Below are 48,884 nucleotides of genomic sequence, written 5' to 3'. Positions count from 1 at the left end.
TTTGTTTATCTATTTCACTACCTTAATTTTATCTTTTTCTTGGCGTTTGCTTCTTCTTCTATTTTCATTGTCCTTTTTGTCGGCTCTTTTTCCGTCGACAAGATATATACTATCAAATACTTCCTTTTTTGTCAATGGTTTTTTTTTATTTTTTTTGTTTTTTTTCTTATAAATACGCTTTTTCAAGCACAACTATCTTCTAAACCCCTTTATTTTAAGTGCTTTCAGAGAATTCATTTTTTTTGATTTTTTGATGAAATTTCGGCGTTTTTTTTCTGTTTTTCGCTGTGTGGCTTTATTTTTTTAATCGTATAATTAATTTAAATTATCTGTTATTTATAAAAAAAAGCTTATTTTGCAAAATAAAACAGACCATGTGTAAAAGAAATTTTATTAACAGGTCTGTTTTACTTATACTATATATTCTTTTTCCATTTTTTCAGGATCATCCCTTGTTTTGCCCTTATTCCCAGTACTATTTTACCGTCTTTTTTGCTATATATGCTTTTCCCCGTAAGAAGATCTATGTATCTTTCTTCCGGTTCCTCTGTGGCTATTTCTATATCTTCGTAATCATTAAATGAATTATTTAATACTGTTATTATTACGCTGTTTGCATTAAACCGCATATATACTACTATATCTTTGGCATCATCCCAGTATAATTCCTTGAACTTCCCATATACCAGAACAGGATTTTCTTTTCTTATTTTTATTACCTTCTTATACCAGAACAGCAGATCCTGATCCGGCTCCTGTGAGTACACCTCATTTTCATTGCTTAACGAAGGGTTCATTTCATTGTCATAAGTGAACTCATCCCAAAGCATAGGCTTTCTGCAGTATGGATCTGTTGCTCCCCACATTCCTACTTCATCTCCGTAAAAGAGCATCGGAGCTCCCACATATGTCATTTGAAATACTGATATCAGCTTTAACATATCTTTTGGCTTTATAAAGGAACTTCTCCAGTCAATTGTAGTATTAGGATGATAGTTAGACGCCAGATCCGGTCTTATTCCGTTATATCCCTGTTCCTGCTGTTTTCCCTCTTCCAGATCCCTGCCTACCCTGTCATTTACTATTCTTGACAAAAGTCTGTCGGTATCATGAGAACCGTTTAAATTCTGAGATGCCTGTATTGCCTGTTTTGGATACCATGTTCTTTTTTCCCTGAGTTCATTTAGAAATTCGCCGGCTTTTAGTTTATAGCTTTTATTCTTTTCATATCCCTGATTTATAAAGTACCCTATTACTGTTTTCAGCCACTCATAATTCATAACCGCATCGAATTTATTTCCCTGATTTATGTCATAGCTTGCATTTCCCCATAATTCTGCTGTTATATATGTATCCTTTTTGGTACTCTTTACTACTTCACGCCATTCTATCCAGAAAACCTGATTTTCAAGACAGTTTGGCACATCCAGCCTGAATCCGTCTATCCCGTCATCTTCATACCAGTTTTTGGAAACTTTTGCATCAGGTCCCAAAAGCCATTTTTTAGTAATATTGAAGATATAATTTTTAAATTCCAGATTGTAACTGTTGAATTCCGGAAGTGAATCAAAGCCTGCCCAGCCTGAATATTTTATATTATCCCTGTTTTGGTTTAATATTTTATAAGCTTCTTCTTCGCTCATTCCGTCTTCTATCTTTATATATTTTGAAAAATCACTGAATTTATACCAGCTTTTATATTTTGACTCTTCACCTTCCATAAGAACCTGATTAAAGCTCCAGTGTCTGTTGCTGCTATGGTTAAAAACCCCGTCAAAGATAACTCTTATTCCATTTCTGTGCAGTTCTTTTATTAAGTCTACCATTATCAGATCTGATTCTGTCCAAATCCATGTAGAAGGGTCTTCTGTCTCTCCATAACCATTTTTCCCTTTATTTTCCCCGCTTAATTTTAATTCCAGAAGTTTCAGTTCACTGTTATTTTTAGAACTCTTTTTTAGAATATCCACATAACTTTTATCCCCGTAAGGGTTATTATCATCTATTTCTATATTATATCTGTTTCCGCTTGTTCTTATCGTACCCAGATCAGGTGATATATGCCTGAAGTCATTTGTGCCGTATTTATGGTTCTGATATGAATAAAATACAGGATTAAGCCATACGGCATTTATTCCCAATTCTTTCATATAAGGAATCTTTTCTTTTATTCCCTGTAAATCTCCGCCGTACATTCTTGCATATTTTAGTGAATTCTGTTTTACACTTTCACCTTTTATCTCCCAGTCGGTTTTCTCCGAAAAATCGCTTGTCCATTTATTCGTATCAAATTTTCCAAAAGTTTCTTCTTCTGTATTCCATTTATATATCTCTTCAAAATTACTTTCATGAAGCTTGTTTATCTCGAAGTTTTCCGGACCGAATTCATTGAATACGGGATTATTATAGTAATTATGATTATAAAATCTGTCAGGGAATATATTATACCAAATTGCTTCTTTAGCCCAGTTCGGCACATAAAAGACTTCTATTTTGTCTTTCTCAAAATTTATCTTTATTTTTCGTCCCTTTTTATTTGACAGCTTTCCGTCAAAGTAATATTTTGTATTTCCGTCTTCAAGTATAAATACATATGAAAACTCTTTTACTTCCTCATCAAATAAAATACTTCTTTTAAAATAATCAAAATTATGTGTGAAATCACTGTGTCTTTCCAGTTCGTATATTTTTTCATAAATATCTTTTTCATCAAGGTCAATACTTATATAAGCTCTCTCTACATCCAAAAGCTGAGTCCTTATAGTAAACTCCACTTCATTTTCAGATATTTTATTAAGATAGTTCAGTTTCCTGAAATCATGTTTTATTGCCTTTTCAGTCTGGTTTTTGTCTATTGCATCATAAGAAAGCCGGCCTGTTCCCAGCTCTCCTTTTGGAAATAAAGCCCCGCTTTCTCCTACTATCAATGTAAGATTTTCTTTTTCGGGAACCCATTTTTCATCAAAAATCAGCTTATATTCATAATTTCCTTCTTTTACTGCAAGAACTATCTCATATTTACTGCTGCCTATTTTTTTCAGTGGTATCTCTTCTATTTCCCAGTTATTAAATGTCCCTGTTATCTCAAGTTTACTTATCTTTTCATATCCATAGTCTTTTATATCAATAATAAGTCTTTTAAACCGGGTTTTTACAAGGGAAAAAGTATTTTCCCTTGAATTATATTTTATCAGTATGTCTATATTATTCTGAAAACCTGTTATAGGCTTTGGTTTTGCATCTTTATCCAGATACGTATCAAATGTATGGGCAAAAGGAGTAGTGTGATTATATGTTACTGCATATGTAACATTACTTTCATCTGCTACTTCGAATGAATAACTCCCGCTCTCTGCTTTTTCCCACTTATATGTATATGTAGCATCCCTCAGCTGTGTAAGAGTCACTTCCCTGTATAAACTTTCATTTTTATATATTCTTAATTTATAAGTCATGCCATCACTTCTTTATTTTATAGAATAAAAGGCTTTATAAGCTTTATAAGCCTCATAAATATCTGCTTTGGATGAAACTTCAAATAATGAATGCATTGATAATAATGCCGGTCCTATATCAACAGTTCTTATTCCAAAATAAGCCAGGAATTTTGCTACTGTTCCGCCTCCACCTTCATCTACTTTTCCGAATCCTCCTACCTGATAAGCTACTTTATTTTTATCAAATATCTCTCTTATTTCAAACATATACTCTGCATCAGCATCATTTGAGCTGTACTTTCCGCCATGTCCTGTATACTTGGCTACAGGAACGCCGTGTGAAAGTTTTGCAGAATTCTTCATATCATGCACAGATTTAAAAACAGGATCTACTCCGGCTGTAACATCTGCTGATATAGCTTTGGAATTCCATAATGTTTCTCTCAGCATCTGATCGTCATAATCTTTTCCTGCTAATTTCAGCAGTTTTCCTGTGAAATATTCTATTAAACTGGAATTCAATCCTGTACTTCCGTCGCTTCCTACTTCTTCCTTATCTGCAAAGTAGCATAATACTGTCTTTTCAGGTTTCTTTATATCCAAAAGAGCTTTTAGCGATGTATAGGCACAAATTCTGTCATCCTGACCATAAGCCCCTATCATTCCTCTGTCCAATCCTATATCTCTTGCTTTTAATGCTGGAACTATTTCTATTTCTGCCGAGAAAAAGTCATCTTCCTCTATCCCGTATTCTTTTTTCAAATGTTCCAGTATATTGGCTTTTATTTTTTCTTTTGCATCTTCGTCTTTTACAGGTACAGAACCGAATAATACTTTTAGTTCTTCTCCTTTTATTACTTCTCTTGTCTTTCTGTCATCCTGAACATTTCTTGATAAATGGGGAAGTATATCAGGTATGCAGAATACAGGATCTTCCTCTTTTTCTCCTATAGCAAAACTCACTTTTTTACCGCTTTTCAAAAATACTACCCCGTGAACTGCAAGAGGTGTAGCTACCCACTGGTATTTTTTTATTCCACCGTAGTAATGAGTATTCAGCATTAAAAATTCCTCATCTTCCAAAAGAGGATTCATTTTAAGATCCAGTCTTGGGGAATCTACATGAGAAACCACCATATTTATTCCTTTTTTTATATCTTCTTTTCCTATTATACTCATAAGAATATTCTTATTTCTGTTGTTATAAAATACTTTATCCCCGGCTTTCAGAGACTTTGCCTTCTCTATATTTTTAAATCCGTTTTTCAAAAGAATATCCATAGTTATTTCTACTACTTCTCTTTCTGTTTTTCCGTTATTCAAAAATTCTTTATATTCCGCTCCAAGCTGCTCTATTTCTTTTTTCTCTTTTTCTGTATAGCTTGGCCATAAATTCTTTTTATTCATTATTCTACCTCCGATTGTACTTCTTTCTGCTATTTTAAAAAGCGGCTTAATACTCTTCTGACTCTTTTATTCTCATAAAAAATAACAGATTTTGATATTATGCCACCTTTTCTATAAAATTATTTTTTTAATCTTTCCTCTAGTTTCTTTCCTTCTTCCTCATATCCGGTTTTTCCTAAAAGAGCAAACATGTTTCTCTTATAGTCTTCTACTCCCGGCTGATTAAACGGATTTATTCCAAGTATATATCCGCTTACTCCGCATGCTTTTTCAAAAAAGTAAAATAAATACCCTAAATGATATGGTGTTGCTTCTGGAAGTTTTAACAGAAGATTAGGTACTCCTCCGTCTATATGTGCAAGAACTGTTCCGTCACATGCTTTTTTATTAACATAGTCCATTGTTTTTCCTGCTACAAAGTTCAGCCCGTCAAGATTATCTTTATCTTCTTCTATTAAAAATTCTACTTCCGGCTTTTCTATACTGATTACTGTTTCAAACATTGTTCTCTTTCCATCCTGAATATACTGCCCAAGAGAGTGCAGATCAGTAGAAAAGTCAACCGATGCCGGGAATATCCCTTTTTGGTCTTTTCCTTCAGATTCACCAAAAAGCTGTTTCCACCATTCAGATATAAAGTGGAGTCTTGGTTCATAATTCACCAGAATTTCTATATCTTTTCCTTTTCTGTGAAGGATGTTTCTTATTGCAGCATACTGATAACAGATATTATCCTCAAACGGCGCTCTAAAGTCTACCATTGCTGCTGCTGCACCTTTCATTAATTCATCTATATCTATTCCTGCTGCTGCTATCGGCAGTAATCCAACCGCAGTAAGCACTGTAAATCTTCCGCCTACATCATCAGGTACTACAAATGTTTCGTATTTTTCCTCGTCAGAAAGCTTTTTAAGTGCTCCTCTTGCTTTATCAGTAGTAGAATATATTCTTTCTCTTGCACCTTCTTTTCCGTATTTTTTTTCAAGAAGATTTTTAAATACTCTGAAAGCAAGGGCAGGCTCTGTAGTAGTTCCTGATTTTGAAATAACATTAATAGAGAAATCTCTGTCTCCTATTACTTCTATTAAGTGCTGTAAATAAACACCGCTTATATTCGTTCCTGCGAAATATATTTCAGGGGATTTTCTTTTTTCTTTGGATAATTTATTTGCAAAAGTATGAGATAAAAATTCAATTGCTGCTTTAGCTCCCAGATATGATCCGCCTATACCTATTACCACGAAAACTTCAGAATCATTCTTTATTTTTTCAGCTGATTTCTTTATTCTTGCAAATTCTTCTTTGTCATAATTCTCAGGCAGGTCTATCCACCCTAAATAGTCATTTCCCGCACCTTTTTTTTCTTCAAGGTACTTTACTGCTGTTTCCACCTGTGGTAAAAATTCACTTAGTTCATGATCATTTATAAATTTTTTTGCAAAGTCGTAACTAAATTCCAGTTTCATTTTCTCCCTCCGATATACTTTTTTGATTTTAGTATAACAGAATATATGAGGTTTTTCAAACATTTTATATTATAACTTTTTCTTATTGTGGTATAATATAAACAGTATTCAGACAGCCTTGGATTTTGCAGAGGTTCCATCCCAATAATAGATTTTCCCTGCCTTTATTACAGGATTTTCTATCTTTTTCAAATTTCTTTTTTCTTTTTATTTTCATATAAAATAATCATTTTTTAGAGAGGTGATAATAATGCCGAAAATTTCAAACATTGAATTGGTAAAAATAGGAAAACAACCGATTTTATCAGTAAGAACTACCACTAATGCAGCTAGTCTGCCGTCTGCTATCGGGGAAAGTTTCAGAAAAATAGCAGAATATCTGAAAGAAATAGATGAACTTATGTCTGATGTTCCTTTTGTTGCTTATCACAATCTTGATCCTGAAGATATGGAGATAGAAATAGGTTTTCCCGTTTCCGCTTCTTTTCCGGGAAAAGGTGATGTGAAAGCATCATTTCTTGAGGAAACTCTTGCTGTTTTTTGTATGTTTCTGGGGTCTTACAGTGATATGGAGCCTTTATATAATGAAATGACCAGCTGGATAGAAGAAAACGGTTATAGATTTTCCGGGGCTTATTATGAATTTTATTATAACGGAATAGAATTTCCCGAAAGTGAACTGCTGACTAAAGTTTTTATTCCGGTTATAAAATAAATTAACTGTGCTTTTGCAATAAAAAACATCCCTGCGGATGTTTTTTTTAATACTTTTACTGTAATTTCTGTATTTTAAGCTTAATTCCATGCAGAAGCATTTGTCAATTCTGCATCTCCTTTATCAAAAACAATATATAAATCATTATAATTTATTATAGTCTTGTTTCCCTTATCATACACTTTTATATCTTTGTATGCATCTGAGTTAAATAAAACCATTAGTGTATCATCATTATTTTTGCTGACTGCAGCGACTAACTGTGCTGATTTCAGATCAGCTTTCAGAGAGTTTACTTTAGCCTTCCCCGGTTTTAAATCAGATATATTATATTTCAATTCTACAATAATTAAATCTGAACCGTCTCCCTGTGTTACTGAAGAATCCAAATAATCCATGAATATTCCGCTTGGACTTTCAGAATCACCGGATTTCGATAATTTTTCATTATCTCCTGAAAATATTACCTGTACTTTTGGATTTGATATTTCGCTTACTATTTCCCAGACTCCGTTTCTTGCAAACCCTGTTATGCTTAAAAGAAAAATTACTGCTGTTATAACTTTTTTCATCTTTTGCCTCCTCATAATTTACATTAAACTCATAATACCAATAAATATAGTTTATGTAAAGGAAAGATTTTATTTTCCTTATAAAAGAAAAAAGCTGTTTCACATGAAACAGCTTTCTATATATAGTCTAATTTTTTTTCATTGGCTGGGCTGAATGGATTCGAACCATTGCATGCTGGAGTCAAAGTCCAGTGCCTTACCGCTTGGCGACAGCCCAATAATGATACAAAAAAGATTATATCGAATTTTTGCTTATCTGTCAAGGGATTTTTTCGTTTTTTTTTGGCTGCTTATAAAAAGAGGCTTATTTTTCGGGACTTTACAATATATTGACCTTCATTTTTTTTAGTGCTATACTTGAAATATAAAGAGAAATTATAAATAAATTTTTTAATGAGGTGATAGTCTATGAACAAAAAATTTTTACCAATTAAATCTACTTTTTTTGATGATTTAGTTAAAAGAGATAATTTTTTCAAAGATAATCTCTTCGATGATTTTTTTAGTTTTAAGTCTTCTCTTCCGGCACTTAATGTTTCTGAAGATGATTATAATTATCAGATTGATGTCGCTTATCCCGGGGCAAAAAAAGAAAATTTTACAGTTCAGATAAAAGACAATAATCTGGTTATCAAGTATGAGAATAAAGCAGAGAGCAATGTAGAAGAAAAAAATTATCACAAAAAAGAATTTTCTTCAGAATCATTTATAAGAACTCTTGAGATCCCCGGAAACTGTGATCTTGAAAATATTAAGAGCAAATATGAAAACGGTGTACTGAATATAAATATTCCTAAATTGGAAAAACCGGAAGAAAATATAAAAACTGTTGATATTGAATAGTATATTTTCTTGGCAATAATAAAAAGGCTGTTTTACACCGCAGCCTTTTTTTATTAAATTTTATATTTATAAAAAAGAAACTATCTGGTTGAACACAAATAGTTTCTTCTTTAAAGGGGTATATGAAAAAATTAATTACTTCGTTAACTATAATAAGAGTATAAATCTTTTTTCTTTATTTTTCCTTTTTATATTCTTTTTTTATTATTTATTCCTTTTTATAAATTTAATAAATAAAAACCGTTGTACTAATACAACGGTTTTTTTTAAGGGGTATATGAAAAGTTATTAGTTTTTACTTCTATTAACTACATCTAACTATGTATAGATTATAACTGCAATAACTTTATTTTTTCTTACCCGTTTCTTTTTTTATTATTTTGTTTTTCTTTTATACTTCTAATTTTTTATTTACCTACACAGAAATTACTAAAAACATGATCCAGTATATCTTCTGAACTTATTTCCCCTGTAATTTCCGATAAAGAATCCAGTGCCTCTTTGAGATCTACTGATATTAAATCCATAGGCATTTCAGAATCAATTGTCTCGAATATATTCTCTACTGCTTCTTTTGTTTTCTCCAGTGCAGACTTATGTCTTATATTGGTAATTATAAGCTTTTCGGAAGAATCCTCCACATCTTCTTCAAGAATATAGTTATAGATTCTTTCTTCCATCTCTTCGATTCCTGTTTCTTCTTTCGCAGAAATTTCCAGTATTTCACCATTAAAAAAATCAATATCTTTTCTTTCTATTTTTCTTGAAAGATCAATTTTATTCAGGAGTATTATTGCTTTTTTATTATTTTCCCTGATAAGGCTTATTATCTGATGATCATCTTTCTCCAGCTCTCTTGAAGCATCCAGAACAAAAAGTATAAGATCACTTTTTTCAATGATTTCTTTGGATTTCTCCACTCCGATATTCTCCACAAGATCCTCTGTTTCCCTTATTCCTGCTGTATCTACAAGCACAAGAGGTATTCCTCTTACATTTATCACTTCTTCTATTATATCTCTTGTAGTTCCGGGAATGTGAGTTACTATTGCCCTTTCTTCTTTCAAAAGTGAATTCAGAAGCGTTGACTTTCCTACATTCGGTTTTCCTATAATTGCTGTTTTTATTCCTTCTTTTATCTTTTTCCCTTTATCATAGGAATTTATTAATTTATCTATTTCAAAATGAACATTCACAAGATTATCTCTTAAATGCGCCGGAAGCGGTTCGTCAATTCCCTCTTCGGGATAATCAAGAACCACATTCACATGAGCCGTAACATCAAGAAGAAGTTTTTTCAGATTCTGTATTTTGTCTCTAAGGTCACCTCTCAGCTGTTCAAGTGACAGAGATATACTTTTCTCTGTTTTTCCCTGAATAATATCCATTACTGCCTCTGCCTGCGAAAGATCTATTCTTCCGTTCATAAATGCCCTTTTGGTAAATTCTCCCTTTTCGGCATGTCTTGCTCCCTTTTTCAAAACAAGTTCCAATATTTTCTGTGTAACAAGATATCCGCCGTGACAATTTATCTCGACAACATCTTCACATGTATAAGTTTTCGGCCCTTTCATTCTGACAACCATTGCTTCATCAAGCATATGATTCCCGTCATATATAAATCCATAATTAAATTTATAAAAACCCAAATCTTTATTTGGGTTTTTTGCTTTAAATATTTTATTTAATATTGCAAAAGAGTCGTCACCTGAAATTCTTATAATTCCTATACCGCCTTCACCTCTTGGCGTCGATATAGCAGCTATTGTTTCAAACATATTCTACCTCTTCTTTTTTATAACTAAACATCTCTTTGGCTCTTCACCCACGCTTTGAGTTTCGAGGTCTTTCATAAAAGAAATTTCTTCATGAATAATCTTTCTCTCTCTTGCGGACATCGGGTTAAGCTTAATGGAATTTCCTGTTTCCAGTACTTTCTCACCTTTTTTACGTGCCAAAGCTCTTAATGATTCTTCTCTTTTATTTTTATAACCATTTGAATCTATTACTACTTTTACATTTCTTACCATTGTTCCTATGAGATACTCAAGGCTGTTCAGCGTTGTTCCCTTTTCGCCTATTAGGTATCTTATGTCTTTTCCTTCAAGGTTTACTATGTATCTCCCGTTTTTGCTGTATATATTTTTTATGCTGACATTTAGCTTGGAAGCTACTATAAACTCTTTGATTACAGCTCTAAGCTGATTTTCGATACTTCCTTCCGGCTCTTTTCTTTCAGGCTTTTCGGCTTGTACCGGTTTTTCTTTTATTTCTCTAGGTTCTTTTACTTTTTTTGGTTCTCTTATAACTTTTTCCTGTGTTCTTTTTTCTTTTGGTTTTTCCTGTACTTTTTCTTTCTCTTTTACAGGTTCCTTTTTTGCTGTCTGAGCTTTTGCTTCTTTTTCTGCTTTTTTTATTTCATTAATTTCTTGTTTTTTCTTTTTATCTACTACCCGTATTTCATACTCGCCTTCAATACTAAGGAATAAAATTTTTTTAGGTTTCTTAACAACCATAATTTCAAAAGTTTCGTTTTCCTTTAAATGAAGGATATTTTTGGCCATTTTTTCGACTTCTTCTTCACTTTTGGCTTTTAATTTTATTACCTCATCCATTAATTATTTCTTCCTTTCATAATGAAAAACTGTTGGATAACTGCTAATAAACTTGAAGTAAACCAGTATAATGAAACCCCTGAAGGCATATTATACGTCATTACCAGAATCACAAGCGGTAATGTATAAAGCATTGTTTTCATTTGAGGATTACTATCCTGTGTTCCTGTACTCATCATTTTTTGTTGGAAAAAAGTAACAACTGTATTTAGTAACGGAAATATATTAATTGCTGAAAATATACCTGTAAATGGTAATTTTACCAGAGCATCAGGCTGTTTTAGATTAAACCACAAAAAAGTGGCGTCATTAGGTATTGAATTTGCATTATTTAATACACGAAACAGTGTTATGAAAATACACATCTGTATGAATAAAGGCAAACATCCCGCCAATGGGTTTACCTGATTTTTTTTATATATTTCCTGCATTTTTATCTGCATTTCCTGAGGATTATCTTTGTACTTTTCCCTCAGTTTATCTATTTCCGGCTGGATATCCCGCATTTTTTTCATTGATTTTTCCTGCTTTATAGTCAAAGGCAGTATTATTATTCTTATCAGTGCTGTCAGCAGAATTATTGCTATTCCGTAATTTCCAGTAATCTCAGATAATTTTTTTAGCGTTTGTAGAATTACTCCTTCTAATGGTCCTATTGTCATATTTTCCTCCAAAAACTTATTTTAATGGATCGTATCCTCCTTTGTGAAAAGGATGACATTTCAAAATTCTTGTCAGTCCTAAATATGATCCTTTTAATGCTCCATATTTTTCAATTGCCTGTTTAGTATACTCTGAACATGTAGGATAAAACCTACATCTCCCTCCCAAAAAAGGGGAAATTGCTTTCTGATAAAATTTTATGAGGAAAATCATTATTTTTCTCATTTTACAATTCCTTTCAAAATATCTTTCTCCATATCTTCATATTTTAGGGAATCTATATTATCTTTCAAAACAGCTTTTCCTATAATAATATAATCATAATTTTCTTTAAATTTATTATAGTTTAATCTGACAACTTCGCGGAACAGTCTCTTAATTCTGTTACGCTTAACTGCATTTCCAGTTTTTTTACTAGCTACGAACCCAAACCTTTTTTCATTTAAATTATTTTTTAGGAAAATTATTATTACATATTTAGTATGTTTTTTTTGTCCTCTTTGGTAGACTTTTGAGAATTCTTTTTCTTTTTTTAAAGTTATCATAAGTTTATATCCTTATTTGTCTTCTTTAAAGAGTTTTAAAAACCCGGTGCTTATTTTTGAATCACCGGGTTAAGCACATAATTGTTTTCTACCTTTTGTTCTTCTTCTCTTAAGGACAGATCTTCCGCTTTTAGTCTTCATTCTTGCTTTAAAACCATGATCCTTTTTTCTTTTTCTTTTGTTTGGCTGAAATGTTTTTTTGCTCATTTTACAGACTCCTTCCTAAAGTTATAATAAATTATACTATATAAAAATTTATTTCACAAATTGTTATAGTTAATTACGATATATCATAATAAAAAAAAAGAAAAAAGTCAAGTTTTTTAATTGAAATTTGGCTGAAAAGACTTGTTTTCACTGAAATTAAATTTTTATTTTAATATTTTAAATAATTAGATTCTCTTTTTGTATATATTTTTTATGCTTTTTATTATATCAGGATAATCAGAAAATTTTATTTGTGTATATGAAATATGATTAGCACATTATGTATTATTTTTATAGATTATGTCATGCTGTAAAAAGTGAAATATAATTTTTTATACTTTTAGGAATTTTGTTATGTTTTCATTTCCGGAATTTTTTTTTCGTGTGTAAATTTTCAAACGGATTTTTTTTGTCTTTTTTTACTGGAATATTTTTTTTCCACAATGCATATTATTAATAAAATAAAAAACATTTATATTATTATAATTATTATGTCGTGTGGATTTGTTGAAATGAAGATTTTATATGGGGTTGTAAGTATTTTTTTAGCGTGGTGGGAATGTGGATTTTTTTTGAAAACAAAAATCTCGTTTTTTTTTCAACATCAAAATAAGAAAAAAAATTGGTATGTGGGAAAAGTTTTTTTTATCAATAATTTGAACTCTTTTATGTATCGTGGAAAACTATGTGAAAATGTGGAAAACTCATTTTGGATTATGAATATTATATGCTTTTTGTGGAAAACTCTGTTGAAAAGTGAATATCTGCCGCCCTTGCGTAAAATTTTTTTTTATGATATAGTTCAAATACTTAAAAATTATTTGTATTTAGAAGGAGTGCATTACGAATGGTTGATCCATTGGTCTTATGGGAAAAGATTGTAAAAATATTGAAATATCAGATTGATGAAGTGGAGTTTAATACATATATAAAACCTTTAAACGTACATGAGTTCAAGGAGAATACCCTTTATGTATGGGTAGAATCTACATTTATGAAAGAAAAAGTGGAACAGAGATACAAACAGAATATGATGGAGATAATTAACGATATACTTATGATGGAGACATCACAGAGAATTAATATTATATTCGAACTGAAACAGATAGTGGAAGAAAAGTTTGAGAACTATATCTCGGTAATGGATAATCAGAAAAAGCTGATAAATAACCTGAATCAGAGATACAGATTTGAAAACTTCGTTGTAGGAAAAGGAAACGAGCTGGCAAATGCAGCATGTATAGCAATCTCGCAAAATCCGGGAATAGTATATAATCCTTTATTGATATACGGAGGTTCGGGTCTGGGAAAAACCCATCTTATGCATGCAGTGGGAAATGCCGTTTTGGATAGAGACCCTAATAAAAAAGTATTATATTGTACTTCTGAGAATTTTAATAATGAATTTATAAACTCACTGAGAGCAGGACAGTTTGCAAATGTACAGAATTTCAGGGATAAATTCAGAACACTGGATGTACTGTTAATTGATGACATACAATTTTTTGAAAAAGTATTCGGACAAGGAACAGGGAGTGTAGAGGAAGAATTTTTCCATACATTTAATACACTTCAGGAACTGGGGAAGCAGATAATCATGTCAAGTGACAGACTTCCGAGAGAAATAAGAAACCTTTCCAAAAGAATAGAATCAAGATTCGACAGCGGACTGTCAGTAGACGTACAAAAACCGGACTATGAAACAAGACTTGCAATATTAAAGAATATAGCAGATTCTAAAAGCGTAATAATATCAGATGAAGTACTGGAATTCATATCAAGTTCCATAAGCTCTAATATAAGAGAGCTGGAAGGGGCATTGACAAGGGTAATTGCCAGATCTACACTTTTAAGAAAGGCTATAACGCTGCAGCTGGTACAGGAAGATCTTGCCGATCTGCTGAAAAAGCAGCAGTCGAAAATAACTGCAAACAAAATAATTACTACAGTATCAGGCTATTATTCAATACCTCTTGATGAAATGAAAGGTAAGAAAAGACAGCAGGAAATTACAAATGCCAGACAGATAGCAATGTTTTTACTGAAAGACCAGCTTGATCTGAATCTTACTACTATAGGAGGTCTGTTCGGGGGAAGGGATCACAGTACGGTAATAAGCAGTATCAGAAAGATTGAAACAAGAATGAAGGAAGAAATAGTATTAAAAAAAGAGATAGATAATATAAAACAGAAAATAGTAGAGTAAAATAAAACGTTTTGCTTTGGAAACAAAAAAGAGAAAAATCTCAGATAATTGAAAAGTAGGGATAAATAATGAGAGAAGTAGCGATAAAAACAGAATTTATAAAACTGGACCAGCTTTTGAAATGGGCCGGAATTGTTGGCGACGGCGGGGAAGCAAGATACCATATTCTGGAAGGAAATGTGCTGGTAAACGGAGAAGTGGAAAAAAGACGCGGGAAAAAAATCTATGAAAATGATATAATAGAACTTGACGGAGAAAAAATAAAAATAGTAAGAGGTTAGTATGAAACTTAAACAGTTAAGTTTGAATAACTTTAGGTGTCTGGAGAACAAAAAAATAGAATTTGATCCGGATTTCAATCTCATATACGGAAAAAATGGACAGGGGAAAACATCATTGATCGAAGCTGTCTATTTTTTAGCCACCGGAAAAAGTTTCAGGACAAAAAAAGTAAAAGACCTGACTTTATATGATAAGACAAGGACTATTGTTTACGGAAATTTTGAGTCAAAGCTCTCAGGAAAGACAATTGCCATAGATTTTAACAATGATAAAAAAGAATACTATGTAGATAAAAATAAGACAAAGTATATAGATTATGTAGGGATATTAAACGTAATTTCTTTTATACCCGAGGATATAGAGATAATAATAGGGAATCCGTCTGTACGCCGTGGTTTTTTCAATTACGAGATTTCACAGACCAAAAATATATATTTAAAAACACTGATTGATTTTGAAAAAATATTAAAAACGAGGAATAAACTTATAAAAGAAAGAAAAACAAGCAAGGAACTTTATCAGATATATAATGAAAAGTTCATAGAAGAAGGATCAAAAATAATTCTGATGAGAAGAGAGTATGTAAAAAATATCTCAATACTTCTGAATCTCAATTACAGAAAACTTTTTGACGCTAATTCCGAACTAAGGCTAAAATATGACTCTTTCATAGGAAATATTGATAAAATGACACTTGAGGAGATAAAGGAAAAATTCAGGGAAGAAACCGTGAAAAAACATGACAGGGAAAAAAGATACGGTTATACTCTTGTGGGACCTCAAAAAGAGGATTTTATATTTGAGCTGAACGGTAAAAATGCCAAGTCATTTTCATCGCAGGGCGAAAAAAAATCCATTATATTTTCTTTGAAAATAGCTGAGATAGATATGCTGATAAAAGAAAAAAACGAGATTCCTGTATTTTTAATAGATGATATTTCCTCGTACTTTGATGAAATAAGAAAAAACAGTATTTTAAATTATTTCAAAAATAAAAATATACAGTGTTTTATTACTTCAACAGAAAAACTGAATATAGAAGGAAAAAAAATATATATAGATAAGGGGCGGATACTGTCAGATGAATAATAAGAAACCGAACAGAATCGGTGAGGTAAGTATGAACAAAATTACTGAAGATGACAGATATATGATACACATTATAAGAAAGAACTGGAAAAAAATAGTCGGGGAAGTCATAGCGGAATATTCTTTTCCATCTTTTTTTAGTAAAGGAAAGTTAACAGTAATTGTGGAAAATAATCTTATTATGAATGAAATGAAAATGTACAGGGAAACTATACTGGAAAATGTTAACGAGGAATTTTACGGTACGGCAGTGGGTGAAATTTATATGAAAAGCGGAAAAATATATCAGAACAGGGATATGTATAAAGATTATGAAGAATCAGAAGAAACAGCAGAAATAACCCCTGAAGAAAAGCAAAAGATAGAGGGACTTTTCTCTTCTGCGGAAAATGATGAATTAGCCGAAAGGGTAAAAAATATAGCTCTTAATTCCAAGATTAACGAAAAGATTCTTTTGAAAAAAGGCTACAGAGAATGTAACAGATGCGGTGATTTGTTTCTGGGTGAAGGTGAAATATGTATAAAATGCAGAAATGATCTGGAGAATGAAAAAATGGGGAAAATAAAAAATCTCATAGAAAAGAATCCTGTAATCAGCTATAGAGAAACTGAAAGAGAGATAGAAGGGCTTACAGAAGGAGAATTTTATAAGGCAAGGGATCAGCTGGCAGAAGATCTGACACTGTTTGTATCCGAGCTGATAGAGCAGAATAATCTCAAGGAAGCAGGCAGCGCTGCGGAAAAGTACGCATTGTACAGAACCGGGTCAAGTGAAATATTTATAATAAATAAAGTAAAAGAGGAGCTTTTGAACAGGCTCACAAAATTTTTAAAGCTGAGGGGAAGGATATAATGTATATTTATATCGAAAATAATAATTTTATACCTTTGAAAGATATAATCCTTATAATAGAACATTCTGACTTTGTAAAAAATAAGAAAAACAGAGACTATCTGGAAAAATACAGAAAAAAGGTAATAGACCTGAGCAGAAAAGAACCGAGAACAATAATAATGACCAATGAATTTATATATGTAAGTTCTTATACAAACAGAGCATTGAAAATGAGAGCTGAGGAAATGGAAAAACTGAAAAATCTTTAAGTTATAAAAACGGAGGGAAAATGGACAGAAATAATGATACAAAAAATATAGCTGTTCTTGGGGTAAGGGAAGGGATCAGAAAAAGGCCGGAGATGTTTATCGGTTCTGTGTCGTATGAAGGTCTTCATAATATGGTTTGGGAATTAATTGATAATAGTGTAAATGAAGCTTTAGCCGGATTTTGCAGTAATATAAACGTAAGATTACTTAAAGGCGGTATAATAGAAGTGTCTGATAACGGCAGGGGAATAACTGTAGAAAAACATGAAACAAAGAAGGAATCAATACTTGAGATTATTCTTACCGGAAAATACTTTAGAGGAGAATTAACAGATGGTATTTATAAGCTTTCCCCAAAAAAATACAGAGGGGGACTGCTTTCAGTGAATGTCTTATCAGAGACTCTGGAGATTAGTGTAATAAGAGACAGCAAAGTGTGGTATCAGAAATATAAAAAAGGAATACCCGAAGATAATGTAAAACAAACAGAAACAGCTCCTGCAGAGGTACATGGTACTGTAATAAAGTTTTTAGCAGACAGGGAAATTTTTGAGACACTGGAATATAATTATGAAATTTTTCAAAAGGAATTGAAAAAAATAAAAGGAATAGAGATACATTTAAGCGATGAGAGAAATATAAAAGAGATAAAAACAGACTATTTTTATTTCAAAGGGGAAATAAAAGAGTTTTTAAAGTGAAAATATAAAAAAATAAAGAGTTTAAATATATTTAAAGTTTTACACCTAAATATATCTAAAGACTTTAAAATCAATTGATTGATAAAAAGTCACAAACATGATAAAATATAGAGTATGGAAATATAGAACGGAGGAAAAAATGAGCGACAATTATAACGCGGAGAGTATAACGGTCCTTGAGGGTCTCGAGGCCGTTAGAAAAAGACCAGGAATGTACATTGGTTCGACTTCGGCCAAGGGACTTCACCATTTAGTCTGGGAAATAGTGGATAATAGTGTGGACGAGGCTTTGGCCGGATTTTGCGACACTATAAGAGTAAGAGTACTGGAAGATAATATAATAGAGGTAATCGATAACGGGAGAGGTATCCCGGTAGAAATGCATGAAAAAATGGGAAAATCAACTCTTGAGGTAGTTTTAACAGTGCTGCACGCGGGAGGAAAATTTAATAATGATAACTATAAAGTTTCGGGAGGACTACACGGGGTTGGAGTTTCGGTAGTTAACGCCCTGTCTGAGACTTTGGAGGCTACTGTAACAAAAGAAGGAAAAATATGGTATCAGAAGTACCACAGAGGAGTAGCCGTGGAGGACATCAAGCAGATAGGAGAAGCACCTGAGGATGTTCACGGAACTACAATAAGATTCAAAGCTGATGATGAAATATTTGAAACATTGGAATATGATTATGAAATTTTGCTCACAAGATTAAAAGAGATGGCTTATTTGAACAAAGGGCTGAAAATAATCCTTAGTGATGAGAGAAATAAAGATAAACCTAAAACCGATGATCTTCACTTTGAGGGAGGAATAAAGGATTTCCTTGCGGAAATAGCTGATGATGAAAGAGTGTTAGATGATATCATATATATGGATGATGCCGTGATACTTGACAATAACAAAAGGGTAGAAGTGGAAATAGCCATGACATATACTATTTCACAAAGAGAAATGGTCTACTCATTTGTAAATAACATAAATACCCATGAAGGCGGAACACATGTAAGCGGATACAGAACAGCGCTTACCAGAGTTCTGAACGAAATTTCCAAGCAGATAGGACTGGTGAAAGATAAAGACGGTTCTTTTCAGGGTTCTGATGTAAGAGAAGGTCTGGTAGCTATCCTGAGTATAAAAATACCTGAGCCTCAGTTCGAAGGGCAGACAAAAACAAAGCTCGGAAACAGTGAGATAACAGGGGTAGTATCAGGAATAGTGGGAAGTTCGCTTAAGATGTATCTGGAAGATCATCCTAAAGAAGCGTCAAATATCATAGAAAAAATATTAATGTCAAAAAAAGCCAGAGAAGCAGCAAAAAAAGCCAGAGAATTAGTATTAAGAAAAAGCTCTCTTGAAGTGGGATCACTTCCGGGGAAACTGGCAGACTGTTCGTCAAAAGACGCTTCAGAATGTGAAATATACATAGTCGAAGGAGATTCGGCAGGCGGATCGGCAAAACAGGGAAGAGACAGAAGATTTCAGGCAATACTTCCTTTGAGAGGTAAAATATTAAACGTAGAAAAAGCAGGAATAGGAAAAGCACTGGAAAATGCAGAGATAAGAGCAATGATAACAGCTTTTGGTGCAGGTTTCGGAGATGAAATGGATCTGGAAAAATTAAGATATCATAAGATTATAATAATGACAGATGCCGATGTGGATGGAGCGCATATAAGAACTCTTATGCTTACATTCTTTTACAGACACTTAAGAGAACTGATAAACGAAGGACACATATATATAGCACAGCCGCCTTTATATAAGATACAGGCCGGAAAGCAGATACAGTATGTGTATTCAGACGAGCAGCTGCAAAGTGTAACAAAAGTAATGGATGAAGAAAATAAGAGATACGGATTACAGAGATATAAAGGTCTGGGAGAGATGAATCCGGAACAGCTGTGGGAAACAACAATGGATCCTGAGGTAAGAACTTTACTGAAAGTATCACTGGAAGATGCCACATATGCAGATAAAATGTTTAATGTCTTAATGGGAGATAAAGTAGAACCAAGAAGACAATTTATAGAAGAACATGCACACTATGTAAGAAACTTAGATATCTAAAGAAGAGGTGAACAATGTCAATTAAAGAAACAGAAATTCTAACGGAGAAGCCGATATATATTGAAGACGAGATAAAAGCGTCTTATCTGGACTATTCCATGAGCGTAATTGTAAGCCGTGCCCTTCCTGATGTAAGAGATGGTTTAAAGCCGGTTCACAGAAGAATTTTATTTGCCATGAATGAACTTGGGATGACATATGATAAGCCGTATAAAAAGTCAGCAAGAATCGTCGGGGAAGTTCTGGGTAAATATCACCCGCACGGGGATTCGGCAGTATACGGTGCAATGGTAAGACTGGCTCAGGAATTCAATACCAGATACCTTTTAATAAACGGTCACGGAAATTATGGTTCAATAGATGGTGACGGAGCAGCGGCAATGAGATATACAGAGGCAAGAATGGCCAAAATTACAAATGAGCTGCTGGAAGATATAGATAAAAATACTATTGATTTCAGAAAGAACTTTGATGAAAGTCTGGACGAACCAACAGTTCTTCCCGCAAAACTTCCAAATCTGCTTCTTAACGGTGCAACAGGAATAGCCGTGGGTATGGCTACGAACATACCGCCTCATAATGCAGGAGAGGTATGTGACGGGATTGTAGCAATGATAGAGAATCCTGATATAACAATAGAAGAACTGATAACACATATAACAGGACCTGATTTTCCTACCGGAGGTATAATAAACGGAAAAAGCGGAATAATCGAAGCTTATAAGACTGGTAGAGGAAAAGTAAGAGTAGCGGGAAAAATAAAAATAGAAGAAAGTAAAAACGGTAAGGAATCAATTATAGTTAACGAGCTTCCTTATCAGGTAAATAAGGCGAGACTTATAGAAAGAATTGCCGAACTTGTAAGAAATAAAAAATTAACAGGAATATCAGATCTTAGAGATGAATCTGACAGAGATGGTATAAGAGTCGTAATAGAGCTGAAAAGAGGAGAAGAAAGCGAATTAATCCTGAACAGCCTTTATAAGTATACTGATCTGCAGAATACTTTCGGTATTATATTCCTTGCACTGGTGGATAATGCGCCAAGAGTACTGAATCTGAAAGAAATTCTTCAGAATTATCTGAAACACAGATATTCAGTGGTTACGAGAAGAACTAAATTCGAACTGGACAAAGCTGAAAAAAGAGCTCATATATTGGAAGGGTTTAAAATAGCTCTGGATAATATTGACGAAATAATAAAAATTATCAGAGGATCACAGGACGGAAATGAAGCCAAGGAAAAATTAATGGCAGGTTTTGCTTTTTCGGAAGTTCAGGCAAAAGCAATTCTTGATATGAGATTACAAAGGCTTACAGGTCTGGAAAGAGAAAAAATAGAAGAAGAATACAAGGAATTAATGTTATTAATAGAAGAATTAAAAGCTATTTTAAGCGATCCGGATAAAATTTATGCTATAATAAAAGAAGAAGTAAAGAAAATTAAAGAAGATTTTTCTGACCCTAGAAGAACAGAAATAAGAGATGCGAGAGTAGAAATAGGGATAGAAGATCTGATTAAGGATGAGGAAGTAGTAGTAACGCTTACAGATAAAGGTTACGTAAAAAGAACTCCTATAGATGTTTACAGAGCACAAAAAAGAGGCGGAATAGGAGTAAGTGCTACGAATATCCTTGAAGATGATATCATAAAAGATATGTATATCGCTAAAAATCTTGATTCTTTACTGATTTTTACAACAAAAGGAAAAGTGCATGATATAAAAGTTTATGAAATACCAGAAGCGAGCAAGCAGGCAAGAGGAAGACTGATAAGCAATATCATAAAGCTTCAGGAAGACGAAACAGTCAGCACAATAATAAAAGTAAGAGAATTTGAGAAAGACAAGGATATATTCTTTTTGACTAGAAAAGGAGTTGTCAAGAAAACAAGTCTTGAGCTTTTTGCCAGCATAAATAAAGCAGGAATAAAAGCGATAGGACTAAAAGATGACGACGAACTGATCTATGCAGGATTAACTTCGGGAACACAGAAAGATGAAGTATTCCTTGCTACAAGAGAAGGTTTTGCCATAAGATTCTCTGAACATGATGTAAGAAGTATGGGAAGAACTGCAGCAGGAGTAAAAGGTATTACTCTGAGACCAAATGACGTAGTCGTTGCCGGTGCGATAATATATGCTTCGGAAGATATCAGCCAGAAAACAATACTGACTATAGCTGAAGAGGGTTATGGAAAGAGAACGAAGCTGGAAGATTACAGATTACAGTCACGTGGCGGAAAAGGAATAACAAACTTAAAGAAAAATGCTAAAACAGGAAAAATCACAGATGTAAAAATAGTAGATGATAATTCTGAAATTATGCTGATAACTTCTGAAGGAACGCTGATAAGAACAGAGGTAGGATCTATATCTGTAATAGGAAGAGCTACATCAGGAGTAAGAATAATGAAAGTAAGAGAAAATGAAAAAGTAGCATCAACAGTAAAAATAACACCAGAAATCGAATAATAGAAGGAGTGATTCTTATGTTGAGAAAAGCACTATTTGTAGTAAGCAGCGAGAATGAACTAAAGGCTATAAAAGAATTTTCGAAGGTATTTACTGAGAAATACAAGGATTTTGTTCTGGATGCCCTTTATGTAAAGGATATTCTGAAATATGAAATATTTCCGTCTACTATAGAAGGAATAGGAATTGACATAGGAAGCACTTATATAATCGAAGAATGGAAAGAACTGGAAGAAAACAACTTCAAAATGATGAAAAGCCAGCTTGGGGACAGTTTCACCAACATCTTTGTGGAAGAAGGGGAAACAGTAGAAGTTTGTCTTGAAAAGTTAAAGGCTTATGACATATTGATTTTACTCAAAGGTGAAAATATAGGACCGTATCTGAAAGAAATTTTACGTGTACATTATAAACCGATGATTCTTCTGCCGGAATTAGAAAGCTATAAACTGGATAAAGTTTTACTGCTTGATGACGGCGGATATAAAGCGAACCGTACTCTGTTTAATTATTATAATAATTTCGGGGAATCAAGAGTGGACGTTTTAAGGGTAAATGTCGATGAAAAAGATGAACTGAAAGAGAGATTCGGGGAAAACTATCATTTGATAGATAGAGAAGGAGACCCGCTTAAGATAATACTGGCGGAATCAGAAAATTATGATACAATCCTTATGGGAACTTTGAAATTTGCTGTTATGGTGGAAAAAATAACTGGTAAATTCGGAGTAAGAATTATAGAAAAAATAAAAAAACCTATTTTTATAGGATAAATAAAAGAAACCTGCCTTTGGGCAGGTTTTTTAGTGTAATATTTTCTGTTTTAAAATTTATATGTATAACCAAGCCCAAGACTGGTTATTGATTTTTTGTATCGTACTTTTGATTTTTCAAAATCTGCTCCCGGAACAAAATGTTCGTCAGTTCCATTTTCAGAATTATAGTGAATATAAGCCAAAGAAACTACAAATTCATTTTTTTCGTTTGGTTTAAATATTACTCCGGTTCCATATAACTGAGAATTTAATGCAAATTCCGTATCATCATAAGTAGCTCTTGAAGCGCCGGTGTCAGCTATATTTATTCCTGCTGTCCAGGTAAATTTATCATTTATTTCATACATTATACCAAATCCTGCCTCATTCCCGTCATCATAATTCTGGTTATCAATACTAGCAGCTTTATTAAAATAGTGGTTATAATTAAATAAAAGCGTTACTTTATTTATCTTATTGGATATTCCTGCTGATAATACCGCCGGAAGGTCTCTTCTCATTTTATTCCCGTCTTTATATTCCGGATAAAAGGTCGATATTCCCAGACTTCTGTTCAGAAATCCAAGATAAATTTTCTCATCCTCACTGGTTTTTGCTTTGAAATTTAGTTTGACGGGAGTTTCAAATTTGAAAGCTATATTTAAATTATCAGTGGGTTTTATATCCACCCCCAGAATTCCGCCGAATCCGTCAGCTGTTCTTTTAGAATCAATGTGCAGATCATTTCCATCTACTATCGCACCAAGAGGACTGGATTTATTATATGAGTATTCTGCATTTCCTGATAGTTTTCTTATTCCGTAAACATATTTTCCGCCTAATGAAACAGAAATTTTGTCATTCAAAAGATAGCTTACACCTATTGCACCCTGAAAATATCTGTTTTCTCCATCAAAATTACCGCTTTCTAAATTTGCATTCAGGGCTCTGGCGGTATTTTTCAGCGGATCCAGCTTGTTTATCCCCTGAGCAGCCAGTTCCAGTCCGGATACACCGTCTTTAAAATTTAGCGTAGCTCCTCCTGCTATAATACTCGTATTTAGATAATAAGCGAATTTTTCTTTTTTATATACAAGATTAAAGCTGGGAGTGACTGGAAAATCATCAGCTTTATATTTTTTTCCGTCTAAAGTAGTAGATTCTTCTATGCTTGACAGAAATGCATTTATATTCAGATAAGTTCCGTCATCTAAATATACAAGTCCCGCAGGATTAAAAAAGGCACTTTCTACGGATATATTGGCGGTTTGAGCAGGATTACCCAAATATACAGATGAATTATTCATTAGATAATCAATGCTGGCTCCGCCGGCAGATAGAGAAATTACCATTAACATTAATAGTTTTATTAGTTTTTTCATATTTCTCCTTATATTTAATTTAGTTATTTTGCGGGTAATGGTATTGTATACATTTCTGTTTTCTGGAGTTTAGCAGTTATATTGCCAATATTGTCATTAGGCTGTATTCTCACTTTCATAAGATCAGAACCTTTTTCATAATTTACTTTTTTCATGTCCAGCCAGACTAAATTAGGGCTGTTTGTTGCCTCAAAGTAGTAAATTTTATTTGTTATGTCTATAACACTTCTCCATCTGGTAGTGCTGCTGTCTGGTCTGTCGGGATTGTTATTAATTCTGAAAGGCTGGGAAACATTTCTTGTTACACTGAATATTTTAGCAATTCCATCTTCATAATCAGTAGGCAGCGGTAAATTTTCAAGATAATACATAGCTCTTACGAATCTGTCTGCTGCTTCAGAGCTTCCCGGAAGTTCTTTTGACCCTCCGAAAACTTTATACTGCTCTAAGTTCTCAATCTGTTTATCATAAGTAGGTGAATTTGTCATGACGACATATTCTTTTCCGTGATAAATTACAGGTTTTCCGTTAACATATTCTATTACGGCGATATTTCCGCTTTCATCAGCTAAGTATAAATGAACTCCGACTTTTCTTCCTTCGAATTCTGTATCGACTAATTGGAAATTAGTTTTTTTGGTAAAATCCACAGCTTCTTTAACAGTAGCGAAGTTATCAAGATAATATTGCAGCCAGAAACCTAACGCCATACCTTGTGTTTTTTCATTTCTTTTACCGAAATCTGCTTCTCCGAGCCATAAAACATGACCGGTTAATCCTTTTTCATTCATTCCGTCAATAGGTGCTTCAAAGAAAACAATAGTACTTCCGTATTTAGATTCCCATTTCATGCTGTTCTTACCAACCATCCCGTCTCTTTTTATACCTCTGGGAAGTACCCAAAATTCTGTTTCTACATTTGCATACCAATCCATATTTCTCCCAATCAATTTATCTGGAATTTTATTCCAGTAAATGACCGTACACGCATAAAATATTGTACTTACAAACAAAAAAAGAAAAAATAAAAATGAAAATTTCTTAATTCTTTCCATTTTAATACCTCCATAAATATAAATTTAATAATATTATATATGATAAAATCAAATAAATCAATAGAAAATAAATTGTTATTGTGTTATGATAGGTTTTTATATTTATTTAAATTATAGTGAATATAATAGTTTTAATAAGATGAGTTAGATTGATTTATGAACTGAATTTAGATAATTTAACATTTGAGGGGGAATGGATGATGAAAAAAGAAGCAGTATTTTTTCTTATAATTACACTATGTCTTCTTTATATAAAGATAGAATATCAGTCTTATATAGGAAGCAGGTTATTTGGAGCTGTAACAGGCTTTAATCCTGAAGGACAATTTGAAAAAAGTGATGTTTTTCTGGCCTTGCTTTACTTTTTTTTCTTACCTAAAATAATATATAAAATATTTATTTATAATTTTAAAAACACAGAGAAAAGTAAAAGACTAATGGTTTTCTTTATAATAATATACTTTTATATTATAGAGTTACTTGTAGCAGCAGAGTTTCTCCGAAATGACAGCCGTATAAGAGCTTATTTCGAAATAAAAAAGGAAATGATACCGGAAAGAGCTTTTTTTTCTTTGATTTCTCCTGTTAATTTAATTTTTTTGGTGATGGTTTTAGTAATTTTCCTCTTTATGGCAAAAAAGAAAGAATAATAATTTCTTTTTTTGATACGTTGTGGTAAAATTAAAAAAAGGGAGAAATAAGACATCAAAACATAAAATCCCTGATAAATCACTTATTATCCGTAATTTTCAGAAAGAAGAGGAGAAATGAAAGTATTAATTTGTTCTGACAGTCATAAAAGACTGGATATATTTCAAAAGGTAATAGAAAAGGAATTGCCCGAAGTGGTGTTATTTGCAGGGGATCACAGCACAGATGCCATAGATATGTCTTATGTATATTCCGATATAAAATTTTTTATAGTAAGAGGAAATACTGACTATTTTGACAAAGAGACATCTGATGAGCTGATAATAGAACTGGAAAAGGAAAAGATTCTTTTGGTGCATGGTCATTTATTTGGCGTAAAGTCATATATGAATGAGCTGGAAAAAGAAGCAGAAGCAGATGGTGTAACTATGTGTGTATTTGGACATACTCATATACCTTACTGTAAAGAAAAAGATAAAATAAAATATATAAATCCCGGAGCCATGCAAAATGGGAATTATGCTGTCTGGGAAGGAAAAAAAATAGAGTTGAGAAATATAGCAAACAAGTAAACTTAATAGAATTAGTTGGTGTTTCTGTATATAGAGGCGGGATACGGCTGTAATTGCGTTTTTTATATTGATCTGTGTATTAAGGGATGAAAGGAAGATAGCTATGAAAAGAAAATCCTGGAATATTCTGAGAGCGGCTTTGATGAAAACCAGAAGGAACAGACGAAGAAACTTCAGATATAAACATTTTTCAAAAACTTAACAAAAATTGTAAAAACAGATATTGAAGTCCGGATATTTGTGGAAATTATATAAAAAAGGCAGAGCAGTATCAAAAAGATATAACTTTATTGATACTGCTCTTTTTTTGCAGCTGTATTTTTAGGCACAGCTCACAGATGTTGGTTTATAATTAATCCTTTTATTATATTTATTACTGAATAACAGCAATTTTTTGTTTAGTATATAATTTTGCTATATTAGGATTTACATTTTCTGTTATTAAATAAGTAAGTGTATCAACAGGGCAGATTATCTGGTTAGAAACTGTCCCCAGTTTGTCCAGAGTAACTAATCCTATTATTTCAGTGGAGATAGATGCCATCTTTCTTTTTACAAGCGATTCTGATATTGTGGGAACACTTATTCCTATTTGATCATCAATATTATAAATTCCCATAATATAAGTATCTGCTCTCACATTATTCAGATACTCCACTGTATCAATACCAAGATTAACCATGGATTGTTTATAAAGAGTTCCCCCTATCATAAGGACTTCTATCTGTTCGTGGTATGCAAGTGCCATGGCTATGGGAGGGCTGTTAGTTATGACCGTTGCCTTAAAATTAACGGGAAGAGCATTTACCAGATGTAAATTAGTTGTGCCGCCGTCAATTAATATGACAGTATTTTCCTGTATATAAGGAAGAGCTTTTTGTGCTAAATTTTCTTTTAAATTATTAGAAATCTTCAGTCTTTTTTCAAAATCTGTTACTGGAGGACCGATTCTAAGGGCACCGCTGTGAACTCTTCTTACAAGCTTTTTTTGATCAAGCTCTTTTAAGTCTCTTCTTATAGTATCTTCTGAAACCTGAAAAAGCTGGCTAAGGTCACTTGCAATTACTTTTTGCTTTTCGTCCAGCAGTTCTAATATTTTTTGCTGTCTCTCCTCTTTTAACATATAAATCTTCCTTTCTGAGTCATAATAGCTTAATTGTAGCATAAACATGCAAAAAAAGAAATGCTTTTCTATCTAAAAATGCGTAATAATACTTTTTTATGCTGTTTTGTATTTGGGATGTACTGTTTAATGGGATGCGGGTTTTGAGGAGAAATTATCGGATCAGTTTTTTTACTTATGTTTATATTTTACAATGGAAAATAATTATTAAAAATATCCAAGATTATGCGGGAACAGTTAAAAAAAAGGCGTTAAATATGATTGATTATTTTTGTTTGTTATTATTTAAAAAAATATAAAATAGAAAGTATAGATAAAATAGGGAATATAAAGAATGGTTAAAAAGCATATGTTGACAAAATTAAACGAATATATTAAAATAAAAAGTATTACACGCTTGTCAGAAAGGAGATGTTAAGACAGAAAAAAATGCATGTTTAGTGAAATAAAAAATTATTCTTTGAAGGAGAAAAAAGGAGATTTATGATAAAAAATAAAAGATTATTAGTAGGATTTTTAGCGATGAATTCTATACTAAATGCTGGTACAGGCAATAATGCCGAAGCGATAAAAAATGACAGATTATTCAATAAAATGGTAAAAAATATTGAGGCAGGAAAGTCAAATAATGAAAATTATAAATTGATAGAGAAGGTTCTGAATAAAAAAAATGCAGAATTAAAGGATTTGTATATGCAAGGCGATTATGTGGTGAAACCGGAATACCTTGAATGGCAATGGTTTGTTACAGGATTTTATTCAGAAAGAGGACGGGGAGATAATACATCCGGAAATGCAAAGTACCGTTCAGAAACAGAAGGATATTATAATGCAGACGGGGAATATGTGGTAACAGAAGGAAAACCTTATATGCCTGTCCAGGAAGTAAAGACAATTAATCTTGGTATGAGTATACCGGTAAAAGGATTGAGCCTGGGGGCTTTATCTATAAATCCGGGGGAAGTAAAACTTCCAGATATAGAAGAAGTAACTGTAAATGTAACAGTACCTGCTGCACCTGTGGTAGGAAATGTAAACTTGCCGGCGTTTACACCAACAGCACCGGTTATAAGTACTCCTTCTATATTTACACCACCTGCATTGGATAAAGTATCATCAGGTTTTGCACAGGGAGACCCTGTTGGATTTATACCACAGGTAAATGTTATATTAGGAAATGCCAGTGCTGCACCAATAAGCGGAACAACAACAGTAACTTCACTTGGAACTTCACAGTTTTCAATAACAGGATCAGGTTTCACATGGAGCGGGTATAATGACAGTGTAACTACTTCAGGAACAGTTAATACTAATACTTATACAATGAATGGAAGCAGCTATCCTCATACATTTTTAAATGTTCTTGCAGGATCATCGACACTCAGCGGAAACTGGGTGTACAGAGACCAGACAACAGGAAGTGTAAATACTGCAAGATTCGTCAGTGTAAACCATGCTTATGGAGCAAGACATCTGAATACGGAATTCCATCTCGCAGGAGATGCTGTTATACATGGAAGAAGCGACGGTCACATGACAGTAGGAATAGAATATCAGGCGTATGATGCTTTGAGTGCAAAGGCAATTATAGATCCCGGAGCCACTCTTACTTTAGAAAGCGGTAAAAATCTTTTTGGTATGACATTAATGATAGAAAGTCCATACTATAGAGATGATTATACTAAAATACCTATAGATACAACATGTGCTTCAGGAGTATGCAGACCAATGGAAAATCTGCCTATATACGCCACAGCTGAAAACAGAGGAAAAATAGTAATAAACAGTCAGGAAAGTATAGGAATAGATTTTGCAAAATATACGGTTCCGTCATCAGATGGATCTAATCCAATGACAATATATGTAAAGCCGGGAAATATAGAGATAAACGGCAGTTCAAACTATGGTATAAGAATTCCGAATATTTTTGATTATGGAAATCTCGGAGGGGCTTATTCAAGAACAAGCCAGTTAGGAACAGTAACATACAGCAGTAACGGAAAAGAACAAAATTACTTTAAAGAGACAATTGTAGACGGTTCAGGAGGAATGGTAACTGTAGGCGGAACACAAAACGTAGGAATTTCTCTGTCAAAGAAAATAACAGGTTCTACACAGGTAGCTGCTGTTCAAGGGCTGTCAGCTTCAGATTCAACAGATCTTATAGGTAATATAAGAAATCTGAATATAACAGTAAACGGGACTGAAGGAATAGGAATACTAAGAAATGCTAATTATGTGGAAAAAGATGATTCTACAGGAACTCCATTCGGGGATATAGTATTAAAAAATATAAATGTAGAAAGTCTGAATTTTGGTACAGAAGCATCAAAATCAGTACTTATAAGAAGTGACAGATCAAAGTTAGTGCTGGAAAAAGATCTTACTTTAACTACGGTACTTTCAGCAGGAAAATCAGATAATATAGTAATGCTTGCCAATAATTCGGCAACAGCAAATTCATCAGACCCTCTATATACTGCAAAAGTAGAAAATAAAGCAAAAATAGATATAGGCGCAGGTCTTTATAAAACCACGGTACTTCTTTCTGCAAATGGCGGAGAAGCAACGAATAGTGCTGTAGGAGAAATAATAATAAACTCAGATGAATCTCAGGGAATGGCAATACTTTCAGGAGCTGCGGGATTTAACAGCGGGATAATAACAGTACTGGGAACAAAATCAGTAGGTATAGCGAACATGGGAGAATTTACCATGACAGCCGGAACAATAGATGCATCAGGAGATCAGTCAGTGGGAATTTACGGGGCTGACAATAATAATAAGACAAATATAAACGGCGGAACGGTAAAGGTATCAAATAACGGAATAGGTTTTTTTGCAGGTGATAACGCAACAATAAATATTAGCGGAGCATCATTGGAAGCAAATGATAAAGGTCTTTTGTTTTATACATATAAGAATTCTTCTGCAACAACATCTACAGGTCACATAAATATAACAGGGACAGTAAATGCAACAATAAATGCAGGAGGAACAGCCTTTTATCTGAAAGATGACCTTACTCAGATTACTAATTTTATAAACAGTGTATTTACAGGAAGCGGAAAACTTAATCTAAATATGGCAAGCTCTGATTCAAGACTGTTTATACTTGATTCACCGGCTAATGATATATATTTGAGCAGTTCATCAAGTTCTGCAATAGAATCACTGATTCCATCATCAAAAGTAAGTATTACAGGGACAGGATACAAGCCTTATGCGGTATTTAAAGGAGCCCTTATAGTAGATCAGAATGTAAATCTGGATGATGTAAACGATGCATATAACAGACTGGACTTTATGTCGTCAAAAACGACTGTTAATAGCGGAGTAGTAATTTCAGGAACAGGAAATAACGTATCTGCAATAGGACAGAGAAATTATACAGGAACAAGCGGAAGAGACGAAGTAACTGTTATAAATAACGGAACAATAAATCAAAAAGGTCAGAATGTAATAGGGATAGTAACGGATTATGGAAATATAAGTAATACAGGATTAATAAGTTCCACAGGAGACAGCTCAATAGGAATATATGGTGCAAACGGGACAATTAGTAAAAATACAGGGAAAATAGAAATCGGAAATAACGGTATAGGAATATACGGTGGAAACCTGCTTACTGCTGCTTTACCAGGATACGGTAATCAGGAAATAGAAATAGAAAACGACGGAGAAATAAAAACAAACGGAACAACAGCAGGAATAGGAATATATGCTAACAATACAGCAGTTGGAGTAATAGATTCCACAATAAAACTCGGAACTAATTCTGATATAAATATGAGCGCAGCAGATAATGGAGTAGGGGTATACGGGAAAAATACAACAATCAGCGGCGGCGGTGCGATAACAGTAGGGAAAAATGGTATAGGAATGCATCTTGAAGACAGTTCTGTCAGTTTAAGCAGCATAACTATGAATTTATCCGGAGATAATGCGGTAGGATTCAATCTTGCAGGAACAACTTCTTTTGCAGGAAGCGGGGCTTTTAATGTAAGCGGTAATAATTCCGTATTATTCAATATGCAAAAATCAGCGCCAAGTACGGATTATATTAATTTTTCAGGATTTAGTATAAACGGATCAGGAAGCTATATCGGCGGAAATATAGAAAATGCCGGTTTTTACTATAATACTTCGGGAACATTAAATACTAAAAGTGTAATGGCAACAGGCAAAAATTCTATTATATTATTTGACAGCGGAGCAAATATCACTACAACAGAAAGCAGTACAATAGCAGGAATTGCTGACGGAGCATATAACGGAGGAAAGCCTTTTGCATTTTTGAGTACTACTGCTGATAAAGAACTTACAAACAAAGGAATAATATCATTAGGAGATAATTCAGCCGCTCTTTATGCTAAGAATAATGCAGCAATGTTAAATGAAGGGACAATTTCCGCAGGTAAAAATTCTGTAGGATTATACGGTACAAGTGTAAATGATGTAGAAAATAAAGGAACAATTAATGTAGGAGAAAACTCAAAAGGGATATATCTGAAAGACGGGGTACTCACAGGAACACTGAATTCAGGAAAAATACTTAGTTCATCAAATGCAGCTGTTGGGATAATTTCTGACTATAGCGGCGGAACTCCTACACTGATAAGAACATCAGATGAAATAAAGCTGACAGGAGAAAATTCTGTAGGAATATATACTACAGGCTCTGGAATACAGAATATAGAAAATACAATGACTATAGAAATAGGAAATTCTTCTGACAGAAGTAATCCGGGAATGGCAATTTATAATACAGGTGCCGGAAATACAATTTTAAATACCGGAACAATTACAACAGGGACGAATACGCTGGGAATCTACAGCAAAGGCGGAACTGTAAATGAAAGCGGACATCTTAATATAGGCAGCAGCGGTACCGGAATTTATTCAGACGGAGGAAATGTAATAATAAGCAGTACGGGCTCTATGAATATAGGAACAAATACAGCAGTCGGGGTATATGGGACTAATAATGCCAATATTCAGAATAACCTTGCTAATATTGGAATAGGGAATGGAAGTTACGGATTTATAGCTGAAACAGGAACAGACGTTACTAATACAGCGGCACAGATATTAGGTGAAAATACAGTATTTGTTTACGGTGATGGTGCCGGAACAATCACAAATACAGCGGGCGGAAGTATAGGCGTAACAGGTTCAAACAATATAGTAATTTATACAACAAACGGCGGAGCAGTATTAAATGCCGGAAATATAGCAGCAGATGCCGGAAAGAGTAATATAGGTATATATAATAAAGGTGGAAGCATCACAAATACCGGAAATATAGCAGTAGGAGACACAACGTTTGCTTATGATTCATTTGGAGATGTTGATATTATAAACAGTAAATATGCAGTGGGTATTTACGGAGAATTGTCAACAGTAGAGAATCACGGAAATTTAACTATTGGAAATAATGCAGTGGGATTATACGTAAAAGATAATACAGTAACAGCATTAAACTATGGAAATATAACTACAGGAAGTTCTTCGGCACCTAAAAACGGAGCAATAGGAATTTTTTCAGACGGCGGAGCCGGAGTAGAGAATCATGGAAATATTACTTTATACGGAAATGATGTAATAGGAATAGCCGGGAAAAATTCTCAAAAAGTAACTAACTTAGCAACAATAACAGTGGAAGGTCAGAATGCAACAGGGATTTACGGGACTTTAAATACAGTAATAGATAATCAGGGGACTATAAATGTATCAGGATCAGATAGTGTCGGAATAATAGCTCCAAATGGGAAAATAATTAATAACGGAACTATAAATTTCATAAATGGTGCAAAAATGACAGCAGCTGATAATGAGTATGCAATACCAGAGCTTATAAATGCCGGGATTATTCGTGTGAACGGAAACTTTGAAAATACCGGGATGAAGATATCTTTAAAGCCTGACTTGAGTACATTACAGGAGTCAACAATTGCAGGAATCGACTTTATAATGGACAGCGGAAGTATATCGGCAGATACACTTACAATAACTGATACAGTAAAAATTCTTCCTGATTTTTCTCAGGGAACAAACGCTAAAGTGTATAAACTGGAAAATGCTTTTATATCAAGCAATATTATATCTGCCAGCGGAAAGCTGCCGGTGGTAAGTAACTCACTTACATGGGAAGCTACACCTTCAGTAAATTCAGACGGGAATATAGATATCTATATGTCAAAAAAAGATTATCATGATTTTACTGACGGGTTATGGTATGATGATTTCGGAAAAGCTCTTGATGAAAATTACTATAATGCCACAGGAGATGCAGGGAAAATTTATGACAAGCTGGATCTTATAGAGAATGAAAAAGATTTCAGACATGTTATGGAAGGTCTCGCAGGAAATATTTATGCTAATATAAACCAGCGTGAAGAAGATATAGCAAGAAGTCTTGAAAATTCAATGGCTTTAATGCAGAATTCCGAGAACAATACAAAAGAGAATGTAAAGATAAATGTAATAGCAGGAAAAGGAAGAACAAAAGAGGATACAGACGGTATTGTAAACTATGATTATACAACAACAGGAGTTCTTGCCCTTCGTGAAGTGGAAAGAACTTACAAGAATACATTTGGTTACTCACTGGGATATCTGCACACAGGATTTGAGTTTAAAGACGGAAACAGCAGCGAAGAATGGGTAGATACTGTGCAGTTAGGAATTCACAATAAATATAAGACAAATGGATGGAATCTGAAAAATGATCTTACAGGAAGAGTAAGTTTTCATAATATAGACAGAAATCTTGACTGGCCTTCGCCGTCAGGACGATCAGAAATGAACGGAACTTATGAAACATACAGTATAACAAGTGACAACATTCTGGGGAAAGAACTTTCGGCAGGAAAAAATACAACAATAACACCATATGGAGCATTGCGTGCAATGTATGTAACAAGACCTGATTTTAGTGAAAACGGGGAAGAATCGCTGAAAGTAGAAGGAAATGATGCATGGAGTGTAAAACCAAGAGCAGGGGTAGAACTAAAAACAGCAGTACCATTGTCTAATTCAGGATGGCAGCTGAAAGGAGCTCTTGATGTAGCATATGAATATGAACTTGCTGATCTGAACGAAAGAGAATATGCAAAATTAACAGCAGTAGAAAATAATTATCATAAATTATCGAAACCGGAAGATGAAAAAGGAACATTAAGAACAAGAGCATCAGTAGGAATAGAAGCAAAAGACAGATACGGAATATTCCTTTCAGGGGAATACGGAGTAGGAAATAATAATGAAGATGACTACAAAGTAGGATTAACATTAAAAGCAGTATTTTAAAATAAAAAACTACACTTTATGAATAACAATACAGTTATTTTAAGTGTAGTTTTTCTTATTATATATCCTAATAAAAAGCTTATTTTTTACAAACAGGCAGACCATTCATAACAGCCTGAAGTTCTCCGTTAGGTGATGAAGAAGAATATAAAATACCGTTATTTAAATCAGAAGTGAAGTAAAATAACAGATCTTTTTCAGGAGCCTTAACAGTAAGTAAATACTGATATTGATTATTTTTTTCCTTAATAAATTTATAAACTGATGTTGTATTATTATCCTGATCAATAATATCTGCAAATGTCTTGATATTATTGTCAGCTATACTCCGGCAGTCTGCTAAGGCTGTGATACTGAACAGTACTAAAAAAATTAATAATAATTTTTTCATAGTTTTCTCCTTTTAGTGAATTTGATCCAACATGGAATCATTAGTTAATTATAATTAATTAAGAAAAAAAAATCAATGTTTAATAAAAATAATAATAAAGGGACTGAAAGAAAAATAAAATATAATTCAAAGTGTGAGAAAAGGGGAAACTAAGCAAGAGAATTTAAAATTAACTATATATAAAATACTCAGGAGGAACATTAGAATGAAAAAAGGATTAATTATATTAACGTTGATATCATTATTATCAATGGGAGCATTCGCACAAAGCGAAGAACAGTATTTTTACGGAGGTCAGCAAGAACGAACTGCAAGTAAAACTTTGAAAAACGATTTGAATTTAACACAGGATCAGAAAACGAAGCTAAAAGCACTTAGGGAGGAAACAAAAGATAAAATTAAAGCTTTGAGCAATGAAGATCAAACAAGGGAAGAATTTGTGCAAAGCCTTAAATCTATCAAAGATGAACAAAAAACAGAATTAAACCAGATTTTAACACCAGCACAGCAAAAAATGGTAGAGTCAAAAGAATCAGCGATGCAGAAAAGAAAAGCTGATTTTGAAAAAAAGCTGAATCTTACAGATGAACAAAAAGATAAAATCAGCTCAATAAGAGACGAATATTATCAGAAAATGAGAGCATTGAATACAGAAGGTTTAACAGAGATGCAGCATAAAAAAGAAATAGCAAAATTAGTAAAAGAAGAAGTTCAGGAAAGAAATCAGGTATTAACAGTTGAACAGAAATCATTTTTAAAAAGTGAAAGAAATAAAATGAGATAATACGATTAATTTATTGATTTTTTATTTACTTTAAGATAAAATATAGAAAATCAATATAAAGGAGATTAATCAGCATGAAAAAAATAGTTGTATTACTTTTAGCATTAATGAGTTTTTTCAGTTTTTCAAAGAATTATGAGAAAAAAGAGGATAAGAAAGGAACCGGAACATCGGCAATTGATCTTGTATTAATAGAAAGTTCCAAAAATTCTTACGATTTTTCTTTTGAATATGTGATGCTGGGTTCTATGCCGAAATTACATCAATTAGCAGGAACAGCTTATAAAAATGGAGATAAGTATATATTCAAAGTATCAGACGGCAGCAAATTAGAGTTTAGCATAAAAAATAACAAGGTTGTTGTTTCAGGAGATTTTGACAGATTAGTCAAAGGAGAGTATATTTATACATCAGAATCTACAAGTGAAGATCGTGAAACAATAGAATGGATAAAAGAAAACATTATGACTGATTAATAAAAATAAAACAGCAAAAATAAGGGACTGAGCTTATTTACTGCTGTTTTTTTATTATGGTTTCTATACTTACCGGAAAAAAGTTATTAACATCAACACCAACATTAAATGCGTTATTTCCAAGAATAGAAAGGCGTTTGTTCTGCCCGGGGTCTTTGCCGGAATTATGAACATGCCCGTAAAGATGAACAGATCCTTTGAAAAATCCGTCCCATTCAAGAATCGGATAATGAAAAAGGACAAACTTCATCTTTTTATAGTTCAGGACAAAATAATCTTTTATCCATTCAAAAGCATTGACATCAAAATTTTCATCATTAAGAAATTTATCATGATTACCTCTTATAAGGTATTTTTTTCCATTCAGGGCGTTTAGAATGGCGTTAGCCTGGTTACCGGTCCCTTTGAACAGAAAGTCCCCGAGAATGTAAATTTCATCATGATCAGTAATATAGGAATTCCAGTTTCTAATAAGGACTTTATTCATTTCATCCACATTTTTAAATGGTCTCTTACATAAATTAATAATATTTGAATGAAAAAAATGTGTGTCTGCGGTAAAATAAATCATTTCTCTCCTCCTTTCAATCTAAGTTTAATCATGTTCTACATTATATCATAAGTTTTGAAATTTTCAAGAATTTTATAAAAAAGAGATGCTTCCATATAAAGAAACCATCTCTTAATATATTTTGAATTATTTTGATTTTTCAAGAAAATCTAATGCTACCTGTGTAAGTATTTCCGATGAAGTAACAGTATTTCTGCTGTGGAATGAAAACATCGGATGATGGTGGACAGGAGGATTTTCCATGTCTTCTGCCACACCAAGAAAAATAAATGCAGAAGGGACTTCCTGTGTAAAATAAGCAAAATCTTCTCCGCCCATAACAGGCTTCGCCATAATATCCACATTTTCACTTCCCAGAATCTTTCCAGCAGCTGATATCAGGGTATCTGTAGAGTCAGCATCATTGATCAGGCAGGGAAAACCAAAATGATAGTCGAATTCATATGATCCGTTATAAATATCAGTAATTCCTTTTATTGTCTGCTCCATAAGCTTGGGCATATTTTTTCTGACTTCTTCATTCAGAGTTCTGACAGTTCCTGTTATTTCCACTTCATTCGGGATTAAATTCTGTGCACTTCCGCCATGAACAGTACAGCACGAAATTACAGCAGGTTCAAGAGGATCCACTTTTCTGCTGACAATAGTCTGCAGAGAAAGAATAACTTCGGCAGCCATAACCACAGGATCGATAAGCATATTAGGCATAGAGGCATGTCCACCTTTTCCGATAAGCTTGATTCTGATATTATCAGGTGCAGCCATCATAGGACCTTTCATTGTAATAGCTTTTCCTTCAGGATACGGTCCCCAGACATGCAGACCGAAGGCAGCATCTACTCTGGGATTTTCAAGAATACCCGCATCAATCATGGGCTTCGCTCCGCCTTGATTTTCTTCGGCAGGCTGAAAAGCAAATTTGATATTTCCGGATATTTCATCCTTTAATTCATTAAGAATAAGAGCAGCACCAAGAATACCCGCAGCGTGGCTGTCGTGGCCGCATGCATGCATAACTCCTTTTACTTTGGATTTATAAGGTACGTCAGCTTCTTCTTCAATAGGAAGGGCATCCATATCCCCTCTGAGAAGAACTGTTTTTCCTTCTTTTTTTCCTCTGACGATAGCCAAAACACCAGTAACAGCAATATCTTTCTGATATTCGATACCATGTTCTTCAAGGATTTCTATGATTTTTTTAGTTGTTTCAAATTCCTGAAATTCTATACCGGGATTAGCATGAAAATGTTCTCTTGCACCCATAATTACAGAAGAATATTTTTTTGCCAGTTCTTTTATACGATTTGTCATTTTTTCACCTTTCCTTATAAATAAAAATTTTGATGTTCCCGATTTTAGACCTGTCGGGAAAACTTCGGCTCACGGAACTAAAAGCTGTAATGAATTCCTGCTCCGGGCCCAAGCGGTATATTAAATATTATAAATAAAATTAGCAATAATGTCCAGACAATACCAAAAAATAAAGAATATGGAATCATATTGGAAATTAGTGTGCCAAGTCCGGCTTTCTTATCATATTTTCTTGCTACAGCAATTAAAATAGGAAAATAAGGAAACAAAGGACTAAGAGGATTAGTAACTGAATCCCCTATTCTGTATGCCATTTGTATTAATGCAGGATTATATCCCAAAAGCATGAACATAGGAACAAAAATAGGAGCCATAATTGCCCATTTAGCAGATGCACTTCCAATAAATAAATTAATTACAGAAGACAGCAGAATAAATAAAATCATAAGAGGTATACCGGATAAACCAAGATTCTTTAGTCCTTCTGCCCCTTTTATAGAGAAAATAGATGCCAGATTGCTTTCATTGAAAAAAGCTAAAAATTGTGCAGAAGCAAAAGCCAGTACAATATAAAGCCCCATGTCTGACATAGACTGCCCCATGAGATGTACAAGATCTTTGTCTGTTCTTATTTTTTTTACTATGACACCATAAACTACTCCAGGAATAAAAAATGCAAGAGTGACTAAAAGAACAATGCTCTTCATCAAAACAGAACTAGAAGAAGTGAGGCTTCCTGTCTGCGGATCTCTGAAAAAGGCATTATCCCCAATACATAAAATAATGACTATTACAGAAAAAATTCCCAGACTTATAAGTGAATACTTCAGAGCTTTTTTTCTTACATTTTCATCAAGGGCATCTTTTATCTGTTCATTATGATATTCATATCCCACACCTTCAAATCTTGGAGCGATAATTTTTTCAGTAACAAAAACTCCGGTAATTACAAGGACAAAAGTGGATACAAATAAAAAATAAAAATTCATTGCAACAGTTCCCGCATAATTTTTATCAAGAATCTGCGCTGCAGGGATTGTAAAAGTCGCTGCCAGTACATCTGAAATACTGATAAATATATTTGCTGCAAAGCCGGCTGCTACCCCTGCATAGGCTGCGAGCATACCCACAAGAGGGTGTCTTTTCAGGCTTATAAAAATAATTGCAGCAAGAGGCGGTAAAATAATAAAACCTGCGTCCCCCGCAGCATTAGCCAGAATACCTATAAATAAAATACATCCAGTGACTAAAGGTTTGGGGATTTTTACAGTGGTAACTTTCAGAAGTTCTTCCATAAAGCCTGTTTTTTTAGCTACTCCAGCGCCGAACATTGTTACCAGAACCACACCAAGCGGCGGAAATCCCTGAAAATTAGAGATTATACTGGTAAAAATCGTCTGGAAACCTGTTTTGGTAAAAAGATCCACTGCAAGTAGAGTTTCCCCTGACTTTGGATGTATTACCGAAATACCTGCTGTTGCCACAAACTTTGATATAATTATCACTAGTATACAAAGAATAAATGACAATGTAACAGGATCAGGCATTTTATTACCAACGTTTTCAAAAAAGTTTAGAAAATTTTCGAAAAAGCTTATTTTTTTTGTCTTCATAATATCTCCATTCTATAAAATATCTTACTAAACTATAGCATTTTTTAATGGATTTTATAAATATAAATTTTTTATATAATTATATATGAGTTTAAATACATAATTTTTGTTTATAAAAATGTAAGAAAAAATACGGCTGATTAATTAAATGGTTTAGCCGTATTTTATATTATTATTTATGATTTTATAATTCAAAATCTTCTTTTTTCAATGCAGGGAACAAAAGTACATCTCTTATGGAAAAAGAATCTGTAAGCAGCATTGTAAGCCTGTCAATTCCTATTCCGAGACCGCCAGCAGGCGGCATACCATATTCCAGTGCTCTGATATAGTCAAGATCTGTTTCATGCGCTTCATCGTCTCCGGCTTCTTTCATTTTCTCCTGTGCATCAAATCTTTCTTTTTGCTCCACAGGATCATTCAGTTCGGAAAACGCATTGGCATGTTCTCTTCCGTATATAAATAGTTCGAATCTGTCTACAAAATCAGAAGAATCCTTTTTATTTTTTGAAAGAGGGGAAATCTCTTTAGGATACTCTGTGATAAATGTAGGGTTAGCAAGTGTAGATTCTACTTTTTCTTCAAACAGAAGATTTAAAAGACCGTATTTAGTGTAACTTTTGTCTTTTTCCAACGGGATACCCATTGATTTTACCAGATTTAATGCTTCTTCATCACTGTTAATGCTGTCAAAGTCATATCCTGTAGCATCTTTTACTGCATCTTTCATTTTTATACGCTTCCAAGGTCTTGTAAAGTCAATTTCCGTATCCTGATAATTAAGTTTCGTAGTTCCGAATAATTCTTCTACAAGAGAAGAAACAAGTTCTTCAGTAAGATTCATAATATCTTCAAAATCAGCATAGGCCTGATATAATTCCAGCATTGTAAATTCCGGATTGTGCTTAATAGAAGTCCCTTCATTTCTAAAACTTCTGTTTATTTCAAAGACTTTTTCAAATCCTCCGACCAATAATCTTTTTAAATATAATTCAGGAGCTATTCTCAAAAATAAATCCATATCCAGTGCATTATGATGCGTGATAAAAGGTTTTGCATTAGCACCTCCTGCAATAGGGTGAAGCATAGGTGTTTCCACTTCAAGAAATCCTTTATTTTCAAGGAAATTTCTTATAAATCTGAGTATCTTGAACCTTGTAATGAAAGTTTCTTTTACATCATTATTCATAACAAGATCAACATATCTCTGTCTGTATCTAGTCTCAACATCAGTCAGACCATGGAATTTTTCCGGAAGCGGTCTGATATTTTTTGATAAAACTTCAAATGAACTTGCTCTTAGTGTAAGCTCTCCAGTCTGTGTTTTGAAAAGAGTACCTTCGATTCCGATAAAGTCACCGACTCCGAGTTTTTTGTAAATTTCGTAGTTCTCTTCACCAACGGTATCTTTTTTTACATAGTACTGGATTTTTCCTGAAAGATCCTGAATGTGTCCGAAACCGTTTTTTCCCATTCTTCTGAAAGCAACAATTCTACCCGCTGTTTTAAAAGTCTTTTCCGAAGTTTCGTCGAATTTTAAAATGTCGGCTATGTCGTCTTTCTTTTCAAATTTTCTCCCGTAAGGCTCAATACCAAGGGCTTTTAGTTCTTCTACTTTTTTCAGTTTTTCTCCAATAATTGATTTTTCATTGATCTGTTGTTCACTCATAATAATTATATCCTTTCTTTCAGTACTTTGGCTGACACGGATTCAGGTTATATTTTCCATGATCAGGGCTCCAGTTCTATTATTTTCAGTTTTATGGTATTTATGACTTCACTCTCATCTATAACATCATATATAAGATAAATATTTTTTTCTGAAATATCTAAAAAACTCGTGTTTAAAAAAAGATTTTTTTTAAATTCCTTAGTTAAGTATAAAAAATTTGTCATTTCTTTTAGTTTAAAAATCTGTTTTGTATTTATCTCACCTTTTCTATATATTTTCACATGATTTTCATAAAGAAAGATTTTCGATTCGCCGTGTTCATCCGAATAAGAGTATTCGATTCTGTTATCTAAAAGGACTTTCTGAGAAATAAAAGATTTTTCATATTTATTACCAAATTGGTCTTCACTTTTTATAAGCAGATACATAATTTTTAGTCTAAAAGATTTTCTATAAAATCTTCAAGATCTTCCTCGCTCTCATCTAGGTCATCAACCTCGTGGATATCATCCGGTTCGTCGGATTCGTCATATTCCAGATCTTCTTTAGACGGTTTGTCGTAATCCTCGAAGTCTTCGTTCCAAAACATATAATCCTTATCTACCCCATAGTAATCTTCTTCCCAGATATTTAATATATCTTCCTCTTCATCATCAGCTATTACTATAATTTCATCGTCGTTAGAGTCACATAAAAATGCTCTTTTTGTTCCTTCTTCATTCTCTGCAATAATGTATTCTTTGCCTTTTATAGTCAGATTAGCGATGCAGTTAAAATATTCGTTTACATCATCTATCACAACTTCAAAATCTTCACCAACAGAAAACATAAAAAAAATCCCTCCAGTTTGTTTATTTATGGTATTTAATATTGTTATTAATGGAAATCCATCTGTATATCTGCTCTATCAGGATTAACCTCATTAATTGGTGAGGAAAAGTTAATTTTGAAAATGAAAGTCTAAAGTCGGCTGTATTCTTTACATCATTATTTACTCCGTTAGAGCCTCCGATTATAAAGTTAATTTTACTGTTAAAATTGGAAATTTCCATTATTTTCTGCGCCATTGCAGGAGATGAAACACCAATACCATCTAAATCCAGCAGGATATTATAATAGTTCTTACCTTCTATAGATTCCAGTATTCTTTTTGATTCTGTGTTAACAGCGCTTTCGATTCCACGATTCTCACTTTCCTCTTGAATTTCTATAATACTAAAATTAGAAAATTTTTGCAACCTTTTCTTGAATTCCAGTATCCCCTCTTTTATATAACTGTCTTTAATTTTCCCAACAGCGGTTACATTAATCTTTAGCATATTTTCACCTCATTGTCAAAAGAAAAATATATTTTTTTAGAAAATAATATATTTTTAATTTTTTGATTATCCTTTTCGACCAAACATTTTGTCCAGATCATCCTTTGGAATATTGATAATGATGGGTCTGCCGTGAGGACATGTGTATTTTCCTATTTCATGGAGCCTTTTTATAAAAGATCTTATTTCGTCAGGGTCTAATTTTTGTCCTGCCTTTATGGCACCTTTACATGACATAGAAATAATAATTCTTTCTCTGAGATCTTTTATTTCAACATCATTTTTCAGATCGGCAAGAAGATCCATGAATACATTCTTTATACTGTCTCTAAAGTCAAAAGCCGGCACTGATCTCAGTATAATTTCATTTTCTCCGAATTCATCAACATCAAATCCAAAATCTTGAAAAACCTCGGCATTTTCCATAACAAGATTTTTATCCGGAGAACTGAGCTCAATCTTTTGGGGAATAATCAGGTTTTGAAAATCAAGTTTTTTACTGTAAAATTTTTCCTTAAGTTCCTCATAGAGTATTCTTTCATGTATAATATGCTGATCATAAATTTCCAGTTGATTTTTATTTTCTACTAATATATACATATTAAAAACCTGTCCGATTATTCTGTAATCTTCCTTTTTCTCTGTTTTTTCCACTGGAGCGGCAGACTTCTCATCATGAATTTTTTGTATATTTTCAGATACATTATTTTCTTTTTCATAGGAAACAGATTCTGTAATTTTATCCTCTTTTACAAAATCTGTAAAATCAGAATCATCAGGTTCTGTTATAAGAGTCTCTATTGCTTTTTTCGGTCTTTCTTCGATAATTCTTGTTTCGATTTCTCTGTTATCAAGGGTTTCAAGACTGAAAAACTGTTTGTTTTCACCTTTTATTACTTCATCTGAAAAGAGATTTTCAATCTTTTCCAGCTCTGCGGCATTGACATTAACATTTTGTTTCAGCAGATCAAGGTTAGGCTGCCATTCCTGTCTTTCTTCAAGGTAAAAATGATCATCCATAGCGCTTTTTATCAAACTGTAAATGATTTTATCATTTGAAAATTTTACGATTTTCTTTGAAGGATGAACATTTACATCAATTTCTTTCGGATCTGTTTCCAGAAAAATAACAGCAAAAGGATATTTTCCCTTCATCAGTTTAGTATAATAACCGTCAAGAACAGCTCTTTCTATTGTGTTTGATTTTACATATCTCTTATTTACATAGGTAAAAATATAGTCCTTTGAACTTCTTAGAATTTCAACAGAACCAAGGTATCCATGCTCGAATTTTTTCAGATTTTTTAATACATTCTTTCCGAAAAGTTCCAGTATGGTATTTTCTATTCCTTTACCGCTGGTTTTTATGCTTAATTTGTCATCAAAAATCAAAGTGAAGGCTGTATTATAATTAGCAAGGGCTTCTTTTAGAACTATATCCCTTATCTTATTATATTCTGTGCTTTCTTTTCTCAGAAATTTTTTTCTTGCAGGGGTATTGTAAAAAAGATCCCTGATTTCTATCTCTGTTCCATTATTTTTTGATACATCCTCTACATTTCTTATAGAACCTGCATAAGCTGTCATTTTATAGCCTACATTGGATTCTTTTGTTTTAGTAGAAATGGTCATTTTAGAAACAGATGAAATAGAAGCCAGTGCTTCTCCCCTGAATCCATATGTCATAAGATTAAAAATATCATCCTTGGTTGATATTTTCGATGTAGCGTGCCTCTCTATAGAGAGCATCATGTCATTTTTTTCCATGCCGGAACCGTTATCTGTGATTTTTACATCTTTTCCGCCGTTAAAAACTTCGATTTTCACAGAATCAGCACCTGCATCCAGTGAATTTTCCAAAAGCTCCTTTATCATAGAGGCGGGGTTTTCTACCACTTCTCCTGCTGCGATAATATTAGATACACTTTCGTCGAGAATTTTTATTTTATTCATATAGAACTCCCTTTTCAGATAGTTTTTTTATAATATCTTCATTTATTTCTTCTATATTTTTCAAAACTCCGTTTGTTTCACATGAAACAATAACCCATCCATATTGTTTTGCAAGATTCAGCGCATTCAAATATGAATTTTTCAGGTATTCGCTGTTTGTTTCATGAATATCCTTTTTTTCTTCCCCGGTTATTTTGTTCTTTCTGTCACTCATTAATTTTTGACTGAGTTCGGGGGAAACATCAAGGAATATAACAACATCAGGTTTGGGAAGACCAAGTTTATTCCATTCAAGGTCAATCAGCCAGCTGAGGAATATCTGTTTTTCTTCTTCATTTTCTATCTTTGAGGCCTGATGTACCATATTTGAAGTGGTATATCTGTCGCTAAGAACAATACCGCCGTCAGTATAAAATTTTTCCCAGTCCTGTTTATATGACGCATATCTGTCTACTGCGAAAAATGTAGATGCAGCAAAGCTGTTTACGTCATTTACATCTTTTCCGAAATCTCCTGAAAGATACATTTTCAAAGGTTCTGATGCAGGGCTTTCGTAGTTTGGAAAAGAGATTTTCTTTATATTATAATTTCTGTCTTTTAGTTTTTTATATAATAAATTGGTTTGTGTTTCTTTGCCGCTTCCGTCGCTTCCCTCTATTATTATTAGTTTTCCCATATTTGGTATCTCCTTTTATTTTGTAAGTTTTTAAATTAATAAATACATTTTAGCATACCTTAAAAAAGGTGAAAAGTCAAAAATAGAAAATTTTGACTTTTTTGGGGAAAACTTAACTGTCTAGTCTTTCAGTTAATGATTCTTCAAGGAGTTCGAGCATGTAGTCAGCGTTTTCATTTCCTAATTTTTTGGCTTTCTCAAAATATTTTCTGGCAGTTTCAGGCTCGTTTTTGTCCATGAAAATAGCGCCTAACCGAATAAATGCAGAACTGGAACCAAGATTTGCCGCTTTTTCATAGTAAGTAACAGCAAGATTTATTTTATCCTGATTTTCATAAAGAAGTCCAAGATTAAAGATAGCATCAATATTTCCCTTTTCAATGGCTAGTTTATAATTGGTAATAGCCAAATCAAATTTTTCCTGATTATGATAGAGAATTGCCAGTGTATTAATAGCATCTTCATTTCCTACAGTAATAGCTATTTTGAAATACTTTTCGGCGAGATCAAATTTTTCCTGATTTTCATAAAGGGCAGCCAGATTTTTCGAAGCATAAAAATTATTTTTTTCAACAGCCAGCAGGTAATATTTTTCAGCCAATTCCAGATTATTATTATTTTCATAAAAAACACCTAAATCATTATATGCATCAAAATGTTCATTTTCAATAGCTATTTTAAAATACTTTTCTGCAAGATCAAATTTATTTTGTTTGGTATAAAGATCAGCCAGATTTCTTGAAGCATAAAAATCGTTTTTTTCAATAGCGAGCAGATAAAATTTTTCAGCTGATTCAAATTTGTTATTATTTTCATAAAAAAGTGCTAAATCGTGATATGCATCAAAATTTTCACGTTCAATAGCTATTTTAAAGTATTTTTCAGCCAGAGTATGTTTATTTTGTTTTATGTAAAAACTTCCTAAATTTCTTGGAGCATGAAAATCGTTTTTTTCAATGGCAAGTAAATAAAATTTTTCAGCTAATTCTGGTTTATTCCAATTTTGATAAAGAAGCCCCAGTCCGTTTAAAGCATCTGTATTATCCCTTTCAAAAGCCATTTTATAATATTTTTCTGATAATTCATAATTACTTAACTCTTGATATAAAGAAGCCAGATTATTCATAGCAGTATTATTATTATAATCAATTGAAAGTAAATAATACTTTTCAGCTGATTCCAGCATATTATAATTTTGATAAAACACGCCTAAGTTATTGAGAGTTTCATAATCACCTTTTTCTACTGCAATTTTGTAATATTTCTCAGCCAATTCAAAATTATTCTGTTGCTCATAGAAATCGGCAAGATGTCTTGGTGCATAAAAAACACCCTTTTCTACGGCGAGTAAATAATATTTTTCGGCTAGCTCCGGTTTTTCCCAGTTTTCATATAGGATAGCGAGATCATCTAAAGCAGAAATATCCTTTTTTTCAATAGCAATTTTATAATATTTCTCAGCCAGTTCCAGTTTATCCTGATTCCAGTAAAATAAAGCAAGTCGGCTGGCAGCATATTCATTGTTTTGTTCAACAGCAAGTAAGTAATACTTTTCAGCAAGCTCTGGTTTTTTAGCGGAGCTGTACAATTTACCCAAAGAATACGTTGCTTCATCATTTTTTCTTTCAGAACCGATTTTATAATATTTTTCAGCTAATTCTGTTTTTCCCTGAGCCAGATAAAGATCGCCCAGATCATTTGGAGCAGAGGAATTGCCCTTATCACTGCTTAATTTATAGTATTTTTCAGCCAGATCTTTCTTATTTTCTTTTTTATAAAAGACAGCCAAGTCGTATAAAGAAGAATCGCTTCCATTTTCTGCAGAATTTTTATAAAAAGTTTCGATTTTATCATGTTTACCAAGCTTTACATACAGGGCAGTTAAACGTTCTGAAGAAAAGTCACTGCCTTTTTCAATTCCTAATAAATAATACTTTTCAGCCAGCTCATATTTATTTTGCAAAGCATAAACATCGCCAAGAGCATGGAATGATAGAATATCACCTTTTTCTGTAAGTGTTTTAAACCGTGTTTCAGCTAAATCATATTTTTGCTGTTTTAAATATAAAAGTGCCAGTAATCTTGCAGCGACAATATCACCGGTATCACTTCCAAGTATAAAATATTTCTCAGCCTGAACCAGATCATTTTTCTTTTGAAATAAAAAGCCCAGATTTACATAAGCATCAAAATTTTTTCTTTCTATGGCTATTTTATAATATTTCTCAGCCTGAGATAATTTATTTTGTTCTTCATAAAGAAGTCCTAAAAGTCTTGGGGCAAGAAAATCACCGGTTTCTATGGATAATAGCAAATATTTTTCACTCATATGAGATTTATTATATTTTGCATAAAAAAATCCAATATTATTATAAACATTGCCAATTTCCAAATCAGCAGCAATTTTAAAATATTTTTCTGATACATTGAAATCGTTATATATTTCATTATAAAGAATCCCCAGATAATACGCTGCCCAAAGAGATTTTTCCTCATCATAGGCTTTTTGAAGATGAAGTTTTGCGTTTTCATAATCTTTATTTCTAAGATATTCTAACCCCGTCTCATAATTATTTTCCCCAAAAGCAATACAGTAAAAAAACAAAATAAAAATAACAACCAATAAATTTTTCCTTTTCATAAACCCTCCAAATACTAATTTTTATGTAATAAGTATACTGTAGGATAATTAAAAAGTCAAAAAATATTAAAGACAGCCGGATTAAATTAACTCTGGCCGTCCTTCTTTTTATATATTAAAGGGCAAAAAGCACATTAAAATATTTTATATTTTTTTCTTAGGCAGATGAAGCGCCTTCCCAAGACAGTCTGCACATGCTTCAAGTATTGCTTCCGAGAATGTAGGATGGGCATA

General features: G+C 32.9%; 40 protein-coding genes and 1 tRNA gene. 16 read left to right on the top strand and 25 right to left on the bottom strand.

The features are described 5' to 3' along the window. Positions 1-416: 416 nt before the first annotated feature. From NK213_RS08120 to NK213_RS08110, 3 genes are all read right to left on the bottom strand, one after another. The gene (locus tag NK213_RS08120) at positions 417-3,455 is read right to left on the bottom strand and encodes an alpha-amylase family glycosyl hydrolase (RefSeq protein ID WP_253348411.1); all 3,039 of its coding nucleotides are present in this window, start codon (positions 3,453-3,455) and stop codon (positions 417-419) included. 12 nt (positions 3,456-3,467) lie between these two features. Then, positions 3,468-4,844, bottom strand: coding sequence for an aminopeptidase (locus tag NK213_RS08115; protein WP_253348410.1), 1,377 nt, complete (start codon positions 4,842-4,844; stop codon positions 3,468-3,470). Positions 4,845-4,963: 119 nt separating this feature from the next. Beyond that, positions 4,964-6,310 (bottom strand): glucose-6-phosphate isomerase, encoded by a 1,347-nt coding sequence (locus NK213_RS08110; protein ID WP_253348409.1) that lies wholly within the window; start codon positions 6,308-6,310, stop codon positions 4,964-4,966. Positions 6,311-6,560: 250 nt separating this feature from the next. Here NK213_RS08110 and NK213_RS08105 point away from each other — a divergent pair, with 250 nt between their 5' ends. Further along, positions 6,561-7,025: a GyrI-like domain-containing protein gene (locus tag NK213_RS08105; protein WP_253348408.1), complete on the top strand. Its 465-nt coding sequence runs from the start codon at positions 6,561-6,563 to the stop codon at positions 7,023-7,025. Between the two features lie 80 nt (positions 7,026-7,105). Here the strand turns inward: NK213_RS08105 and NK213_RS08100 are convergent, their stop codons facing one another. Both NK213_RS08100 and NK213_RS08095 read right to left on the bottom strand, forming a co-directional pair. Next, positions 7,106-7,597: a hypothetical protein gene (locus tag NK213_RS08100; protein WP_253348407.1), complete on the bottom strand. Its 492-nt coding sequence runs from the start codon at positions 7,595-7,597 to the stop codon at positions 7,106-7,108. Between the two features lie 142 nt (positions 7,598-7,739). Further along, a tRNA-Gln gene (locus tag NK213_RS08095) sits at positions 7,740-7,814 on the bottom strand. 191 nt (positions 7,815-8,005) lie between these two features. Here NK213_RS08095 and NK213_RS08090 point away from each other — a divergent pair. Continuing rightward, a complete protein-coding gene (locus NK213_RS08090) occupies positions 8,006-8,440 on the top strand; it encodes an Hsp20/alpha crystallin family protein (RefSeq protein WP_253348406.1) in 435 nt (144 codons plus the stop codon). Between the two features lie 407 nt (positions 8,441-8,847). Here NK213_RS08090 and mnmE read toward each other — a convergent pair whose 3' ends face one another. The 6 genes from mnmE to rpmH form a co-directional block, all read right to left on the bottom strand. After that, entirely contained in the window at positions 8,848-10,218 is a 1,371-nt protein-coding gene (gene mnmE / locus NK213_RS08085) for a tRNA uridine-5-carboxymethylaminomethyl(34) synthesis GTPase MnmE (protein WP_253348405.1), read from the bottom strand. 3 nt (positions 10,219-10,221) lie between these two features. Further along, the gene (locus NK213_RS08080; protein WP_253348404.1) at positions 10,222-11,055 is read right to left on the bottom strand and encodes a R3H domain-containing nucleic acid-binding protein; all 834 of its coding nucleotides are present in this window, start codon (positions 11,053-11,055) and stop codon (positions 10,222-10,224) included. Beyond that, the gene (locus tag NK213_RS08075) at positions 11,055-11,717 is read right to left on the bottom strand and encodes a YidC/Oxa1 family membrane protein insertase (RefSeq protein ID WP_253348403.1); all 663 of its coding nucleotides are present in this window, start codon (positions 11,715-11,717) and stop codon (positions 11,055-11,057) included. Before NK213_RS08075 ends, NK213_RS08080 begins: the two co-directional genes overlap by 1 nt. A 16-nt stretch (positions 11,718-11,733) precedes the next feature. Further along, positions 11,734-11,943 (bottom strand): membrane protein insertion efficiency factor YidD, encoded by a 210-nt coding sequence (yidD, locus tag NK213_RS08070; protein ID WP_253348402.1) that lies wholly within the window; start codon positions 11,941-11,943, stop codon positions 11,734-11,736. Beyond that, positions 11,940-12,263, bottom strand: coding sequence for a ribonuclease P protein component (gene rnpA, locus NK213_RS08065; RefSeq protein WP_253348401.1), 324 nt, complete (start codon positions 12,261-12,263; stop codon positions 11,940-11,942). Before rnpA ends, yidD begins: the two co-directional genes overlap by 4 nt. Positions 12,264-12,332: 69 nt before the next feature. Further along, positions 12,333-12,470, bottom strand: coding sequence for a 50S ribosomal protein L34 (gene rpmH / locus NK213_RS08060; RefSeq protein ID WP_012863545.1), 138 nt, complete (start codon positions 12,468-12,470; stop codon positions 12,333-12,335). A gap of 847 nt (positions 12,471-13,317) precedes the next feature. Here rpmH and dnaA point away from each other — a divergent pair. The 9 genes from dnaA (at position 13,318) to NK213_RS08015 (ending at position 23,167) form a co-directional block, all read left to right on the top strand. Next, positions 13,318-14,676 (top strand): chromosomal replication initiator protein DnaA, encoded by a 1,359-nt coding sequence (dnaA, locus tag NK213_RS08055; RefSeq protein ID WP_253348400.1) that lies wholly within the window; start codon positions 13,318-13,320, stop codon positions 14,674-14,676. A 68-nt stretch (positions 14,677-14,744) separates the two neighbouring features. Further along, the gene (gene yaaA / locus NK213_RS08050) at positions 14,745-14,957 is read left to right on the top strand and encodes a S4 domain-containing protein YaaA (RefSeq protein WP_253348399.1); all 213 of its coding nucleotides are present in this window, start codon (positions 14,745-14,747) and stop codon (positions 14,955-14,957) included. Between the two features lies 1 nt (position 14,958). Continuing rightward, positions 14,959-16,047 carry a DNA replication/repair protein RecF gene (locus NK213_RS08045; protein WP_253348398.1) on the top strand — a complete coding sequence of 363 codons (1,089 nt, stop codon included), beginning with the start codon at positions 14,959-14,961 and terminating at the stop codon, positions 16,045-16,047. Beyond that, positions 16,040-16,900 (top strand): DUF721 domain-containing protein, encoded by an 861-nt coding sequence (locus tag NK213_RS08040; protein WP_253348397.1) that lies wholly within the window; start codon positions 16,040-16,042, stop codon positions 16,898-16,900. Before NK213_RS08045 ends, NK213_RS08040 begins: the two co-directional genes overlap by 8 nt. After that, entirely contained in the window at positions 16,900-17,151 is a 252-nt protein-coding gene (remB, locus tag NK213_RS08035; protein WP_253348396.1) for an extracellular matrix regulator RemB, read from the top strand. The genes NK213_RS08040 and remB overlap by 1 nt, the downstream gene beginning before the upstream one ends. 20 nt (positions 17,152-17,171) lie before the next feature. Beyond that, a complete protein-coding gene (locus tag NK213_RS08030; protein ID WP_253348395.1) occupies positions 17,172-17,852 on the top strand; it encodes an ATP-binding protein in 681 nt (226 codons plus the stop codon). A 139-nt stretch (positions 17,853-17,991) separates the two neighbouring features. After that, on the top strand, positions 17,992-19,920 hold the full coding sequence (gyrB, locus tag NK213_RS08025; protein WP_253348394.1) for a DNA topoisomerase (ATP-hydrolyzing) subunit B: 1,929 nt from the start codon (positions 17,992-17,994) through the stop codon (positions 19,918-19,920). Positions 19,921-19,934: 14 nt separating this feature from the next. Then, a complete protein-coding gene (gene gyrA, locus NK213_RS08020; protein WP_253348393.1) occupies positions 19,935-22,394 on the top strand; it encodes a DNA gyrase subunit A in 2,460 nt (819 codons plus the stop codon). 17 nt (positions 22,395-22,411) lie between these two features. After that, entirely contained in the window at positions 22,412-23,167 is a 756-nt protein-coding gene (locus tag NK213_RS08015) for a GntR family transcriptional regulator (protein ID WP_253348392.1), read from the top strand. Positions 23,168-23,217: 50 nt separating this feature from the next. On the opposite strand, the gene NK213_RS08010 is transcribed toward NK213_RS08015, so the two are convergent. Further along, positions 23,218-24,531: an OmpP1/FadL family transporter gene (locus tag NK213_RS08010; protein ID WP_253348391.1), complete on the bottom strand. Its 1,314-nt coding sequence runs from the start codon at positions 24,529-24,531 to the stop codon at positions 23,218-23,220. A gap of 23 nt (positions 24,532-24,554) precedes the next feature. Next, positions 24,555-25,586, bottom strand: a complete 1,032-nt coding sequence (locus tag NK213_RS08005; protein ID WP_256478678.1) for a linear amide C-N hydrolase — start codon at positions 25,584-25,586, stop codon at positions 24,555-24,557. A 197-nt stretch (positions 25,587-25,783) separates the two neighbouring features. Between NK213_RS08005 and NK213_RS08000 the strand changes: the two genes are divergently transcribed. Then, positions 25,784-26,236, top strand: a complete 453-nt coding sequence (locus tag NK213_RS08000) for a hypothetical protein (RefSeq protein ID WP_253348389.1) — start codon at positions 25,784-25,786, stop codon at positions 26,234-26,236. 117 nt (positions 26,237-26,353) lie between these two features. Continuing rightward, the gene (locus NK213_RS07995; protein ID WP_253348388.1) at positions 26,354-26,809 is read left to right on the top strand and encodes a YfcE family phosphodiesterase; all 456 of its coding nucleotides are present in this window, start codon (positions 26,354-26,356) and stop codon (positions 26,807-26,809) included. A gap of 373 nt (positions 26,810-27,182) precedes the next feature. Here NK213_RS07995 and NK213_RS07990 read toward each other — a convergent pair whose 3' ends face one another. Next, positions 27,183-27,932, bottom strand: coding sequence for a DeoR/GlpR family DNA-binding transcription regulator (locus tag NK213_RS07990; protein ID WP_253348387.1), 750 nt, complete (start codon positions 27,930-27,932; stop codon positions 27,183-27,185). 483 nt (positions 27,933-28,415) lie between these two features. Between NK213_RS07990 and NK213_RS07985 the strand changes: the two genes are divergently transcribed. Continuing rightward, positions 28,416-35,243: an autotransporter domain-containing protein gene (locus NK213_RS07985; RefSeq protein WP_253348386.1), complete on the top strand. Its 6,828-nt coding sequence runs from the start codon at positions 28,416-28,418 to the stop codon at positions 35,241-35,243. A 79-nt stretch (positions 35,244-35,322) separates the two neighbouring features. On the opposite strand, the gene NK213_RS07980 is transcribed toward NK213_RS07985, so the two are convergent. Further along, the gene (locus NK213_RS07980) at positions 35,323-35,634 is read right to left on the bottom strand and encodes a hypothetical protein (protein WP_253348385.1); all 312 of its coding nucleotides are present in this window, start codon (positions 35,632-35,634) and stop codon (positions 35,323-35,325) included. A gap of 205 nt (positions 35,635-35,839) precedes the next feature. Here NK213_RS07980 and NK213_RS07975 point away from each other — a divergent pair, with 205 nt between their 5' ends. Next, the gene (locus tag NK213_RS07975) at positions 35,840-36,418 is read left to right on the top strand and encodes a Spy/CpxP family protein refolding chaperone (protein ID WP_253348384.1); all 579 of its coding nucleotides are present in this window, start codon (positions 35,840-35,842) and stop codon (positions 36,416-36,418) included. A 74-nt stretch (positions 36,419-36,492) separates the two neighbouring features. Then, on the top strand, positions 36,493-36,894 hold the full coding sequence (locus NK213_RS07970) for a hypothetical protein (RefSeq protein WP_253348383.1): 402 nt from the start codon (positions 36,493-36,495) through the stop codon (positions 36,892-36,894). A gap of 37 nt (positions 36,895-36,931) precedes the next feature. On the opposite strand, the gene NK213_RS07965 is transcribed toward NK213_RS07970, so the two are convergent. The 10 genes from NK213_RS07965 to NK213_RS07925 form a co-directional block, all read right to left on the bottom strand. Further along, positions 36,932-37,465 (bottom strand): metallophosphoesterase, encoded by a 534-nt coding sequence (locus NK213_RS07965; RefSeq protein WP_253348382.1) that lies wholly within the window; start codon positions 37,463-37,465, stop codon positions 36,932-36,934. A 126-nt stretch (positions 37,466-37,591) separates the two neighbouring features. Next, entirely contained in the window at positions 37,592-38,776 is a 1,185-nt protein-coding gene (locus tag NK213_RS07960; RefSeq protein WP_253348381.1) for a M20 family metallopeptidase, read from the bottom strand. A gap of 77 nt (positions 38,777-38,853) precedes the next feature. After that, positions 38,854-40,389, bottom strand: a complete 1,536-nt coding sequence (locus NK213_RS07955; RefSeq protein ID WP_253348380.1) for an AbgT family transporter — start codon at positions 40,387-40,389, stop codon at positions 38,854-38,856. Between the two features lie 184 nt (positions 40,390-40,573). Beyond that, positions 40,574-42,058 (bottom strand): lysine--tRNA ligase, encoded by a 1,485-nt coding sequence (gene lysS, locus NK213_RS07950; RefSeq protein ID WP_253348379.1) that lies wholly within the window; start codon positions 42,056-42,058, stop codon positions 40,574-40,576. 62 nt (positions 42,059-42,120) lie between these two features. Next, positions 42,121-42,489 (bottom strand): DUF1934 family protein, encoded by a 369-nt coding sequence (locus NK213_RS20635; protein WP_371926398.1) that lies wholly within the window; start codon positions 42,487-42,489, stop codon positions 42,121-42,123. Positions 42,490-42,494: 5 nt separating this feature from the next. After that, a complete protein-coding gene (locus NK213_RS07945; RefSeq protein WP_253348378.1) occupies positions 42,495-42,890 on the bottom strand; it encodes a hypothetical protein in 396 nt (131 codons plus the stop codon). A 22-nt stretch (positions 42,891-42,912) separates the two neighbouring features. After that, positions 42,913-43,380 carry a 23S rRNA (pseudouridine(1915)-N(3))-methyltransferase RlmH gene (locus NK213_RS07940; protein WP_253348377.1) on the bottom strand — a complete coding sequence of 156 codons (468 nt, stop codon included), beginning with the start codon at positions 43,378-43,380 and terminating at the stop codon, positions 42,913-42,915. A gap of 66 nt (positions 43,381-43,446) precedes the next feature. Continuing rightward, positions 43,447-45,333: a DNA mismatch repair endonuclease MutL gene (gene mutL / locus NK213_RS07935; protein WP_253348376.1), complete on the bottom strand. Its 1,887-nt coding sequence runs from the start codon at positions 45,331-45,333 to the stop codon at positions 43,447-43,449. After that, complete coding sequence (locus NK213_RS07930) at positions 45,326-46,009, bottom strand: thymidylate kinase (protein ID WP_253348375.1); 684 nt, start codon at positions 46,007-46,009, stop codon at positions 45,326-45,328. The genes mutL and NK213_RS07930 overlap by 8 nt, the downstream gene beginning before the upstream one ends. A 112-nt stretch (positions 46,010-46,121) precedes the next feature. Continuing rightward, a complete protein-coding gene (locus tag NK213_RS07925) occupies positions 46,122-48,650 on the bottom strand; it encodes a tetratricopeptide repeat protein (protein WP_253348374.1) in 2,529 nt (842 codons plus the stop codon). Positions 48,651-48,884: the final 234 nt, after the last annotated feature.

It is taken from the genome of Sebaldella sp. S0638, from assembly GCF_024158605.1.
Classification (GTDB): Bacteria; Fusobacteriota; Fusobacteriia; order Fusobacteriales; family Leptotrichiaceae; genus Sebaldella.
This window is presented reverse-complemented; position numbering and strand designations above follow the sequence as displayed.

Coding starts and splice junctions, on each gene's coding strand:
- NK213_RS08080 (WP_253348404.1), bottom strand. CDS start 11,055: ATGGATGAGGTAATAAAATTAAAAGCCAAAAGTGAAGAAGAAGTCGAA.
- NK213_RS07930 (WP_253348375.1), bottom strand. CDS start 46,009: ATGGGAAAACTAATAATAATAGAGGGAAGCGACGGAAGCGGCAAAGAA.
- NK213_RS08100 (WP_253348407.1), bottom strand. CDS start 7,597: ATGAAAAAAGTTATAACAGCAGTAATTTTTCTTTTAAGCATAACAGGG.
- NK213_RS08090 (WP_253348406.1), top strand. CDS start 8,006: ATGAACAAAAAATTTTTACCAATTAAATCTACTTTTTTTGATGATTTA.
- mutL (WP_253348376.1), bottom strand. CDS start 45,333: ATGAATAAAATAAAAATTCTCGACGAAAGTGTATCTAATATTATCGCA.
- NK213_RS08120 (WP_253348411.1), bottom strand. CDS start 3,455: ATGACTTATAAATTAAGAATATATAAAAATGAAAGTTTATACAGGGAA.
- NK213_RS07980 (WP_253348385.1), bottom strand. CDS start 35,634: ATGAAAAAATTATTATTAATTTTTTTAGTACTGTTCAGTATCACAGCC.
- mnmE (WP_253348405.1), bottom strand. CDS start 10,218: ATGTTTGAAACAATAGCTGCTATATCGACGCCAAGAGGTGAAGGCGGT.
- rnpA (WP_253348401.1), bottom strand. CDS start 12,263: ATGATAACTTTAAAAAAAGAAAAAGAATTCTCAAAAGTCTACCAAAGA.
- lysS (WP_253348379.1), bottom strand. CDS start 42,058: ATGAGTGAACAACAGATCAATGAAAAATCAATTATTGGAGAAAAACTG.
- NK213_RS08115 (WP_253348410.1), bottom strand. CDS start 4,844: ATGAATAAAAAGAATTTATGGCCAAGCTATACAGAAAAAGAGAAAAAA.
- remB (WP_253348396.1), top strand. CDS start 16,900: ATGTATATTTATATCGAAAATAATAATTTTATACCTTTGAAAGATATA.
- NK213_RS07945 (WP_253348378.1), bottom strand. CDS start 42,890: ATGTTTTCTGTTGGTGAAGATTTTGAAGTTGTGATAGATGATGTAAAC.
- NK213_RS08030 (WP_253348395.1), top strand. CDS start 17,172: ATGGACAGAAATAATGATACAAAAAATATAGCTGTTCTTGGGGTAAGG.
- NK213_RS08110 (WP_253348409.1), bottom strand. CDS start 6,310: ATGAAACTGGAATTTAGTTACGACTTTGCAAAAAAATTTATAAATGAT.
- dnaA (WP_253348400.1), top strand. CDS start 13,318: ATGGTTGATCCATTGGTCTTATGGGAAAAGATTGTAAAAATATTGAAA.
- NK213_RS07990 (WP_253348387.1), bottom strand. CDS start 27,932: ATGTTAAAAGAGGAGAGACAGCAAAAAATATTAGAACTGCTGGACGAA.
- NK213_RS07965 (WP_253348382.1), bottom strand. CDS start 37,465: ATGATTTATTTTACCGCAGACACACATTTTTTTCATTCAAATATTATT.
- NK213_RS08040 (WP_253348397.1), top strand. CDS start 16,040: ATGAATAATAAGAAACCGAACAGAATCGGTGAGGTAAGTATGAACAAA.
- yaaA (WP_253348399.1), top strand. CDS start 14,745: ATGAGAGAAGTAGCGATAAAAACAGAATTTATAAAACTGGACCAGCTT.
- gyrB (WP_253348394.1), top strand. CDS start 17,992: ATGAGCGACAATTATAACGCGGAGAGTATAACGGTCCTTGAGGGTCTC.
- NK213_RS07925 (WP_253348374.1), bottom strand. CDS start 48,650: ATGAAAAGGAAAAATTTATTGGTTGTTATTTTTATTTTGTTTTTTTAC.
- NK213_RS07995 (WP_253348388.1), top strand. CDS start 26,354: ATGAAAGTATTAATTTGTTCTGACAGTCATAAAAGACTGGATATATTT.
- NK213_RS07970 (WP_253348383.1), top strand. CDS start 36,493: ATGAAAAAAATAGTTGTATTACTTTTAGCATTAATGAGTTTTTTCAGT.
- rpmH (WP_012863545.1), bottom strand. CDS start 12,470: ATGAGCAAAAAAACATTTCAGCCAAACAAAAGAAAAAGAAAAAAGGAT.
- yidD (WP_253348402.1), bottom strand. CDS start 11,943: ATGAGAAAAATAATGATTTTCCTCATAAAATTTTATCAGAAAGCAATT.
- NK213_RS08005 (WP_256478678.1), bottom strand. CDS start 25,586: ATGGAAAGAATTAAGAAATTTTCATTTTTATTTTTTCTTTTTTTGTTT.
- NK213_RS08015 (WP_253348392.1), top strand. CDS start 22,412: ATGTTGAGAAAAGCACTATTTGTAGTAAGCAGCGAGAATGAACTAAAG.
- NK213_RS07940 (WP_253348377.1), bottom strand. CDS start 43,380: ATGCTAAAGATTAATGTAACCGCTGTTGGGAAAATTAAAGACAGTTAT.
- NK213_RS08010 (WP_253348391.1), bottom strand. CDS start 24,531: ATGAAAAAACTAATAAAACTATTAATGTTAATGGTAATTTCTCTATCT.
- NK213_RS20635 (WP_371926398.1), bottom strand. CDS start 42,489: ATGTATCTGCTTATAAAAAGTGAAGACCAATTTGGTAATAAATATGAA.
- NK213_RS07955 (WP_253348380.1), bottom strand. CDS start 40,389: ATGAAGACAAAAAAAATAAGCTTTTTCGAAAATTTTCTAAACTTTTTT.
- NK213_RS07960 (WP_253348381.1), bottom strand. CDS start 38,776: ATGACAAATCGTATAAAAGAACTGGCAAAAAAATATTCTTCTGTAATT.
- NK213_RS07985 (WP_253348386.1), top strand. CDS start 28,416: ATGATAAAAAATAAAAGATTATTAGTAGGATTTTTAGCGATGAATTCT.
- NK213_RS08000 (WP_253348389.1), top strand. CDS start 25,784: ATGATGAAAAAAGAAGCAGTATTTTTTCTTATAATTACACTATGTCTT.
- NK213_RS07975 (WP_253348384.1), top strand. CDS start 35,840: ATGAAAAAAGGATTAATTATATTAACGTTGATATCATTATTATCAATG.
- NK213_RS08045 (WP_253348398.1), top strand. CDS start 14,959: ATGAAACTTAAACAGTTAAGTTTGAATAACTTTAGGTGTCTGGAGAAC.
- NK213_RS08075 (WP_253348403.1), bottom strand. CDS start 11,717: ATGACAATAGGACCATTAGAAGGAGTAATTCTACAAACGCTAAAAAAA.
- NK213_RS08105 (WP_253348408.1), top strand. CDS start 6,561: ATGCCGAAAATTTCAAACATTGAATTGGTAAAAATAGGAAAACAACCG.
- gyrA (WP_253348393.1), top strand. CDS start 19,935: ATGTCAATTAAAGAAACAGAAATTCTAACGGAGAAGCCGATATATATT.